Annotated in this window: 59 protein-coding genes and 5 tRNA genes (2 of these 64 cut by a window edge); 51 read left to right on the forward strand and 13 right to left on the reverse strand. The window is 58.4% G+C overall.

Annotated features, from left to right (window positions below):
* From KI810_RS02410 to KI810_RS02440, 7 genes are all read left to right on the forward strand, one after another.
* Window positions 1-141 carry the 3' end of a substrate-binding domain-containing protein gene (locus tag KI810_RS02410; protein ID WP_214173883.1) on the forward strand. The gene continues 615 nt to the left of window position 1, outside the view, so only the last 141 of its 756 coding nucleotides appear in the window; its start codon lies beyond the left edge, outside the window; its stop codon occupies window positions 139-141.
* 43 nt (window positions 142-184) lie between these two features.
* Window positions 185-991 (forward strand): putative 4-mercaptohistidine N1-methyltransferase, encoded by an 807-nt coding sequence (locus KI810_RS02415; protein WP_214173884.1) that lies wholly within the window; start codon window positions 185-187, stop codon window positions 989-991.
* Window positions 992-1,222: 231 nt separating this feature from the next.
* Entirely contained in the window at window positions 1,223-2,212 is a 990-nt protein-coding gene (locus KI810_RS02420; protein ID WP_214173885.1) for an ABC transporter substrate-binding protein, read from the forward strand.
* A 267-nt stretch (window positions 2,213-2,479) separates the two neighbouring features.
* Window positions 2,480-3,388 (forward strand): ABC transporter permease, encoded by a 909-nt coding sequence (locus KI810_RS02425; RefSeq protein WP_214173886.1) that lies wholly within the window; start codon window positions 2,480-2,482, stop codon window positions 3,386-3,388.
* Complete coding sequence (locus KI810_RS02430) at window positions 3,385-4,182, forward strand: ABC transporter ATP-binding protein (RefSeq protein WP_214173887.1); 798 nt, start codon at window positions 3,385-3,387, stop codon at window positions 4,180-4,182. Before KI810_RS02425 ends, KI810_RS02430 begins: the two co-directional genes overlap by 4 nt.
* 15 nt (window positions 4,183-4,197) lie before the next feature.
* The gene (locus KI810_RS02435; RefSeq protein WP_214173888.1) at window positions 4,198-4,512 is read left to right on the forward strand and encodes a hypothetical protein; all 315 of its coding nucleotides are present in this window, start codon (window positions 4,198-4,200) and stop codon (window positions 4,510-4,512) included.
* Between the two features lie 178 nt (window positions 4,513-4,690).
* The gene (locus KI810_RS02440; protein WP_214173889.1) at window positions 4,691-5,392 is read left to right on the forward strand and encodes a hypothetical protein; all 702 of its coding nucleotides are present in this window, start codon (window positions 4,691-4,693) and stop codon (window positions 5,390-5,392) included.
* 424 nt (window positions 5,393-5,816) lie between these two features.
* Here KI810_RS02440 and KI810_RS02445 read toward each other — a convergent pair whose 3' ends face one another.
* Together KI810_RS02445 and KI810_RS02450 are read right to left on the reverse strand one after the other, a co-directional pair.
* Window positions 5,817-6,128 (reverse strand): helix-turn-helix domain-containing protein, encoded by a 312-nt coding sequence (locus KI810_RS02445; RefSeq protein WP_214173890.1) that lies wholly within the window; start codon window positions 6,126-6,128, stop codon window positions 5,817-5,819.
* Window positions 6,115-6,435, reverse strand: a complete 321-nt coding sequence (locus KI810_RS02450; RefSeq protein WP_246525115.1) for a type II toxin-antitoxin system RelE/ParE family toxin — start codon at window positions 6,433-6,435, stop codon at window positions 6,115-6,117. Before KI810_RS02450 ends, KI810_RS02445 begins: the two co-directional genes overlap by 14 nt.
* Window positions 6,436-6,681: 246 nt before the next feature.
* Between KI810_RS02450 and KI810_RS17405 the strand changes: the two genes are divergently transcribed.
* Window positions 6,682-7,632: an HD-GYP domain-containing protein gene (locus KI810_RS17405; RefSeq protein ID WP_281412529.1), complete on the forward strand. Its 951-nt coding sequence runs from the start codon at window positions 6,682-6,684 to the stop codon at window positions 7,630-7,632.
* A gap of 118 nt (window positions 7,633-7,750) precedes the next feature.
* Window positions 7,751-9,139: a rhodanese-like domain-containing protein gene (locus KI810_RS02460; protein WP_214173892.1), complete on the forward strand. Its 1,389-nt coding sequence runs from the start codon at window positions 7,751-7,753 to the stop codon at window positions 9,137-9,139.
* A 103-nt stretch (window positions 9,140-9,242) separates the two neighbouring features.
* On the opposite strand, the gene KI810_RS02465 is transcribed toward KI810_RS02460, so the two are convergent.
* On the reverse strand, window positions 9,243-10,457 hold the full coding sequence (locus KI810_RS02465; RefSeq protein WP_214173893.1) for an MFS transporter: 1,215 nt from the start codon (window positions 10,455-10,457) through the stop codon (window positions 9,243-9,245).
* A gap of 75 nt (window positions 10,458-10,532) precedes the next feature.
* A complete protein-coding gene (locus KI810_RS02470; protein ID WP_214173894.1) occupies window positions 10,533-11,636 on the reverse strand; it encodes a putative NPN-dependent ornithine cyclodeaminase in 1,104 nt (367 codons plus the stop codon).
* A gap of 130 nt (window positions 11,637-11,766) precedes the next feature.
* On the opposite strand from KI810_RS02470, the gene KI810_RS02475 reads away from it, so the two are divergent.
* From KI810_RS02475 to KI810_RS02485, 3 genes are all read left to right on the forward strand, one after another.
* On the forward strand, window positions 11,767-13,116 hold the full coding sequence (locus KI810_RS02475) for a cyclic 2,3-diphosphoglycerate synthase (protein WP_214173895.1): 1,350 nt from the start codon (window positions 11,767-11,769) through the stop codon (window positions 13,114-13,116).
* A 223-nt stretch (window positions 13,117-13,339) separates the two neighbouring features.
* Window positions 13,340-14,326, forward strand: a complete 987-nt coding sequence (locus KI810_RS02480; RefSeq protein ID WP_214173896.1) for a serine/threonine protein kinase — start codon at window positions 13,340-13,342, stop codon at window positions 14,324-14,326.
* 60 nt (window positions 14,327-14,386) lie between these two features.
* Window positions 14,387-15,271 (forward strand): retropepsin-like aspartic protease, encoded by an 885-nt coding sequence (locus KI810_RS02485; protein ID WP_214173897.1) that lies wholly within the window; start codon window positions 14,387-14,389, stop codon window positions 15,269-15,271.
* A gap of 82 nt (window positions 15,272-15,353) precedes the next feature.
* Here the strand turns inward: KI810_RS02485 and KI810_RS02490 are convergent, their stop codons facing one another.
* Window positions 15,354-15,968, reverse strand: coding sequence for a YMGG-like glycine zipper-containing protein (locus KI810_RS02490; protein ID WP_214173898.1), 615 nt, complete (start codon window positions 15,966-15,968; stop codon window positions 15,354-15,356).
* 279 nt (window positions 15,969-16,247) lie between these two features.
* Between KI810_RS02490 and KI810_RS02495 the strand changes: the two genes are divergently transcribed.
* The 11 genes from KI810_RS02495 to KI810_RS02545 all read left to right on the forward strand — a co-directional run bounded on the left by KI810_RS02495 (window position 16,248) and on the right by KI810_RS02545 (window position 25,372).
* The gene (locus KI810_RS02495) at window positions 16,248-16,733 is read left to right on the forward strand and encodes a DUF456 domain-containing protein (protein WP_214173899.1); all 486 of its coding nucleotides are present in this window, start codon (window positions 16,248-16,250) and stop codon (window positions 16,731-16,733) included.
* Window positions 16,734-16,915: 182 nt separating this feature from the next.
* Window positions 16,916-17,731: a mechanosensitive ion channel family protein gene (locus KI810_RS02500; RefSeq protein WP_214173900.1), complete on the forward strand. Its 816-nt coding sequence runs from the start codon at window positions 16,916-16,918 to the stop codon at window positions 17,729-17,731.
* Window positions 17,732-18,050: 319 nt separating this feature from the next.
* Complete coding sequence (locus KI810_RS02505; RefSeq protein WP_214173901.1) at window positions 18,051-18,923, forward strand: bifunctional 5,10-methylenetetrahydrofolate dehydrogenase/5,10-methenyltetrahydrofolate cyclohydrolase; 873 nt, start codon at window positions 18,051-18,053, stop codon at window positions 18,921-18,923.
* A 3-nt stretch (window positions 18,924-18,926) separates the two neighbouring features.
* A complete protein-coding gene (locus tag KI810_RS02510; protein ID WP_214173902.1) occupies window positions 18,927-19,781 on the forward strand; it encodes an SCO family protein in 855 nt (284 codons plus the stop codon).
* An 87-nt stretch (window positions 19,782-19,868) separates the two neighbouring features.
* Window positions 19,869-21,497 carry a cytochrome c oxidase subunit I gene (gene ctaD / locus KI810_RS02515; RefSeq protein WP_214173903.1) on the forward strand — a complete coding sequence of 543 codons (1,629 nt, stop codon included), beginning with the start codon at window positions 19,869-19,871 and terminating at the stop codon, window positions 21,495-21,497.
* Window positions 21,494-22,096 carry a cytochrome c oxidase subunit 3 family protein gene (locus KI810_RS02520; protein ID WP_214173904.1) on the forward strand — a complete coding sequence of 201 codons (603 nt, stop codon included), beginning with the start codon at window positions 21,494-21,496 and terminating at the stop codon, window positions 22,094-22,096. The genes ctaD and KI810_RS02520 overlap by 4 nt, the downstream gene beginning before the upstream one ends.
* Window positions 22,097-22,242: 146 nt before the next feature.
* Window positions 22,243-22,524: a cytochrome C oxidase subunit IV family protein gene (locus KI810_RS02525; protein WP_214173905.1), complete on the forward strand. Its 282-nt coding sequence runs from the start codon at window positions 22,243-22,245 to the stop codon at window positions 22,522-22,524.
* A gap of 9 nt (window positions 22,525-22,533) precedes the next feature.
* On the forward strand, window positions 22,534-23,442 hold the full coding sequence (gene coxB, locus KI810_RS02530) for a cytochrome c oxidase subunit II (protein WP_214173906.1): 909 nt from the start codon (window positions 22,534-22,536) through the stop codon (window positions 23,440-23,442).
* Complete coding sequence (locus KI810_RS02535; RefSeq protein ID WP_214173907.1) at window positions 23,439-24,248, forward strand: protoheme IX farnesyltransferase; 810 nt, start codon at window positions 23,439-23,441, stop codon at window positions 24,246-24,248. The genes coxB and KI810_RS02535 overlap by 4 nt, the downstream gene beginning before the upstream one ends.
* A 67-nt stretch (window positions 24,249-24,315) precedes the next feature.
* Complete coding sequence (locus KI810_RS02540; protein WP_214173908.1) at window positions 24,316-24,936, forward strand: HAD family hydrolase; 621 nt, start codon at window positions 24,316-24,318, stop codon at window positions 24,934-24,936.
* Between the two features lie 64 nt (window positions 24,937-25,000).
* Window positions 25,001-25,372 carry a DUF2784 domain-containing protein gene (locus KI810_RS02545; protein WP_214173909.1) on the forward strand — a complete coding sequence of 124 codons (372 nt, stop codon included), beginning with the start codon at window positions 25,001-25,003 and terminating at the stop codon, window positions 25,370-25,372.
* 62 nt (window positions 25,373-25,434) lie between these two features.
* Here the strand turns inward: KI810_RS02545 and KI810_RS02550 are convergent, their stop codons facing one another.
* The 4 genes from KI810_RS02550 to KI810_RS02565 all read right to left on the reverse strand — a co-directional run bounded on the left by KI810_RS02550 (window position 25,435) and on the right by KI810_RS02565 (window position 27,567).
* Window positions 25,435-25,725, reverse strand: a complete 291-nt coding sequence (locus KI810_RS02550) for a hypothetical protein (RefSeq protein WP_214173910.1) — start codon at window positions 25,723-25,725, stop codon at window positions 25,435-25,437.
* Window positions 25,726-25,818: 93 nt separating this feature from the next.
* A complete protein-coding gene (locus tag KI810_RS02555) occupies window positions 25,819-26,052 on the reverse strand; it encodes a DUF3820 family protein (RefSeq protein ID WP_214173911.1) in 234 nt (77 codons plus the stop codon).
* A 4-nt stretch (window positions 26,053-26,056) separates the two neighbouring features.
* Window positions 26,057-27,061 (reverse strand): tRNA dihydrouridine synthase, encoded by a 1,005-nt coding sequence (locus KI810_RS02560; protein WP_246525116.1) that lies wholly within the window; start codon window positions 27,059-27,061, stop codon window positions 26,057-26,059.
* A 5-nt stretch (window positions 27,062-27,066) separates the two neighbouring features.
* Window positions 27,067-27,567 (reverse strand): FKBP-type peptidyl-prolyl cis-trans isomerase, encoded by a 501-nt coding sequence (locus KI810_RS02565; protein WP_214173912.1) that lies wholly within the window; start codon window positions 27,565-27,567, stop codon window positions 27,067-27,069.
* 241 nt (window positions 27,568-27,808) lie between these two features.
* Here KI810_RS02565 and KI810_RS02570 point away from each other — a divergent pair, with 241 nt between their 5' ends.
* Together KI810_RS02570 and KI810_RS02575 are read left to right on the forward strand one after the other, a co-directional pair.
* Entirely contained in the window at window positions 27,809-29,251 is a 1,443-nt protein-coding gene (locus tag KI810_RS02570; protein ID WP_214173913.1) for a hypothetical protein, read from the forward strand.
* 10 nt (window positions 29,252-29,261) lie between these two features.
* Entirely contained in the window at window positions 29,262-29,597 is a 336-nt protein-coding gene (locus KI810_RS02575; RefSeq protein ID WP_214173914.1) for a hypothetical protein, read from the forward strand.
* A 120-nt stretch (window positions 29,598-29,717) separates the two neighbouring features.
* Here KI810_RS02575 and KI810_RS02580 read toward each other — a convergent pair whose 3' ends face one another.
* Window positions 29,718-30,791, reverse strand: coding sequence for a type IV pilus twitching motility protein PilT (locus KI810_RS02580; protein ID WP_214173915.1), 1,074 nt, complete (start codon window positions 30,789-30,791; stop codon window positions 29,718-29,720).
* 47 nt (window positions 30,792-30,838) lie between these two features.
* Window positions 30,839-32,608, reverse strand: coding sequence for a DUF4388 domain-containing protein (locus tag KI810_RS02585; protein ID WP_214173916.1), 1,770 nt, complete (start codon window positions 32,606-32,608; stop codon window positions 30,839-30,841).
* Between the two features lie 378 nt (window positions 32,609-32,986).
* On the opposite strand from KI810_RS02585, the gene KI810_RS02590 reads away from it, so the two are divergent.
* From KI810_RS02590 to KI810_RS02605, 4 genes are read left to right on the forward strand one after another with little or no spacing between them, the layout of a single operon-like run.
* A complete protein-coding gene (locus KI810_RS02590; RefSeq protein WP_214173917.1) occupies window positions 32,987-33,646 on the forward strand; it encodes a YceH family protein in 660 nt (219 codons plus the stop codon).
* A 10-nt stretch (window positions 33,647-33,656) separates the two neighbouring features.
* Window positions 33,657-34,316, forward strand: coding sequence for an NUDIX hydrolase (locus KI810_RS02595; RefSeq protein ID WP_214173918.1), 660 nt, complete (start codon window positions 33,657-33,659; stop codon window positions 34,314-34,316).
* Window positions 34,317-34,375: 59 nt separating this feature from the next.
* Window positions 34,376-35,110 carry a DUF1847 domain-containing protein gene (locus KI810_RS02600; RefSeq protein ID WP_214173919.1) on the forward strand — a complete coding sequence of 245 codons (735 nt, stop codon included), beginning with the start codon at window positions 34,376-34,378 and terminating at the stop codon, window positions 35,108-35,110.
* Window positions 35,107-35,400: a DUF2288 domain-containing protein gene (locus KI810_RS02605; protein ID WP_214173920.1), complete on the forward strand. Its 294-nt coding sequence runs from the start codon at window positions 35,107-35,109 to the stop codon at window positions 35,398-35,400. The genes KI810_RS02600 and KI810_RS02605 overlap by 4 nt, the downstream gene beginning before the upstream one ends.
* Here the strand turns inward: KI810_RS02605 and thpR are convergent.
* Together thpR and KI810_RS02615 are read right to left on the reverse strand one after the other, a co-directional pair.
* Complete coding sequence (thpR, locus tag KI810_RS02610) at window positions 35,382-35,918, reverse strand: RNA 2',3'-cyclic phosphodiesterase (protein WP_214173921.1); 537 nt, start codon at window positions 35,916-35,918, stop codon at window positions 35,382-35,384. The two genes, KI810_RS02605 and thpR, sit on opposite strands and share 19 nt — an antisense overlap.
* Before the next feature lie 15 nt (window positions 35,919-35,933).
* On the reverse strand, window positions 35,934-36,983 hold the full coding sequence (locus KI810_RS02615) for a CapA family protein (protein WP_214173922.1): 1,050 nt from the start codon (window positions 36,981-36,983) through the stop codon (window positions 35,934-35,936).
* Between the two features lie 102 nt (window positions 36,984-37,085).
* On the opposite strand from KI810_RS02615, the gene serS reads away from it, so the two are divergent.
* The 22 genes from serS to KI810_RS02725 all read left to right on the forward strand — a co-directional run.
* A complete protein-coding gene (gene serS, locus KI810_RS02620) occupies window positions 37,086-38,354 on the forward strand; it encodes a serine--tRNA ligase (RefSeq protein WP_214173923.1) in 1,269 nt (422 codons plus the stop codon).
* A gap of 5 nt (window positions 38,355-38,359) precedes the next feature.
* Window positions 38,360-38,445: transfer RNA gene (locus tag KI810_RS02625), tRNA-Ser, on the forward strand.
* Between the two features lie 22 nt (window positions 38,446-38,467).
* Window positions 38,468-38,560 (forward strand) — tRNA-Ser (locus KI810_RS02630).
* A gap of 40 nt (window positions 38,561-38,600) precedes the next feature.
* Entirely contained in the window at window positions 38,601-39,086 is a 486-nt protein-coding gene (locus KI810_RS02635) for a DUF2155 domain-containing protein (protein ID WP_246525117.1), read from the forward strand.
* 8 nt (window positions 39,087-39,094) lie between these two features.
* Window positions 39,095-39,171: transfer RNA gene (locus KI810_RS02640), tRNA-Arg, on the forward strand.
* A gap of 9 nt (window positions 39,172-39,180) precedes the next feature.
* The gene (gene tadA, locus KI810_RS02645) at window positions 39,181-39,663 is read left to right on the forward strand and encodes a tRNA adenosine(34) deaminase TadA (protein WP_214173924.1); all 483 of its coding nucleotides are present in this window, start codon (window positions 39,181-39,183) and stop codon (window positions 39,661-39,663) included.
* Between the two features lie 2 nt (window positions 39,664-39,665).
* Window positions 39,666-39,755: transfer RNA gene (locus KI810_RS02650), tRNA-Ser, on the forward strand.
* 47 nt (window positions 39,756-39,802) lie between these two features.
* Window positions 39,803-39,893: transfer RNA gene (locus tag KI810_RS02655), tRNA-Ser, on the forward strand.
* 176 nt (window positions 39,894-40,069) lie between these two features.
* Window positions 40,070-41,332 (forward strand): tyrosine-type recombinase/integrase, encoded by a 1,263-nt coding sequence (locus KI810_RS02660; protein ID WP_214173925.1) that lies wholly within the window; start codon window positions 40,070-40,072, stop codon window positions 41,330-41,332.
* Between the two features lie 401 nt (window positions 41,333-41,733).
* Window positions 41,734-41,961 (forward strand): helix-turn-helix transcriptional regulator, encoded by a 228-nt coding sequence (locus tag KI810_RS02665; RefSeq protein WP_214173926.1) that lies wholly within the window; start codon window positions 41,734-41,736, stop codon window positions 41,959-41,961.
* Window positions 41,962-41,986: 25 nt separating this feature from the next.
* Window positions 41,987-43,384, forward strand: coding sequence for a DnaB-like helicase N-terminal domain-containing protein (locus KI810_RS02670; RefSeq protein WP_214173927.1), 1,398 nt, complete (start codon window positions 41,987-41,989; stop codon window positions 43,382-43,384).
* A gap of 297 nt (window positions 43,385-43,681) precedes the next feature.
* Window positions 43,682-43,945: a hypothetical protein gene (locus KI810_RS02675; RefSeq protein ID WP_214173928.1), complete on the forward strand. Its 264-nt coding sequence runs from the start codon at window positions 43,682-43,684 to the stop codon at window positions 43,943-43,945.
* Window positions 43,945-44,835 carry a site-specific integrase gene (locus tag KI810_RS02680; RefSeq protein ID WP_214173929.1) on the forward strand — a complete coding sequence of 297 codons (891 nt, stop codon included), beginning with the start codon at window positions 43,945-43,947 and terminating at the stop codon, window positions 44,833-44,835. Before KI810_RS02675 ends, KI810_RS02680 begins: the two co-directional genes overlap by 1 nt.
* The gene (locus tag KI810_RS02685) at window positions 44,832-45,476 is read left to right on the forward strand and encodes a hypothetical protein (RefSeq protein ID WP_214173930.1); all 645 of its coding nucleotides are present in this window, start codon (window positions 44,832-44,834) and stop codon (window positions 45,474-45,476) included. The genes KI810_RS02680 and KI810_RS02685 overlap by 4 nt, the downstream gene beginning before the upstream one ends.
* A gap of 725 nt (window positions 45,477-46,201) precedes the next feature.
* A complete protein-coding gene (locus KI810_RS02690) occupies window positions 46,202-47,545 on the forward strand; it encodes an ATP-binding protein (RefSeq protein ID WP_214173931.1) in 1,344 nt (447 codons plus the stop codon).
* Window positions 47,546-47,618: 73 nt separating this feature from the next.
* Window positions 47,619-47,810, forward strand: a complete 192-nt coding sequence (locus KI810_RS02695; protein ID WP_214173932.1) for a hypothetical protein — start codon at window positions 47,619-47,621, stop codon at window positions 47,808-47,810.
* Between the two features lie 85 nt (window positions 47,811-47,895).
* On the forward strand, window positions 47,896-49,419 hold the full coding sequence (locus KI810_RS02700) for a DNA cytosine methyltransferase (protein WP_214173933.1): 1,524 nt from the start codon (window positions 47,896-47,898) through the stop codon (window positions 49,417-49,419).
* Complete coding sequence (locus tag KI810_RS02705) at window positions 49,419-49,844, forward strand: very short patch repair endonuclease (RefSeq protein WP_214174699.1); 426 nt, start codon at window positions 49,419-49,421, stop codon at window positions 49,842-49,844. Before KI810_RS02700 ends, KI810_RS02705 begins: the two co-directional genes overlap by 1 nt.
* A 34-nt stretch (window positions 49,845-49,878) precedes the next feature.
* The gene (locus tag KI810_RS02710; protein ID WP_214173934.1) at window positions 49,879-51,351 is read left to right on the forward strand and encodes an ATP-binding protein; all 1,473 of its coding nucleotides are present in this window, start codon (window positions 49,879-49,881) and stop codon (window positions 51,349-51,351) included.
* A complete protein-coding gene (locus tag KI810_RS02715; protein ID WP_214173935.1) occupies window positions 51,344-54,049 on the forward strand; it encodes a Z1 domain-containing protein in 2,706 nt (901 codons plus the stop codon). Before KI810_RS02710 ends, KI810_RS02715 begins: the two co-directional genes overlap by 8 nt.
* The gene (locus KI810_RS02720; RefSeq protein ID WP_214173936.1) at window positions 54,042-55,019 is read left to right on the forward strand and encodes a PD-(D/E)XK motif protein; all 978 of its coding nucleotides are present in this window, start codon (window positions 54,042-54,044) and stop codon (window positions 55,017-55,019) included. The genes KI810_RS02715 and KI810_RS02720 overlap by 8 nt, the downstream gene beginning before the upstream one ends.
* Before the next feature lie 16 nt (window positions 55,020-55,035).
* Window positions 55,036-56,133: the 5' portion of an AIPR family protein gene (locus tag KI810_RS02725; protein ID WP_214173937.1), read on the forward strand. 981 nt of this gene lie beyond the right edge of the window; only the first 1,098 of its 2,079 coding nucleotides appear in the window; it begins with the start codon at window positions 55,036-55,038; the stop codon falls past the right edge of the window.

Raw genomic sequence — 56,133 nt, forward strand, 5'->3', positions numbered from 1 at the left:
TCCGGCTACATTGCCGCCGGGATAAGGGTGCCGAAGGCTCCGGTGGTTTCGTCGCCGGTCATCGTGGTGACCAGGGGGGAGCCGACGCCGAACGTGAAGAAGTTGACGGATATTCTGAAAGATATGGCTTTGCTTCAGTAGGGGGGAAGACTCCGATCTCCGTGGTATACTCGTAAAGCGCATCATGCGCCACATCGCTACCGACACGGAGAGTGACGCCATGGACACCGCGCCGGTTGTCATCCGCCAGGACCAGTACGAGACCGACACTCTGGCCGCCCAGTACTGCGATGCCCACTACGGGCCGGACCACTTCGACGTGGCGAACTTTCCGGCCACCTGTGCCAGGATATGCCTGGAACTGATGGAAGGGCGCACGAAAGGTGCCGCTCTGGACGTGGGGTGCGCCGTGGGGCGGGGCTCCTTCGAACTGGCACGGGGGGGCTTCGAGCGGGTCACCGGACTCGATTTCTCCACCCGCTTCTTTCGACTGGCCGCCCGGATGCAGGAGGAGGGATACCTGCGTTTTGCCCTGCCCGAGGAGGGGGAAATCGTCTCCTTTCACGAAATCGGCCTTGTCGACCTGGGGCTGGCGGAGGTCCGGGATCGGGTGGCGTTCTTCCAGGCTGATGCCTGCAACCTTCCGGACAAGTTCGCCGGCTACGACTTGGTGCTGGCCGCCAATCTCATCGACCGGCTCTATGCGCCGCGCCGGTTCCTCACCACCATCCACGAGCGGATGAACCCAGGCGGTCTGCTGATAATCACCTCCCCCTATAGCTGGCTGGAGGAATTCACGAAACACGAGGATTGGCTGGGAGGATACCGCGATGCCGGCGAGCCGGTCTGGACCCTGGATGGGCTGAAGGAGGCACTAGCGACCCGCTTCCGGATGGTCGGTGAGCCACGGGACATCCCCTTCGTGATCCGTGAGACCCGGCGCAAGTACCAGCACACCATCGCTGAACTGACGGCATGGGAGCTGGCATGAGGGGGCAGGGGTGAGATTGGCGCGTCGTGGACTGGTCTGGCACCGTACCAGGTTCGACGTTTTGACATATTTGTGCCACTACATTCAAGATGTGGGCTTTTCGGGTCTTACCAGTTGCCATCGAGGGAGTGAACGCCAGAATCACGTTGACGGCCGCTCTTCCGGGGTGCTATTCTTCCCCATTGCTGCGGCAAAGGTGCGGAAAATTTACTATCGTTCCGGAGGTGTTACGTGCGTACAAGACTGAGCCTGGTGATCTTCCTTGCAGTTCCCCTCATACTGGTTTCTTCGGCCTTTGCCGCGGACTCGGCACAGCCCCTCATCGGGATATCGAAGATCGTCTCGCACCCGGCCCTGGATGCCGTTGAAAAGGGGATCCAGGACGAGCTCTCCGCCTTGAAGATCAACGCCCGGTACGACCTGCAGAACGCCAACGGCGACGCCAATACTGCTGCCTCCATCGCCAACAAGTTCCAGTCGGAGAAGGTCAATCTTGCGGTCGGCATCGCCACCCCCACTGCCCAGGCGCTGGTGAACACCCTGAAAACCACGCCGGTGGTCTACTCCGCGGTGACCGACCCGGTGAAGGCCGGGCTGGTCAAGTCCCTGACCCAGGGGGACAAGATGGTGACCGGCGTCTCCGACATGACTCCGGTGAAACAGCAGATCGAGCTGCTCCTCAAGATGAAGAAGGTGAAGCGGCTCGGCCACATCTACACAAGCTCCGAAGAGAACGCGGTGGTGCTGGCGGGTGTGGTGAAGCAGGTCTGCAAGACCATGGGGATCGAGTTCGTGGAGACCACGGTCTCCAAGTCCGCCGAGGTGAAGCAGGCGGTCCAGTCCATCATCAGGCGGGTCGATGCCCTCTACATCAGTACCGACAACACGGTGGTCTCCGCCATGAGCGCCGTGACGGACGTGGCGATGAAGAACAAGGTACCGGTCATGTCGGCCGACCCGAGCTCCGCCGAGTCCCATCCCGTCCTCGCCGCGTGGGGATTCGACTACTACAAGATGGGACGGGCCACTGGGAAGATGGTCGCCGAGATCCTCAAGGGGAAGAAGCCTGCGCAGATCCCGACCCGCTTCATGACCAAGGCTTCCGACGTGGACCTGCTGATCAACCTGGACGTGGCGAAGAAACTCGGCCTCACCGTCCCGAAGGATATCGTCAAGACCGCCAACAAGGTGGTGGAGAACGGCAAGCTGACGAAGAAATAAGGGCTGCTTTTAACCACGGAGGACACGGAGAACAACCGGAACATAGATTTAGCAGGGATGGACAGGATATACAGGGTTAAACCAGAATCCTGAAAAACAGAATGGGACACGGATCACATCTGAAAAGGCGGATCAAACCATAATCTTCCAAGCATCAAGCCGTTTGCTTAGGTTGATCCGCCTTGATCTGATTTTTCCGCCTTTTCCGCGTTCCATTGCCTTTGCGTTTCTCCGTGTCCTCTGTGGTAAATGTTTAAGAAGGATTCTATGATCGAAGGTATTTTCGTTGAAGGACTCATCTACGGCATCATGGTCCTGGGGGTGTTCATCTCCTTCCGGGTCCTGGATTTCCCCGACCTGACGGTGGATGGTTCGTTTCCCCTCGGGGCGGCCCTCATGGCCCAGTGCCTCCTGTCGGGGGTGAACGGCTGGCTGGCGCTCCTCATCGCCTTCGCCGGCGGGATTATCGCCGGGTTCGTCACCTCCCTCATCCACAACCACCTCAAGGTCCCCAACCTCCTGGCCGGCATCCTGACCATGACCATGCTCTACTCGGTCAACATCAGGGTGCTGGGGAACCGGGCCAACGTCCCCCTCCTCAACCAGGAGACAATCCTGACCCAGGTCACCGACCGACTGACCGGCATCGTCCCCGACGAGTACATCCTGCTGGTCTTCTTCGCCGTGGTCGCCCTTGTCATCAAGCTCCTGCTGGATGTCTTCTTCCGCACCGACCTGGGGATGACCATCGGCGCCATGGGGAACAACGAGCAGATGGTCATCTCCCAGGGGGTGAACCCCAAGACCCTGAAATCCATCGGCCTCGGTCTCTCCAACGGGCTCGTCGCCCTCTCCGGCGCCTTCGCGGCCCAGTACCTCGGCTTCGCCGACGTGGGGCTCGGCCAGGGGATCATCATCTCCGGCCTGGCGTCGGTCATGATCGGCGAGTTCCTGATCATGAAGAGCAACCGGATCGGCGTCCTGACGTTCTGCGCGGTTCTCGGCTCCATCTGCTTCTATGCGGTCATGTACGTGGGACGCTACTACGGGTATCTCGTCAACATGACCCCCAACGACCTGAACCTGATCAAGGGGATACTGATCATCGTGCTGCTGATAATGACCCAGAGCAGGAAGCTGAAGAAATTTGCCGTCAAAGCCGTGGTGAAGAAATGATCGAGCTCAAGAACGTATCCATGATCTTCAACCAGGGGACGGTGAACGAGAACCAGGCGATCTCCACCATCAACCTGAAAGTCAACGAGGGGGATTTCGTCACCGTCATCGGGAGCAACGGCGCCGGCAAGTCCACCCTCTTCAACCTCATCGCCGGCACCATCACCCCCACGGTCGGCTCCATCCACCTGAACGACCGGAACATCACCCGCGACCCGGAGTACAAACGGGCACAGTACATCGGCAGGATCTTCCAGAACCCGCTCCTCGGGACGGCGAGCAACATGAGCCTGGAAGACAACATGATGATCACCTACAGGAAGGGGTTCAAGTGGCTGAAGCGGAGCCTGAACCACAAGATGCGGGAGTTCTTCCGGTCGGAGCTGGTTCAGCTCAGGATGGGGCTGGAGGACCGGATGAAGGAGAACCTGGCCCTCTTCTCCGGCGGGCAGCGCCAGGCCCTGACCCTGCTGATGATGGTCCTCTCCCGTCCCGACCTGATCCTGCTGGACGAGCACACGGCGGCCCTCGACCCGAAGAACGCCGCCATCGTCCTGGAACTGACCAACAAGTTCATCCAGGAGTACAAGCTCACCGCCATGATGATCACCCACAACATGAGCCATGCCATCGAGTACGGCAACCGGCTCCTGATGATGGACAAGGGGGAGATCATCTTCGAGGCGGCGGGGGAAGAGAAGAAAGCCCTCACCGTGGAGAAGCTCATCGACAAGTTCCACCAGATCCGTCACAAGAGCTTCGAGAACGACCGGACCTTGCTGTCCGAGGAGTGAGGGTAGGCACCATCAGTGACGAAACGCGAAAGGCGGCCGATTGGCCGCCTTTTTTTATGTGGGAAGGGAGGATTTGCATGGTTGTTTGTTTTTTCGATGCCACCCCGCTTACCGCTCATTTTGTTGAATATTTTAATTTACAGGCTATCAGAGTTTGCGTATATTTTCGGCAATCTTCCCAATAGCACAGCACGCCCAACGAAAAAAGAACCCACTCATCATATGGCGTTAGCAGGCGGCACGTGGAATCCGGAGAAAAAATTGTGGCGGGTGCCGTTTGGGGTTATCCGGGGCGATACCGAACTGGAAGGAAGGATTGTGAAGGATTGAAATTTGGAAGCAGAGGAACATGCCGGATAAGTAAAATGATGGGGCAAAGTTCCCAATATAAGTAACTTTTATGGTTTCCCATATTGGGAACATATTCCGTATATTAGGAACCGGTTACCTATATGGGGAACTACACCTAACCGGTCAATCACGAGTTAGGTAGATAGGAGAAAAATGAATGACGGGACACCAATTACTTAAGTCTCAACGTAACGAAGTTTTCTTACTAATTCAGGGTGCTGACCTTGAACCAGCGGCGTTCCAATGGGAAACAGTGAATAGTCTACATGAAAGCAGACTCAGTGTGCCACGCCTTGTCTACGTACCATCCGGAGATTACTTTCACTTCGATTTAGTTAAAGGGAAGCATTGGTGTCAATATTCCCCAGGCGAAGATGTGCTAGTAGAAAGTCAGTATCCGGGAAGTTGGGACTATCAACTGAGTTATTTTAGCAATAACTGGCTAAGAAATCTAAAACGGGAATTGGAAACACCCGACATGTGGACAGCGATTGCTGGTGAAAGTGCTTTACTGCTGGGCACGGTAGTCGTTGAGGATGAAACCAATAGTCTGTTTAGTCCATCAGAGCGCGAGCATATATCTCGGAGTTTGAATGAAATACGCGCATACATTGAATCAACGCATTTGGTTTCTGAAGCAAGGGTTGGATTTGTTGAAGAACGCCTCCAATATCTTGAAGAAGCCGCTTCTAGAATGGGCAGGAAAGACTGGTTCAATTTGGCATATGGTGCACTTATTAATATTGTCGTCGGGGCAGCACTTGCTCCCGAAGCAGCGAAAGACCTACTCCGACTTGCAGGCACTGCTCTTGCTTGGGTGCTTGGCGGGCAACCAGCCCTTTTAGCCCCGGGTAGATAAGACAACCTAACCAGGTGGCGGCACACAGGCGCTAACGCGCTGGTGCGCCCCCACGCCGTTGGATAAATCTAAATGAAGTTGATTCCCATTCCTCCAAGATCAATAAGAAGCTGTGGCCTCATGCGCGAAGACAAGGCCATGAGAAAGGCGAAATAAGGATAATCGGTTACTACTCGAAACAAGATGGGCTTGACTGCGTGTGGCTGGTAACTAAGACTGGAACTATGACTGGACTACAGATCATGAATGGCTGTACGAGAAATTTGAGGTGCTTGAATACTCAGACGAGACCGATCTTTCCGGAGAGCAAAGGGACGATATTCAAGAGCTGAATGAAGAGCAGATTGAGAAATTTAGACATCAATAGACATGGCGGGCAAAAGAAAAGATCAGCCATCGGCATGGCTGATCCACTCCAAGGATACTAGGCAGCCAGCAGTTCTTTTATAATCTCCGGTTTCTTGATGGCAATAGTGATGAGAGACTTTGCCGCCCCGGAAGGGGTACGACGCCCTTGCTCCCACTCCTGTAGAGTTCGGAGCGACACACCAAGCATTTTTGCGAATTCGCTCTGAGAAAGACCGATCTTTTGTCGGGCTGAAGCTATAGGCGAAACTTCCAGGGTGGAAACACGTCCGACCCTGCCGGCCTTGATGTCTCGAACAGCCTGGAGCAGTTCTTCGCCTATGTTTCGCTTTGCATCACGTTCAAGCAGTTTTTTTTCATCGAGCGACATGTTCCATCTCCTCCTTTAGAGCTTTGAGAATGTGTCCGGGAATGCTGTCAACAGCGCTTTTAGCATAGATAAGGAGTAACCAAATCTCGCCGGCTTCTGAACGGGCAAAATAAAGAACCCTGACGCCGCCGCTCTTGCCGGTGCCGCGACGGCTCCAGCGAACTTTGCGGACTCCGCCGGAACCGCGCACCACATCGCCTGCGTCTGGGGTGGCAGCGAGGAACGCCTGAAAAACCCGATATTCGTCGTCAGTCAGATAATCATGAATCTGTTTGGTAAATAGCGGTGATTCGACGAACGTGACCATAGAGTCAATATACGGCATTGACGTATAAAGTCAATCTGATTTTTTTTGCAGAGAAGACTGCTGGATACCATCAGTCACCCAAATCTTGAAAGGTAGCTCACAGCGAGAGGGGTGGTAAGCTCACGTGCGAGCTTGTCGGTCATCGAGTTCATTTGTTGGGGAGCGCTGTAACATTTCTTACTGGTGAGATTGAGATCTAGCGAGTCCCTGTCAACGGCGCAGCCATTGGCATTACAGGAGAGAGCCTTGGAGAAAACGCTGCAACTGTGCTACCCGGTTGTTACCCTTGACGGCAAAGAGCTGCTTCCCGTCGGCACCTCCCTGACACCGGAGACCATGGCGGAACTGGCCCGGTCGGCGCGGACGGAAACGTTTCCCCGCATGCGGCTGATGGAGTACGGCACGATCGCCGAAGACCTGCGCAGCTTCATGGAGCAGCCACCCTATTGCCATATCTTTTCCAGGCCGGCACGTACAAAAGCCATTTTCGATTCGCTGCAGCAGGTCGAATTTGTCCACCCCCTGCTGGACATCTACGGCTACTTCAAGGCCCACGACCCCTATACCTACCGCCACATCCTGACGGTTTTCGCCCTGTCGCGGCTGCTGGCCCAGGACTTCTTCGACGACCGGAATGAGCTGTCCCGAGAGCTTGCGGCGGCTTCGAACCATGATTTCGGCAAAATCTGCGTGCCGCTGGGAGTCCACAAGAGATCGACCCCCCTGAGCGAGCACGAACGGATGCAACTGAGCCATCATGCCGCGGCGGGCTATGTCCTGCTGAGTTATTATCTGATGGACCCGAACCATCCGGCGGCGATTACCGCCCGTGATCATCATGAACGGTGTGACGGCTCGGGTTATCCACGCGGGATTGCACTGCAGAACAGAGTTGTGGAGATCGTGGCCGTCAGCGACATGTTCGACGCGCTCATCTCCCCCCGCCCCTATCGACCCCACTCCTACGATCTGCGCACGGCCATGGAGGAACTCACCGTGCTGGCGCACAAAGGTGCCGTCAGTGCCGACGTGGTACGCGCCCTGATAGGCTGCAACCGGAAAAACCAGCCCCATTACACGGAGTGCACCCTTTCCCATGAACAGCGCGGCACCCCTCCGCCCGACAACCTCTACCTTGGGGCAATCCCCTGCTCCTACGAGTCCGACGGCAATCCGGATGGAGATCCCAAGGCATGATTCCCGGAGCAGGTGGCTGACCCGATAGCACCTGCCCCATGAATCCTTGTATTCAGAAATTGAACTATTCGGGAAAAATTGTATAGTTGCTCCTATCACCCTGAAAGGAGGAAGGATAATGGATTTTCGGAAAACCGGGGAAACCCTTGCCGGTCTGGCCGTCGCCGCACTGATGGTTGCGCCGGCGGTTCTGGCGGTCGATCAGGCGCCACCGGCCAGGACGAAGGACGTCACGTCCTGTTCCGTCTGCCACAAGCCGGAAGCAGGGCAGCTGCGGGCGTTTTACGACAACGTGTCGATGAAGTCGCAATCGATCCAGCTCAGGCTGGACAGCGCCGCCGAGGTGGTCAGGTTCGACAAGACCACCCTGCGCGTCAACGGCTCGACGCCGGACAACGTGGAGAAGTCGCTGCGCGGCATCAAGAAGGGGCACGAGGTGCGGGTCGCCTATGTGGAGGGTGCCGACGGCGTCAAGAGCATCTCGGAGATCTCCATCAAGCCCCCCATGAAGGTGCCGGCCGAGAAGCAGATGAACGTGGCGGAACTGGAAAAGCTACTGAAGGGGAATACGAAGTACACCCTGGTGGATGCCCGCCCCCCCATCAAGTTCCAGGAAGGGTCCATCCCGACCGCCATCAACATCCCGCTGCCGGCGTTTCAGAAGAACCTGGACAAGCTCCCAAGGGACAAGGGTGAGCTCCTGGTCTACTTCTGCGCCGGCGTCACCTGAGCGCTCAGCCCTTCCTCCGCCCGTGAGGCGGAGAAAATCGGTTACACCAACGTCAAAATATTCCACGACGGCATTCCCGAGTGGAACAAGCGCAACTTTACCATCCTGAACGCCCGGGCCCTCAAGGAAGGGTGGCTCGACAAGGACCTCTCCTTCGTGCTCCTGGATGTCCGCTCCGACAAGGAAGCCAGGGCAGGCTTCATCAAAGGCGCGGTGAACATTCCGGAGAAGGCCGTCGACGGCGCCCTCCCGTCGTTTCCGGACAAGGAGTTGAAGCCCCCCATCGTGGTCTACGACGCCAAGGGTGACGGTAGCGCCGAGAAGGTGGCGATGAAGCTTGTCGAAGCCGGCTACCCGGGGCCGCGGGTGCTGACCGGCGGCTTTGCCGCTTGGAAGGGTGCCGGATACGGGGTCGAAACGGGTACGCCGGCGACCAGGGTCGTCTATGTCCCCAAACCGAAGGCCGGCAGCATTCCGGTGGCCGACTTCGAGGCCTTTGCCAGGGGCGTTCCGGCCGGTATTCAGATCATCGATGTCCGCACCCGTGAGGAGGTTGAGGAGACCGGCATGATCAGGGGGGCGGTCAACATCCCGGCCGAAGAGATCGTCTCGCGCCTGGCCGAAATCCCGAAGGACAGGGAGGTCGTCCTGCACTGCTCCACCGGTGCCCGGGCCGAGATGTCCTACACCATCCTGAAGGAGAAGGGGTACAACATCCGCTTCCTCGACGCCACCATCACGACCGACAAGGATGGCACCTTCACGATCAAGAAATAACAAGCTTTGTCCCTAAGACGCGCGCGCCCCGGCAGGAAAACCTGCCGGGGCGTTGTCGTTTTGATTCTCCTGGTCTGGTTCGCCAGTAGCTGAAAGGCAGCGATCAGCCATCCCCCTGCAGCCGTTCCCGTTTGAGCAACTCCGGGAAGAGCCGCATCCAGATGAGGACGACGACGAGGGTGCCGATGCCGCCGATGAGAGCGGCCGGGACGGCGCCGAACCAGGCGGCGGTGAGCCCCGATTCGAACTCCCCCAGTTCGTTGGAGGAGCTGACGAAGATGGCGTTGACGGCGCTCACCCGGCCCCGCATCTCGTCCGGCGTCTCCAGCTGGATAAGGGAGGCGCGGATGACGATGCTGATCATGTCGGCCCAGCCGAGGATGGCGAGGGCCGCGAAGGAGAGGAGGATGGAGCGGGAGAGGGCGAAGACGACGGTCATGGCGCCGAACAGGGCGACGGCGGCGAACATGACCCGTCCGACCCTCTGGCGGAGGGGGTTGCGGGCCAGGTAGAGGGATGCGGCCAGCGCCCCCACGGCCGGCGCCCCCCTGAGCAGGCCGAGCCCCTCGGGGCCGGTGAGCAGGATGTCCCGGGCGTAGATGGGAAGGAGCGCCGTGGCACCCCCCAGGAGGACGGCGAACAAGTCGAGGGATACGGCGCCGAGGAGGACGGGGCGGCTCCGGATGAAGCCGATCCCGGCGAAGACGGTTTTAATGCTTATGGGTTCCCGCGCGGGGGGGATTCGCCTGATCCGGATGCAGAGGATGGTGACGGCGGCAAAGAGGAAGAGGATGAAGCTGGTGCCGTAGACCGCGGCGGGGCCGGCGAGGTAGAGGAAGCCCCCCAGCACGGGGCCGACGATGGTGGCCGCCTGCTTGACCCCGGAGCTGGCGGCTATGGCCTGGGGGAGGATCTCCGGTTCCGCCAGGGACGGGACCAGGGCGAGCATGGTGGAGTATTCGAAGGCGCGGCCGATGCCGATGGCGAGGACGAAGAGGAGGATGGTCTCCCGGCTCCCCCCGTGCAGGAGGGTGGTCGCGGCGAGGCCGGCCAGCGCCGCCGCCTCGGCCAGGAGGGCGAAGGAGACGATCCGCCGCCGGTCGTGGCGGTCGGCCAGGTGTCCCACGTAGAGGGTGAGGAGAAGTGACGGGATGAACTGGACGAGCCCCACCAGCCCCAGATCCAGGGCGCGGTGGGTCAGCCCGTAGATCTGCCAGCCGACGGCGACACCCGCCATCTGGTAGGCCAGGGTCGCCGCGCCGCGGGCGGCGATGAAGAAGGCGAGCGGTCGGTGCTGCCGGAGCGAAAAGGGAGGCATGGTCGGGTGTCGGGTCCCTTCGGTGCCGTGATGGTATACGGGGGCATCCTATGCCAGTCCACGGCTCTTGTCCAGCTAGAGTTTGCCTGTCCCCGCCAGGGCGTGCCGCAGGTTCACCACGAAATCCTGGGCGTTGGTGAGGATGGCCCTCGCCTGTCCCGATCCGCGGTTGGCCAGCTTATCGGCGCCGAATTCGGACATGTCCACGATGTAGAAAAAGACCGGCCGCACGGTGCCGTCCTCCATCACCCGGTAGTCGGGGACCATATTGCCGGTGGCGATGGTGTGGAGCTGGGTCGCCACGGCGATGACGGTGGTGGTCCGGCGCGCCTGCTGGCGCATGGCGTCCTGGGCCTGGACCGTATCGGTGATCACCTCGGGAAGGGGGCCGTCGTCCCGTATGGAGCCGGCCAGGACGAAGGGGACGGAACGTCGGAGGCAGGCGGGGATGATGCCGTCCCGGATATCCAGTTCGGCGACGGTCCGTGCCAGTGACCCCCGCCGGCGGACCTCGTTGATGGCGTCCAGGTGGTTGTAATGCCCGCCGGGAACCAGGGCCTGGGTGTAGATGTCCTGGCCGAGGCCGGTGCGGAAGAGGGCCGCCTCCAGGTCGTGGGTGGCGAGGGCGTTCCCCGCCAGCAGGGCGTGGCAATAGCCGTTCTCGATCAGCCACTGCATGGCGTCGCGGCTGTCCCGGTCGAAGGCGACGGCGGGCCCCAGCACCCAGAGAATGGAGCCCTGCTCCCGGTCGTGGCGGAGAATCTCGTACAGTTCGTCGTAGGAGCGGGAGAAGGGGGTCTCCCGGGTGCCGCGGGCGCGGAAGGCGAATTTCCCCTCCGTTGCCGTCCCGGCGGGATCGAAGCCGGTGGTGTGGACGTAGATCCCCTCCTCGCCGTTTTCACTCCGCCCCATGACCACCGGCTCACCCTGCCGGACGAGGCGGGGTTCCACCACCCGGAGCCCGCCGGCATCAAGGAGCAGGACAGCGTCCATCCGGCTCTCCCCGGCCAGCAGCCACTCGCCGCTTCCCCGGTGGACGTACTCGGGGTGGTTGCTGGTGGCGTGGAAGCCGGGGGGGAGAACGCCGTCGGCGGGCGCCGGTGCGGTGCGGACCGCCGGTGCCGCGGCCAGGTCGGGGCGGGAGAAGTCGGGAGGGGTGTAGGAGGGAATGGCTGCCATGATGGCCTCCTGGGTGTGGGGGAGATGGGACAAGTAAAGCGCCGGACGAAGATTTGTCAAGGTGGGAGCGGGCGACAGCCGCCAATATGTGGTACGCTTATGGCGAGTAGATAAGGCCGAGGAGGATGCAATGGAGAGAGGCAGGGCGAACCGCCCCACGCGGGTCATCATCATGGGGGCGGCGGGGCGGGATTTCCACAACTTCAACTGCTGCTTCCGGGACAACCCCCTGTTCCGGGTGGTGGCGTTCACGGCGGCCCAGATCCCCTACATCAGCGACCGGCGCTATCCCCCGACCCTGGCTGGGCCACTCTACCCCAAGGGGATTCCCATCCATCCCGAGGAACAACTCCCCGACCTGATCCGCCGCCACAACGTCTGGCAGGTGGTCTTCGCCTACAGTGACATCTCCCACGAGCAGCTGATGCACACCGCTTCGCTGGTCCTCGCCTGCGGCGCCGATTTCCGTCTCATCGGCCCGGACGCGACCATGCTGGCGAGCCGCCGGCCGGTGGTGTCGGTCTGCGCCGTCCGGACCGGTTGCGGCAAGAGCCAGGTGGTCCGCTATTTCTGCGATATCCTGCGGGAGCGGGGGATCCGGCCGGTGGTGGTGCGCCACCCCATGCCCTACGGCGACCTGGCCGCCCAGGCGGTGCAGCGCTTCGCGGAGCCCGCCGACCTGGACCGGTTCCACTGCACCATCGAGGAGCGGGAGGAGTACGAGCACCTGCTGGAGCACGGCGCCATCGTCTACGCGGGGGTCGACTACCGGCGGATCCTGCGCCGGGCCGAGAAGGAGGCTCAGGTTATCCTCTGGGACGGGGGGAACAACGACCTCCCCTTCTTCCGTTCCGACCTGGAGATCGTGGTGGCGGACCCTCTCCGCCCGGGGCACGAGACCTCCTGGTATCCCGGCGAGGTCAACTTGCGGCGGGCGCGGATCATCATCGTCAACAAGGTGAACGCCGCAGAGCCGGCGGCAGTGGAAGCGGTGGAGGCCGTGGCGAAGCGGGTGAACCCGGCGGCCATGGTGGTCCGGACGGCATCGCTCGTGACCGTGACCGACGGGGAACGGCTTCGGGGGAAACGGGTGCTGGTGGTGGAGGACGGCCCCTCCGTCACCCACGGTTCCCTCCCGTCGGGGGCCGGCCTTGCGGCGGCCCGGCAGCACGGTGCGCACGTGGTGGACCCCCGCCCCTGGGCACGGGGGTCACTGGCCGGGGTCTATGCCGCATTCCCCCACGTAGGTCCGGTGCTTCCCGCCATGGGATACAGCCCGGCCCAGGTGGCGGATCTGGCCGCCACCATAGCTGCAGTTCCATGCGATCTGGTGCTGGCGGCTACCCCCATCGACCTGAACAGGCTGCTGGCAAGCACGCGATCCATTATCCGCGTTTCCTATGCCATCAGCGAGATCGACGGGACTCCCCTGCGTGACGCCATCTGCGGGCTTCTGGATCGAACCGGCGGGTCGTACTGAAGAATCCGTTGACTGCCGACCGTTTCTTCCCCCACCCACCCCTCCCCCGCTGGGGGAGGGCAAGGAGTTCTCCCCCCAGCGGGGGGAGGAAGGAGGGGGGACGTCGAGTAGTCATGTTGCGAGTTCGTAGCAGCACGATACCCTTCTCCTTGGTTCCGGCGGCGATTGATGGTATGGTGGGGCAAATCGTACCGACCACGAATTCACAAGGGGACCGTGATCCATGCCCGAGAGCCCGCACCCGTTCCAGACCCTCACCCCCGAGTTCATCATGGACGCCGTGGAGAGCCAGGGGTTTTGCTGCGACTGCCGCACCTTCCCCCTGAACAGCTACGAGAACCGCGTCTACCAGGTGGGGATCGAGGAGGGGCAGCCGCTCATCGCAAAATTCTACCGTCCCGGCCGCTGGAGCGACCTCCAGATCCGGGAGGAGCACCGGTTCTGCCGGGAGCTGGCCGACCAGGAGCTTTCGGTGGTTGCCCCCTGGCGAAACGGCGCCGGGGAGAGCCTCTTCCGCCACGGCGACTTCCTCTTTGCCCTCTATCCCCGCCAGGGTGGCCATGCTCCCGAATTCGACAACCTGGACAACCTGCTGATTCTCGGCCGGATGCTCGGCCGTATCCACAGCGTCGGTGCAGTCCATCCCTTCAAGCACCGGCCTGCCCTGGATGTCCGGAGCTTCGGCCATTCCAGCGTGGCCCTCATCGGCGAACGCTTCATCCCGACGGAGTACCGGGCCAGCTACGAGGCGGTGACCGGCCAGCTCCTCGCGGGGATCGAAGCGTGCTTTGCGGAGGCGGGACCGATCCGGCAGATCCGGACCCATGGCGACTGCCACGCCGGCAACATCCTCTGGCGCGGCGGCGTTCCCCACTTCGTCGATTTCGACGATGCCCGGACGGCACCGGCGGTGCAGGATCTCTGGATGATGCTTTCCGGTGACCGGCAGCGTCAGATCGCCCAGCTGGATGCGTTGTTGGAGGGATACCGGGAGTTCCACGACTTCGATAGCCGGGAACTGCGGCTTATCGAGGCGCTACGCTCCCTGCGCATGCTCCATTACGCCGCCTGGCTCGCCAGTCGTTGGGAGGATCCGATTTTCCCCGGCACCTTCCCCTGGTTCAACACCGTCCGCTACTGGGGGGAGCATATTCTCCAATTGCGGGAACAGCTGGCGGTCCTCGACGAACCGCCGCTGGAGCTCCCCTGAGTTTTCGTGCCGTGGCTTCTCTGACGAAAGTTCGTACCCGGTGCCGGCAGGGAGGAAAAGATGGAATTTCGATCCGGTTTTGTACGGGTAATCGTGGCGCTTCTCCTGCTTGCCGGGGTTCCGGGGGGAGCGGAAGCGGGGGGTGCGTTTTCCTCCGATGGTGCCGCCTACCTGGCAAGGGAAGAGTATGCCAAGGCGGCCAGGGCCTTTTCCCAGGCCATCGGCCGTGGCGACAGGAGCGCCGGCGCCTATGCCGGTCTGGGGCGGGCCTATCTGAAGATGGGAGACAACCGGCATGCCACTGATATGGAACTGCTGGAAAAAGGGGCGGCGGCGCTGCGCACCGCCGAGGAACTGGATCCGTCGCAGGCGGAAACCCACTATGACCTGGGTCTGACCTTGCTGGCGCTCGGTGACCGGCCGGGGACAGCCCGGGAAATCGAACATCTGAAACCGCTGGATCCGGGGCTGACCGCCACCCTTGCCCGCGCCCTGGAAGGTCATCGTCCCTCCCCTTCCTACCGGCTCATTGGCGAGAGCGGCCGGCCGGAAAAAAACGGGACCCCCGTCGTCGTCGAGGGGAATACGGTCCTCGTCCCCGTCACCCTCTCCCTCGGCTCCCGGAGCGTCCAGGCGCGGCTGATCCTGGACACGGGGGCGAGCATCACCACCATCACCCCCCAGGTTGCTGCGCAGCTCGACATCAATCTCAACCAGGCCGTGTCCGGTGCCGTGCAGGTGGTGGGGGGAGGATTCGTGGAAGCACGGGGGGTGCGGCTCGACCAGGTCGCAGTCGGACCCCACGCCAGGACGAAGATGAACGTGGCCATCATCGGCAACGGGAACCCGCGGGTCCCCTATGACGGCCTGCTGGGGATGGATTTCCTCCGGGGGCTCCATTACCATGTTGATTTCAGGAACCGGGTGATAAACTGGACCCCCTGAGAGGGGCGAAACGGGGAATTTCAGGGCATGAACAGAAACGGCGGCCATCGGCCGCCGTTTCTTCGTGTCTTCCCGTTTCAGGTCACTGGACGGTGAACGACGTCTCCCGGGAGTCCTTGCCGCTGGCGGTGCTGATGGTGGTGGTTACCTTGTAGATCCCCTTTTTTGCATCCTGGGGGAGGAAGAGCGGAATGGTCGAGGTGTAAGTGCCGGCGGGATGGGAGACATTCACCGCCGGATTTCCCACCAGCTCGTTGTTCAGCCTGATTTCGTGGGATTCGGTTATGGCAACCGGGGTGGTGGGTGTGGGTGACATCACCGCGTAGGTGGCCATCAGGTCGACCTTGTCACCTGGCTTCACGGTGGCGGGGGTTGCGGAGGAGTTCTCGATCCTCGTCATGATCCCCGCCGACGGCTGGTAGCCGTACTTGTTTGCCGTCTCGGCGGCGGTTTTCTTCTTGTCGACGGTGTAATTGCCGACCACACCCCCCACCAGCGCCCCGGCGAGGCCTCCGAGGAGCGCTCCCTTGGTCCGGGATCCTTCGCCCGCCAGCAGTGCCCCTGCCAGTGCGCCTGTCGCCGCGCCGATGCCGGCTCCTTTTGCCGCTCCCTCATGACCTTCCGGAACGGTTGCACAGCTGGCTATCCCCAGGGTAAATGTGGCAAGCGTCACGAGTGCTGCAATTCTCAGGTTCATCTGTTTCCTCCTGTCATGAGTTGATGCGTCGACAAACGCACCGTGCCAATGCACCTGATTATGGGTGTCTTTGCCCCAGGAGGCCTTGATCGAAAAGAAGGAGATGACCAATCCTGCGTGGCGAACACACCGGGTACCGTGTCCCATAATTCTAATTGGTCGACCGTTGATGTCAACTCTGTCCGGACCCGTTCCCGGGAAGGGTGAAGGTTGCGGTTGCATTTGCCCGAAGAGCCCGTTACGCTGTTTTCTGGTATGCGGAGAAGAGGGAGGAGAGCGATGGACGTTACCGTTTTGTTGTGGACAGGGGCGGGTGTATTGACCCTGCTCGGACTGGTCGGGCTGGTGCTGCCGGCACTGCCGGGTGCGCCACTCCTCTTCGTGGGGCTGTTGTTGGCTGCCTGGGCCGAGGATTTTGTCTACGTTGGTCCGGGGACGCTGGCTATCCTTGCCGTCATGGTGGTCCTGACCTACCTGGTGGAATTTGCCGCATCGGCCATCGGCGCGAAACGCTTCGGCGCGTCAGGCCGGGCGATGACCGGCGCCCTGCTGGGAGGGATAGTCGGTATATTTTTCGGCATTCCGGGGATTCTGCTCGGCCCCTTCGCCGGGGCGGTCATAGGTGAACTTTCGCTCCAGCGGAGCCTGCATGCGGCGGGTTGGTCCGGGCTGGGGGCCTCCCTCGGCATGGCGCTGGGAATGGCCGCCAAGCTCGCCTTTGGGGTGGGCATGGTCGGGATCTATCTGCTGGCCCGCTTTTTCTGAGAATCCCGTCCCGTTAAGCAGCAGGGCCTTTTCCCCCTCGCTTAAACATTCCCCGTGTCGTCTTTCCTTCTTGGAAACGCCGCAAGTTCGGCTAAACTTGCAATGATGATATTTCAGGAAAGGGGGGTGTTCCGCTTTCTGTGTTGTCAGCCGCGGGAGGCTCCCGAACCAAGGAGGAAGCCATGGAAACGATGGGACAGTACCAGCAGATCGCCGCAACCTACCTGACGGAACTGGGAACCAAGCTGCTCGCCGTCATCCTGTTCTGGATCGTCGGCCGCTGGCTGATCGGGCTGGTGGGGCGGATGCTGAACGGGGTGCTGGAAAAGCAGAAGGTCGATCCCACCCTGATGCGCTACATCGGCAACTTCGTCGCGGTGACCCTCAACATCATCCTGGTGGTGGCCATCCTCGGCTACTGCGGCATCCAGACCACGACCTTCGCCGCGCTGGTGGCCGGCATCGGCATCGCCATCGGCGCCGCCTGGGGAGGACTCCTTTCCAACCTGGCGGCCGGCATCTTCCTTGTCGTGCTGCACCCCTTCAAGGTGGGGGATTTCGTGACGGCGGCCGGGGTGACCGGTACCATAAAGGAGATCGGCCTCTTCGTCACCACCATCAATACGCCGGACAACGTAATGACCCTGGTGGGGAACGCCAAGATCTTCGGCGATACCATCCAGAACTTTACCGCCAACGATTTCCGCCGGGTCGAGCTGAAGTGTCAGCTGGCCGGCGGCGCCGACCATGTCGCCGCCATGCAGCTTCTGCGGGAGAAGCTGGCGGCGGTTCCCAACGTGCTGCCGCAGCCGGCGGTGGAGGTGGAAATCCTCGACTTCACCCTGGTGGGGCCGGTGCTGGCCGTACGCCCCTACTGCCATAACGACCACTACTGGCAGGTCTATTTCGACGGCAACCGCACCATCCGCGAAAGCCTCGCGGCCGCCGGTTTTCCGCCTCCCATGCCGGCCCAGATGGTGGTGGTGCAGAACCCGTAGCGGGTCATTTCCCGGGACGTGCGGTATACACCGAAGGGGGCTGTTGTGGCCCCCTTCGTTTTGTGATAGAAAAGAAACTGAAAAAGCATTAGGAACACGGAAAAGTCGGAAAAATCAGGATAACTGCGGATGAAGTCTACAACCATAGCGAACCTTTCGGGTGAACGCTGAAATCCGGGGTTTATCCGCCTTTATCAGATGGTATCCGCTTTTTCCGTGTTCAATTACCGCTTTGGGGTGAAAGGTGATTTAGCGTGGATGGAGCTCGGGCGCCTGCGCTTCACGGAACATCCAGTTACTGAAGAAAGGACAGCACATCATGAACCTGTTGGATGGAAAGAAATGCGCGGAGAGCCTGATCGCCGACATAGCCAAGAAGGTTGCGGGATACGTGGATTCCGGTCTGCGCAAGCCCCACATGACCATTATCCTGGTGGGGAAGCACGCCCCGAGCGAGTCGTACGTCAAGTCGAAGATCACCACCAGCACCCTGGCAGGCTTCGACAGCAACCTGATCCGTTTCCCGGAAACGGTGAAGGAGGCGGAACTGCTGGCGAAGATCCAGGAGATCAACGAGGACCAGACCACGGACGGGGTGATCGTCCAGCTCCCCCTCCCCAAGCACATCAACCAGCAGCACATCATCAACGCCATATCTCCCGACAAGGACATCGACGGCTTCCACCCCACCAATTTCGGCCGAATGACCCTGGGGCAGAAGGCGTTCCGGCCGGCGACCGCCTACGGCATCTGCAAGCTGCTCCAGTTCTACGAAGTGCCGATAAAGGGGAAGCACTGCGTGGTCATCGGCAGGTCCAACATCGTCGGCAAGCCGATCTCCATCATGCTCTCCAACGATTTCGACATCGGCAACGCCACCGTCACCCTGACCCACATCGAGACCCCCCGGGAACTGCTCCTGGACGAGACGCGCCGGGGTGACATCGTGATCGTGGCGGTGGGGATACCCGGTTTCGTCACCGAGGACATGGTGAAGGAGGGGGTCGTCCTTATCGACGTCGGGATCAACCGGCTGGAGAACGGCAAGATCGTGGGGGACGTGGCCTTCGACCAGGTGGCACCCAAGTGCTCCTGGATAACGCCGGTCCCTGGCGGGGTAGGCCGGATGACCGTCACCGCCCTGATGATCAATACGCTGGTGGCCTACCAGAACAATTTCAACCTGGCCTGACCGATGGGACGGCAGTGCGGAACAGGATGGCACGTCGCACGCACGTTCCTGGCGTCACTGCTGGTGCTCTGCGCTTTTCTGCCTGTTCTCGCGGCGGCCCACACGGAGGACCCGTTCAGCGGGCACGACCACGCCGGCATGGTTTCCGGCCCGGATGACGGGGCAAAGGTCGGCCTCACCGAACGGTTGGGGGAAAAGATCCCCCTTGACCTCACCTTTCGGGACGAAACCGGCAAGCCGGTCCGCCTGGGGGACCTGGTGACCGTCCCGACCGTCATCCTTCCCGTCTACTACAGCTGCACCAACGTCTGCAATTTCCTCCAGCAGGGGCTGGCCAGCGCCCTACCCGGGGTGAAGCGGAAGCCGGGAGAGGAATACCGGGTCATCTCCGTCAGTTTCGACGAGACCGAGACCCCGGAGCTGGCGGCGAAATACAAGCGGATGTACCTGACCTCCATGAACGCCCCCTTTCCCGAGGAGGGGTGGCGCTTTCTCACCGGCGATGCCGAAAGTGTCCGCCGCCTGACCGCAGCCGCCGGCTACCGCTTCCAGCGGAAGGGGCGGGACTTCATCCACCCGGTGGCGAGCATGGTCGTTGCCCCGGACGGGACTATTGTCCGTTACCTGTACGGGACGACCTTTCTTCCCAAGGACCTGACCCTGGCACTGCTGGAGGCCCGGGAAGGAAAGGTGGGGACGACCATCCGCAAGGTGGTCGGCTACTGCTTCACCTTCGACCCGGAAGGAAAAACCTACGTCTTCAACCTGCTGCGGGTGAGTGCCACGGTCGTCATCCTCTGCACGGGGGGCTTCCTGGCGTTTCTGCTCCTGACCGGCCGAAAAAACGGAAGGCAATAGAACACGGATCATATCTGAAAAAGCGGATAAACGCGGATTTTTAACCGGGATTGATCCGCTGTTATCCGGGTTTAATTTGGAGTGACGATGAATCCTGCCGAAAACATGCTTCCTGCCGGCAAGGGGGGGTTCTGGATCGATACGGGCAAAACCGGCATCGCCTCCTGGATATTCTCCACCGATCACAAGCGGATCGGCCTGCTCTATTTCTGGTCGGTGTTCGGCTTCTTTCTTGTCGGCGTGCTGCTCGGCCTGCTCATCCGGATCGAACTGATGGCGCCGGGGCGGACCATCATGGGGCCCCAGACCTACAATGCCCTCTTCACCGTCCATGGGGTGGTGATGGTCTTCCTCTTCATCATCCCCGGCTTCCAGGGTTCCTTCGGCAACCTGGTCATGCCGATCCAGATAGGTAGCAGGGACGTGGCCTTCCCCCGCCTGAACCTCTTCTCCTGGTGGCTCTACATCGCCGGTGCGGCGATCATCCTCACGTCGCTTTTCACCGGCGGCGGCCCCCCCGACACCGGCTGGACCTTTTACCTCCCCTTCAGCGAGCGGACCGGCACCAACGTCTCCCTGGCGGTCTTCGGCGTCTTCATCGTCGGGTTTTCCTCCATCCTGACCGGCGTCAACTTCGTTACGACCATCCATCGCCTGCGGGCCGAGGGAATGACCTGGGGGCGGCTGCCGCTCTTCGTCTGGTCCCTCTATGCCACCGCCTGGGTGCAGATCCTGGCGACCCCCATCTTGGGGATCACGCTGGTGCTCATCATCGCCGAACGGCTTCTCGGCACCGGCCTGTTCGACCCGGCGCGGGGTGGCGACCCCCTCATGTACCAGCACCTCTTCTGGATCTACTCCCACCCGGCGGTCTACATCATGATCCTGCCGGCCATGGGGGTGGTTACGGAAATCATCCCGGTCTTCTCCCGCAAGCCGATCTTCGGCTACAGGATGATCGCCTTCTCCAGCCTCGCCATCGCCGCCGCCGGCTCGCTGGTCTGGGGGCATCACATGTTTACCAGCGGCATGAGCGATACCGCCATCCTGGTCTTCTCCTTCCTCACCTTCGTCGTCGCCATCCCGTCGGCCATCAAGGTCTTCAACTGGGTCTCCACCCTCTACCGGGGCTCCATCTCCCTGGAGGCCCCCATGCTCTTCGCCCTCTCCTTCATCCTCCTCTTCTCCATCGGAGGACTGACCGGGCTCATCCTCGGAGCGGCAGCCACCGACATCCATGTCCACGACACCCATTTCGTGGTGGGGCATTTCCACTACGTCATCTTCGGCGGCTCCGGCTTCGCCTTCTTCGGCGCCATGCACTACTGGCTTCCCAAGTTCTACGGCCGCCGGTATGCGGAGAAACCGGCGATCCTCGGCTGGGGGCTCATGTTCGTCGGCTTCAACATCCTCTACTTCACCATGATGGTACTCGGGATGGAAGGGATGCCACGGCGCTACTACGACTACCTCCCCGAGTTCGCCCGTCTCAATTTCGTCTCCACCATGGGAAGCTGGATACTTGCCGTCGGGCTGGCGATACTCCTCGTGAACCTGTTCCGCGGACTGCGGAGCGGAGAGCCGGTCGGTAACAATCCCTGGGGGGGAGCGACCCTGGAATGGTCAATCCCGACCCCGCCTCCCACGGAGAACTTTGCAAAGGAGCCGGTGGTGACCCACGGGCCGTACGATTTCAGGGGGGCGGGGATACCGTGAGCCAGCCGACACACAAAGACTACGCCGGTGCCAAGCTCGGCATGTGGCTCTTCCTCTTCACCGAACTGCTCCTCTTCGGCGGGCTGTTTCTACTCTACGCCGTCTACCTCTCCCGGTATCCCCACGAGTTTGCCGCGGCGGGGAGGGAGATGCACCTGGTGTTCGGAACGGTCAACACGGTGATTCTCATTACCAGCAGCCTGCTGGTGGCCATGGCGGTCACCGCCGTCAAGCGGGACGACCATCGCCTGGCCTTTGTCCTCGTGGGGGGGACGGTCGTCTGCGCCGCCTTCTTCCTGGTCGACAAGTACCTGGAGTGGGGCACCGAGATCGGCCGCGGCATCTATCCCGGCTCTCCCCGGCTGGTGGCGGGTCCGGCCGGGGAGTCGGTCTTCTACAGTCTTTACTATCTCACCACCGGCCTCCACGGCCTGCACGTCCTGATAGGGGGGATACTGCTGGCGGTGGTGGCGGTGCGGGTCGGGCGGGGGAGTATCCACGCCGGCGATTATATATGGCTCGAGAACGGCGCCCTCTACTGGCACCTGGTGGACTTGGTCTGGATTTTCATCTTCCCCCTCTACTACCTGGTCCTGTAGGGGCTGCGACTTATACGCCATCTCGCCGCCGTCCTCGTCGCTCCTTTGTGTGGCGTAGCGCTGCTACGCCTCTGCAGTCTCTCCTCCGGGTGCGACGATCTGGCGCAAAATCCGCAGCCTTGGGATAGGGGGTTCTTGGAGAAGCAATGAACACTACTACGCATGTCATCGGCTACAGAACACTGACGGCGGTCTGGCTCGGGCTCATGGCCCTGACGGCCCTCACGGTCTGGGTTTCCCGGCACAGCCTGGGCATCGGCCATGTCTGGGGTTCCCTCGCCATCGCCGCCCTCAAGGGGGGGCTGGTGATCGCCTTTTTCATGCACATGCGCTATGAAGGGAGACTCCTGCGCGGACTGTTGTTCGTGACCCTAGTTACTCTGGCCTGTTTTATCGGCCTGACTTTTTTCGATGTGCTCTACCGGTAAGGACCTGTCGTGGACCCAAACCTGATCACCACAAACCGGGCGGTGGACCCGGTATTCATGTTCATCTTCGGGGTCAGCCTTCTGCTGCTCGTAGGCATCACCGCGACCATGGTGGGGTTCGTCGTCCGCTATCACCGTTCCCGCGCGCCGGAGCCGACCTCCCGCGCGGAAAGCAGCATCTGGCTGGAGATTCTCTGGACCGCCCTTCCCACCATTCTCGTCATGGCGATGTTCTACTACGGCTGGGCCGGGTACCTGGCGCTTCGCAACGTACCCCGGGACGCGCTGCAGGTAACGGCCACGGCCCGGATGTGGTCCTGGAGCTTTACCTACGCCAACGGCAGGACCAGTCCCAGGCTGTATGTCCCGGTTGGGAAACCGGTGCTCGTGAACCTGGTTTCCGGGGACGTGCTGCACGGCTTCTACCTTCCCGCCTTCCGGGTCAAGCGGGACGTGGTGCCGGGGATGAAGAACAACCACGCTTGGTTCGTGGCGACCAGGGCAGGTTCCTATGACCTGTTCTGCTCCGTGTACTGCGGTGAAGGCCATTCGGCAATGATCACCACGGTCGAGGCGATCCCCGAGGCCGCGTTCACGGCATGGCTGCAGGAGGAGGAGAAAGCCGGGGGGGATGCGGGGAAGGCGCTTCTGGAAAAACATGGTTGTCTCGGCTGCCATTCCCTCGACGGGTCGACCAAGGTGGGACCGACCTTCAAGGGGCTTTTCGGGCGGAGCGTGACGGTCCTGACGGGAGGCGCCGAGCGGGTCATCACGGTGGACGAGGAGTACCTGCAGCACTCGATCCTCGATCCGGGCGCCGACGTGGTGAAGGGGTACCAGCCGGTCATGCCCCCCTTCCCGGACCTGTCCCGCGACGAGGTGAGGGCGATAGTCGAGTTCCTGAAGAGGGCAAAATGAGAGGGGCTCTGTTCCGGCCGCGGCTTGCGCTTCTGAACGGTGTTACGGCGGTGGGGGGATATCTCCTTTTCCCGGGGGAGATTGACTCGGTGCGACTGGGTGCGCTCTTTGCCGGCGTGGTGCTCCTGGCTGCGGCGGGGTCGGCGCTCAACCAGGTTCTGGAGCGGGACATCGACCGGCTCATGGAGAGGACCCGGCTCCGCCCTCTTCCGGCAGGGAAGCTGACGCTGACGGGTGCCACAGTCGCCGGCTGCACCCTTCTGCTGGCTGGCTCGCTGGTGCTCGTACTGGCGGGTCGCTGGCTGCCGGCATTGCTGGGTGGTGCTGCCCTCGCATGGTATCTTGTCCTGTACACCCCTCTCAAACGGCGCACCTCGTTGGCCCTGGCGGCCGGTGCCGTCTGCGGCGCCATCCCGCCGGTCATCGGCTGGTGCAGCGCCGGCGGGTCGCCGGTCGATTATCCCGTGGTGCTTCTCGCTGGTCTCCTCTACCTCTGGCAGATTCCCCACTTCTGGTTCCTCCAGTTGCGTCATGCCGACGACTACCGGCGGGCCGGCATCCCGCTCCTCCGCTTGCGATCGGGTGATTCCTTTCCCGCCGGTATCTGCCGTCTCTGGCTTGCCGCCCTGGTTGCCGGTACGCTGCTCCTGCCGGCATTCGGCGTCATCGGGAATCCCGGCACCGTCTGGTTTCCCCTCCTGCCGCTCGCCCTCGGTATCGTCTCCCTTGTCCGCTCCGAAACGGTCATCTTTTCATCCCTCAACCTCTTTCCCCTCCTGCTGACCCTGCTCCTCTTCAGCCGGTAGACCTGCGACCCTCCGGGTTGCAGATGCCGGCACACAAACGATCCGGTATGTGCTAAGATGGGGCACTATGTTCAAGGCCATATTCTGGGACAATGACGGCGTACTGATGGAGACGGAGCAACTTTACTACCGCGCCAATGCGGAAGCGCTGGCCCGGGCGGGGGTGGAGCTGACCCTCGATACGTTCCGTGAGATATCGCTCCGGCGGGGGGAGAGCGTGCTGCAGCTTGCTCCCGGTGGTGAGGCGGAGGTGCGGGGGTGGCGGGACATCCGCTACCGGGAGCTCCTGACGGCGGAGGCGGAGGTGATTCCGGGGGTGCCGGAGATTCTGGCGAGGCTCCACGGGCGGCTACCCATGGCGATCGTCACCAGCTGCCGCCGGGATAATTTCCTGCGGATGCACCACAGGAGCGGACTTCTCGGATTTTTCGATTTCGTCCTCACCCGCGAGGACTATGGCAGTTCCAAGCCCGACCCGGAACCGTACCTGACCGCCTGCGCCCGTGCCGGCCTTTTGCCCGGCGACTGCCTGGCGGTGGAGGATTCGGAGCGGGGGGTGACCGCGGCCGCGCGGGCGGGACTGGCGGTGGCGGCCATTCCCGGCTCTCTCAACGAGGGGGGAGATTTCGGTGCCGCCCGCTGGCGGCTCGACACGGTCTATCAGCTTCCGGAACTTGTTGGTGCCTGATCTCCGAGGGAAAGGGGTGTCCTTCCTGCCGTCAGACCCTTCCGTTCGGCGACGGTGAAAACCCATGCCCTACCTTATCCTTGCAGACATGACGGTTCTCCTCCACGCCCTGTTCGTGCTCTTCGTGCTGTTCGGTGGGATTGCAGTGCTGCGCTGGCAGCGCCTGGCGTGGCTTCACCTGCCGGCTGCCGTCTGGGGGGTCATGATCGAACTGGGGGGGTGGGTCTGCCCCCTCACCTTCCTGGAAAACCGGTTCCGGCGGCTGGGAGGAGTGGCGAGCTACGGCGGGACATTTATCGAACGGTACCTGGAGCCTCTTCTCTACCCTCTTGGCCTTACCCGTGATTCCCAGCTCGTTTTCGGCCTGGTGGCCTTCCTCATCAATCTTGCCATCTATGCCCGCCTCTGGCGGCGCTCCCTCGACAAACGCAGGTGATTCCGGGCCGAACCCTCGCCTGTGCCCGTTAGCGTTGAGGATTGGGAAGCAGGGGTAACGGGCTACTCCGCTTCCTTGTCTTCTTCGTACTGGTCGATGAACGTTGTCTTGTTCAACCGGTCGAGCCCCTGGGCGATGAGGCGGAATCCGAGCATGATGAGGACGAGCCCCCCCATGAATGTCGGGATGGTGCGGAACATGAGGCTGACGATGCCGATCGACATGAACACGATTCCCAGCGACTGGCATTGTTCCTGTTTTTCCTTGCCGATGCGGGAAACGGAGAAGGCGTAAAGCTGATAACAGACCATCAGTGCCATCAACAACGCCAGGTATTTGAGAAATTCCTGCATGGATGTTTCCTCCTTCTGTGCCGCCGGTTTTACTGCTCCTCCGGCCGACGTGGTGCCTGAGATCATACCCCGGAATTGATGCGGGAACAACTGTCAGGGGTGGTGACGCAATGGGTCGAACAGGAATTCCAGCCCGTTGACCTTGATTTCGTAAACTGCCCGGAGCATGTCGCCGAGCTTCCCGTCGGGAAATCCCTGCCGGGAGAACCAGACGACATAGGGCTCGGGGAGGTCGATCAGGAGTCGGCCTTCGTATCTGCCGAAGGGCATCCGCTGGCGGGCAAGTTCGAGAAGCGCCCGGTGGTCCGGTTGGGGCACGCTGTCCATCGGTTCACTCCAGACCGTCGAGAATGGCCGTAAAGACCCGGATGGTGCCGGCCTTCCGGAGCTGTTTGACCTCCCGCGCGAAAGAGGGATCGTCCATGGTGGCGAGAACCCCCTTGACCTTGTTCAGGACCTGGGTCTCGCCGCAGAACAGGTCACGGTAACGGTCCAGCAGGTCCTGCAGGTAGCGTTGCAGCGCCGCCGCCCGCTCCTGCCGGTTCGGCTCCGCCGCCGACAGTCCCCGTAGCCTTTGGAACAGCAGGGGGTCGGCGATGGCACCCCGGCCGAGCATCAGCCCGGCGGCTCCCGTTTCCCGCAAAACGCGCATGCCGTCTGCAGCGCTCCGGATGTCGCCGTTGGCGATGACCGGCAGCCGGGTCTGGCGTACGACGTCGGCGGTCACGGCGTGGTCAGCCAACCCTTCGTATTCCTGGACCACGGTACGGGGGTGAAGCACGAGATAATCGACCCCGGCCGCCTCGAAGAGGGGGAGGAGGGAAAAGACCTGGCGATGATCGTCGTAACCGGCGCGGAGCTTGACGGAGAAGGTGCCGGAAACTGCACGGCGCAGGGAAGGGATGATCTCTTCCAGTTCCGCGGGGCGGCGGAGGATTCCTCCCCCGGTGAGGCCGCTGGTCATTCTTCCGTAGGGACATCCCAGATTGAGGTTCAGGTGCACGGCACCGGCGGCCTGGGCCGCCCGGGCAGCCGATACCAGCGCCTCCGTTCCGTGGCCGATCAGCTGGACGACCAGGGGAACTCCCCCTTCAGCCGGGGCGATCTCCCGCAGGTCCCCTGCGGAGAGGCGCTTCCTGGCTGCCGCGGGATTGACCCGCATGAACTCGGTAAAAACCGTGTCGGGGCGCACCCAGTCAATGAAAAGGGCACGCATGGCCCGGTTGGTGAGGCCTTGCATGGGGGCGAGCATGAGGGGGGGCTCCCCCGGCCGCCAAGGGAGGTGTGCCGGTTTCACGGCGGCCGGGGCGGATTGCTGCGGTGCTTCATTCCCCATGGTGTCTAGAGGATCTCCACCAGTTCCAGGTGGAAGGTGAGGTTCTCACCCGCCAAAGGGTGATTGGCGTCGAAGGTGATGCTCTCTTCGCTTACCCCGGTCACGGTCACGCCGATCTCCTCGTCTTCGTCGTTGGCAAGCACGAGCTGATCGCCGATTTCCGGGTTGAGGTCCGCGGGGACATCGCTTCGCGGGACCGTGAACACCTTTGTCTCGTCGTAGTCGCCGAAAGCGTCTTCGGCGGCGATGGTCACCGATTTCTTGTCGCCGGGGGCCATTCCCACCAGCGCATCCTCGATCTGGGAGAAAAACTCCCCGCTACCGATGGTCAGCTCCATCGGCCCGCTTTCGCAACCGCAGCCGCATCCTTCATCCTCGCACGCATCGGTGTCGCAATCTTCATGCCCGCAGTCGTCGCTTTCCAGCGTTGAATCGAAGACGGTGCCGTCCTCCAGCGTGCCGGTGTAATCGAATTTTACGTTGTCGCCCTTCTGTGCCTGTGCCATGCCCGTACCTTTCTCTGATATACTTAACCACGTGAAATTTCTGCCTTGCCTAGAGTACGTGGAAAAGCGGCCGGCAGTCCAGTTAAATTTCTCTACCATTTGTTTCCCCGCGCTGATGGCGGGAGAGGAAAACCTGATGCATTGCATGGTCAAGGTTGGTATACTGTCAACCGATACTGCCTGTCGTGGGCGAAGAGTGGGGACCACGGATATCCGGTAGCATAGGGGGAAAGAGGGGAATATGAAGCGACTGATAGTGATTCTGTGGGGGCTCGCCGTTCTGGCCGGTTGCGGGGGCGGGGGGGGTGGTGGCGCGACGGGCGTCATACAACCACCTGCACCATCAACGGGAACCCAGTTCTGGGCCGTGGATTTCACCAGCAACAGCTACTACCAGGTTACGGCGAACAAGGTGGCGGAAGGGGCTCACTGCTACGTCTACCTGGAGCAAGGGCAGGCTGTCGCTCCGGCGGCCATCAGCGAGATGGTGAACCAGTTCGACAACAACATCTATACCAGCGAAATCGCCGCGTTTGGCAGCGAGCCGAATCCGGGGGTGGACAACGACCCGAAGATATTCATCCTCCTTCTCAACATCAGGGACGGCTTCAACCTTCCTGCAGCCCCGAGCTTCATCGCCGGGTTCTTCGACCCGGCTAACGAGCTTGCCCATGCAAATTCGAACCAGAAAGAGATGTTCTACATGAATGTCAACCCGGCCCTGGGGACGAACTTCGTGCCGGGGAGCACCGATTTTTTCCGGACCCTCGCCCACGAATTCCAGCACATGATCCACTGGGAACAGAAAAATCGTCTGCGGGGGGTGAACGACGATACCTGGCTGGACGAGGCCATGGGGATGGTGGCCCCGGCCTACTGCGGCTACGGGGCCGACTACGAGGCGGTGAACACCTTCCAGCACGCCCCCTCCGATTCGCTGACCGGCTGGAACGATTCCTTCGTGGATTACGGGGTAGTCTACATGTGGGCCCAGTACTACAAGGACCGGGTCGGAAGCGATATCTTCTTCCGGATGCTTCATAACGGCCTGACCGGCATCGCCTCGGTCAATAGCGCTCTTACGGCGGCCGCCTATCCCAAGGATTTCACCGGCACGTTCCGGGACTGGGCCATGGCGAACTATTACGGGAACGGCACCACCGTCCCGGTCCCGGCGGGACATCCCGAGTGGTCCTATACCTCCATCAACACCTGGCCCGGGACCTATGACGGCATGCCCATCCCGGGGCTTTTCCCCGCCTCCCGGCAGAATGCCACCACCCTCCAGCCCCTCGATCCGTGGAGTCTCGGATTCTACAGCTACACGCCGGTCACTCCGCCGGCCGGTTCCATCACCTGGACGCCGACGGCTGTCACCGAGAAGGGGGCCTTTGTCGACGCGGGGAGCAGTGCCGCGACCTTCGACATGACCTCGGGAACCATCTACAGCTTTACCGGCACGGGATACCTGGTCGTCCAGAACCCTGCGGGGTCCGCGACGAGCGGCAGTACGGTGGTCCGGGCCGACATGTCGCCGGCGCAGGTGCTGGCGGCGGCGAATGCCAGCCCGTACGTCCTGGCAAGGGCGGCGATGGGTGGCAAGCCCCAGCGGGTCGATATCGGGCCGAGCCTCCGGGACCGGACCAAGGGGCTCAGTGCCCAGGGAATAAGGCCGCAGTTTTGAGGAGGAATCGATGATGACAAAACGGTTGTTCGGTCCGTTAAGCGGGCTGTTGCTTCTGCTCCTCGCCACCCAGGGGTGTGCCATGGGGGTGAGAAAACCGGGTGCCACGACCCTCACCGGGACGGTACGGGTGGTGGGAAACGAACCGTTCACCCGGCTGGTCCTGACGACGGCCGGTGGGGTGAGAGGGAAGGACTACCTCCTCCTTGGCCCCCTGCTTGACGAGCTGCGAAAGAGGTACCAGGGGCAGAAGGTCTCTCTCGAAGGGGCTCTCTGCACTTCGCCGGAGCCCCGTTTCAGCAACTGCTTCGAACCGGTGCGGGTGGTCAGCGGTCCGGGCCCATGAACGGGCGGGAGCGGAGAAGAGAGTAGCAGCTGAAGGAATGACAAGAATAAAAGGGGCGAGGCGCTTGGTGAAAAGCGCTCCGCCCCTTTTTCATGTTGACCTGCACCTGCTTTTGCCGGATTACTCGTTTTCGAAGGTGAGTTTTCGCTCCAGGTCCATGGACCGGGTGATCCGTTTCGCCTGCTCGAAGGTTATGATGTCCTGCTGGCAGAGCTGGACAAGATGCTGATCCAGTGACTGCATCTGGTACTGGGACCGGCCGTTCTCGATGTGCCGGTCCAGCTCGTCGAGCCGCCCTTCCCGGATGCACGCCTGGATGGTCGTCGTGGAGCGCATTACCTCCACCACCGGGACGATCCGCTCGCCGGTCTTGTCTTTTATGAGGCGCAGGGAGACGGTGGCGACCAGGATGTCCGCAAGCCGCTGGCGGATGACTTCCTGGGCTTCGGGGGGGAAATTGCCGAGGAGCCGGTTGATGGTGGAGCCGGCGCTCTGGGTGTGGAGGGTGGAAAAGACCAGGTGGCCGGTCTCCGCAGCCTTGATGCAGGAGTCGATGGTCTCCAGGTCCCGCATCTCCCCCACCATGATGACGTCCGGGTCCATGCGGAGCGCGGCCCGCAGGGCGGCGGAGAAATTCTCGGTGTCGATTCCCACCTCCCGCTGGATGATGCAGCTCTTGTCCGACGTGAAGAGGAACTCGATGGGGTCTTCGATGGTGATGATGTTGAAGCTGAAGTTCTCGTTCAGATAGCGGAGCATGGCGGCCAGGGTGGTGGACTTGCCGTTGCCGGTCGGGCCGGTGACGAGGATGAGCCCGTTGGGAGCCTTGACGATTTCCGACAGCACCGGCGGAAGGTTCAGTTCCTGGAAGGTGCTCACGCGGGGGGGGATCACCCGCATGACGATCCCCACGTTCCCCCGCTGGCGGAAGATGCTGACCCTGAACCTCCCCCCGTTGGGAAGGGAGTAGGAAGAATCGAGCTCCTTGATGTCTGCCGGTACCTTGCGGTTGTTGTGCTCGATGATGGTCTGGGCTATGAAAACGGTGTCCTGGGGTGTCAGGTTGGGGAGCTTGGAGCGGACCAGCTGGCCGCGGGCCCGGAAAAAGGGGGGGTTGTCGACTTCGAAGTGCACGTCCGACACCCTCTTTTCAAAGGCGATTTCCAGTATCTGCTGCAATGTTTTCAGGTCCATGGAATTTTCCTCGCTATGGCATGTTCGTGATGTCGGTCTGCAATTCTCTAGGGGGCCGGGGTTTCCCGTTTTTTCCGGGCCACGGCGTATTCCAGTGCCCGCCCCGCGTAATTCGCCAGGACTTCCAGCATGTCGACGGGGACGTCCGGGACCTCGTTTCGTCCAAAGTCGCCGTAGACGATGGCGATGGTTTTGCCGAAGCTTCTCAGGGGGAGCAGGAGCATGGTGGAACGGGCCGGAGCCCCGATGGCAGTGAACAGCTGTTCCCGGACCACCGGGTCGGTGGTCTCCCCGAAATAGACGGAACCCTCTTCGACAACGGTTCGGAACTGGGAAGGGGGGGCAAGGGATATCCGGAAGCCGAGGGGGGGGGCTGCTCCACGTCCTTTTTCCCCTTTGATCCCGAAGGATTTTTCGGCGATCAGTTCCTTCTCTCGGACGATCAGGGTGAGGGACCGCTCGAAGGAATCAGCGATGAACTGGAGGAGGGCGAAGGCGATATCCGGTGCCTCCTTCATCCCCCGCAGAGCCGATACGCTTGTCCTGAGCCGGCCGACGAGGTGGTCAGCCGGGGAGGGGATATACCCGCACAGGAACTCCAGCAAGGCTTCCAGAAAGCTTTTCATGTCCGGAACGAAGGAATTCCTCCGCTCCTTCAGGGAAGGGGCGGGAATAATTCCCCTGACACCATCTTTGTATGCCTGCATTGAAAAAGGGTAGTCGAGGGGGGAGGTGAGCTGGATAATGGCGACGCCGGGGAATTGTTTCCGGAGCTGCTGCCGGAGGGGGAGAATTTTTTCCTCGGGCAGGCCGTCAGGTTTTCCCGGCCGGTCGAGCACGAGGATCGGGGTTCTCCGTTTCGAGAGGAACTGGTCGATGATGTGCTCCAGATCCTGTTCATCGCTGCTGGCGAAGACATGGATCCCTTCCTGCTTGCAGACCGTCGTGATGCAGTAGGAAAGGATCTCGTCGGCGGTAAAGAGAATGACGGACGGTACCGGACCCCCCGTGGGGGCCGATTCCGCCCAGAAACGCACCGGCTTGTCGAGGAACGCCAGGAGTTCTTCCCCCTCATGCTGGGCCAGGCCCGACGCGGTTTCGGCCGGCATATCCTCTGTTCCGCCGCTCTCCGAGGACCGGTCGTCAAGGCTCGTGAAGACCGCGGGAATTTTTCGTTCCAGCTTGTCCAGGTCGCCCAGTCCCAGATCGTCAGCGGAAAGAAGGGACGACGGGGCACCCCCCGGCAGATCCCGTGCTGCAGGGGGCTCGTCTTCGGGGGACTCGTCTTCCAGTTCGCCGTCACGCATCTTCTCGTCATAGATGCGAAGGGCGTCCATCAGGATACTCTGGGTATCGACGTTGACTTCCATCCCCATCTTCCCCGGGTAGTACCGGTAATCGTCGGGGGTCGTCTGGCTCATCACATCCAGGCTGAAGGAGCCCCGCTTCCAGGTCAGCATCTCGACGATGGTCAGTTCGATGAGAAGTTCCAGCCCCTTGTAGGCGTCTTCCTCCTTTACGAGCCCCGCTTCCAGCAGCATGACAATCAGGGGTTTGCGGTCGTCGCCGGCCTGCTGTTGCTGCTGAAGGGTCTGGTCAAGGGTTTCGGGGGTGATGACGTTGAGGCTGATGAGGATTTCGCCGAGGCGGATGCTGCTGTTGAGATGGTTGGCGCTGACGATGTAGCCGTCCTTGAAGACCAGCTGGCTCTCTCCCTTGCGGCTCTGGACATTCAGCACGCCGGATTTTCTCGTCGCATGCAGGAGTTGTATCACGTCGACAATCGGCAGGTGTTCCAGGTCTCCGGTGAAAGACATCGGTGGCTCCTCTCTCGGCTGATGCGGCAAGAAAAAACATCCCCTGTGGGATTCCCGGCAGGAACAGGAATGATCCAAGGTGTCCCGTCGGTGCTTTCTGCGTCGAGCCGCACCATTAAACCGCAAAATGGCGAAACTTGCAAGCGGCAGACGCATTCTCCCTGAACCGCAGGTCGGGGCCTTCCGGCGCGCATCGTGCGGCACGGCACCGGGCCGGTTTGTCCCTGTTCCCGGAGTGCGTGGTTGAACAAGCAAAATGGTTGCCATATTTTCGCGGGTTTTTCGGTGCCACCCCTTGCATTAAAGCCATGCATCGCCCGGCAAAAATTGGTATACTGGTCCCCTTCTGGTATCATCCAACCCCGAAAGGAGTTCCCCGTGGAAACGATCCTCAACGACGTGGAGGTGCGGGTGCTCGGTTGCCTTGTGGAAAAGGAGCTGACCACGCCGGAATACTATCCCCTCTCTCTCAATGCCCTGACCAATGCCTGTAACCAGAAGTCCAACCGGGAGCCGGTGCTCGCCCTGGAGGAGGCCGACGTGGTGCGGGCCCTCGATTCCCTCCGCTTCAAGCAGCTGGCGCTGCAGTCTGCCGAAGGGGGGAGGGTGCCGAAGTACCGCCATGCCCTGGTGGAGAAGCTGCGTTTTCCTCCCGCAGAGCTGGCGGTTCTGGCCGAACTCCTGCTGCGCGGACCCCAGACGGTGGGCGAGCTGCGCACCCGGGCCGAACGGATGTATTCCTTTCCCGACCTGGCTGCCGTGGAGGGGGTTCTGGAAGAACTGCTGGCGCGCACGCCCCCCCTCGTGACCAAGCTCCCCCGCCAGCCGGGACGGAAGGAGTCGCGGTACGCCCATCTGTTTTCCGGCGAGCCGGAATTGACGGTGGAGTCGCTTTCCCCATCCCCTGAACCTGCCCGGCTCCGGGTGATGGCCGAAAACGACCGGATTGCCAGGATGGAAGAGGAAGTTGCCGGGCTCCGCCTGGAAGTTGCCGAATTGCGCCGGATGGTCAGGGAGTTCCAGTCCCAGTTTGAATAGAAGGGTGTCCATGCCGAACCCCGATTATCGTCACGAATCCGACGAATTTTGCCGACCGGTTCACCAGTTTCTGGCGCAGGTTACCCTTGCCGACATTGAGCGCGGTCTGGCGGGATACGTGCCTGAGCACCCCGCCACGCCGGGGTTGAACCATGCAGCCGTTGCCCTTGTCATCCGTGAAGGGACAGCCGGTCCGGAAGTCCTCTTCATCGAGCGGGCTTCCCGTTCTGGTGACCCCTGGTCGGGGGATATCGGGTTTCCCGGCGGCAAGGTGGAAGAGGGGGACGGCGGCCCACGGGAGGCAGCGGAGCGGGAAACCCGCGAAGAGCTTGACCTCGACCTCGACCATGCCCGTTATCTCGGCCGCCTTGCCGACATCGTCGGCGCCCACCTGCCGGTGCGGATCTCCTGCTTTGTCTACGGAACCGGGTCGGTCGGCCCGTTCAGTTTCAGCGATGAGGTGCGGGATGCTTTCTGGGTGCCGCTTGCCGAACTCGTGACCCCGACTCGCCACGTCATGGCACCGGTCCGTTTCGGCGCGAATACCTTCGAGCGCCCTTCCATCCGCCTTCCGGTGGCAGGAAAGCCGGTGCTCTGGGGGATTACCTATCGGCTCGTCATGCAGTTCCTGGAAATCATGGGGAATCACTTTCCGCCGCCGGACCCGTAACGGGTTCCGGGAGGCGGGTCGACAGCCGATACGGATTTGAAAAATACAGGGAGGTCATTGTGAGCGACGAAAAAAAATTGCCTGGCTGTGCCGCATGCAGTGCAGTCTGGCAGAAAAGCGGCACCACCAACTGCTGGAGCGGGGATCCGTCAACGGCACCCCCCCGGCCGGCAAACTGTCCGTCGAGTTCCAGTGAAGATGTGGTCAGGAATTCCTTTGACCGCTACACCGACGACAGCGAGGATGCCTGTCTCGCGTTTGTGGCGGCGAAGGTGGAAGGACTCTGCTATCAGCCGGTTCCGGGAAGCGACGCGGTCAATGCCCGCTGGACGAGGGTGGAGGATACCATTGCCCTGGCAAAGCTCATGGGGTGGAAGAGGATTGGTATCGCCACCTGTATCGGGCTTCTGTATGAAACGGAGAAGCTCACTGCCATTCTCCATGCCCAGGGGTTGGAGCCTCTGTCGGTCTGCTGCAAGGCGGGGAGCATCGACAAGCTCGAACTGGGGCTGGCGGAGAAAGACAAGGTCCGTCCCGGCACCTTCGAGCCCGCCTGCAATCCCATCGCCCAGGCCGAGCTCTGCAATCTGCACGGGACGGAGATGAACATCATCGTCGGCCTCTGCGTCGGTCACGACATGCTCTTTGCCAAGTATTCCAAGGCACCGGTGACGACCCTCGTCTGCAAGGACCGGGTGACGGGACATAATCCGGTGGCGGTGCTCTATGGCCAGAATTTTTATTACAAAAGGCTGCAGAAACAGCCAGTACTGACCGGGAAGGAGCAGGAATGACGGTGAACCGGGAAGAACTGGCCTTGCAGGTGGATGTGGCGGAGTGGGGGTGGCTGCGCCCCCATGGCGAGCGGGGTGGGCTTGTCGTAGTATCGCACCTGCTGGACCTGGCTGAGGTGGGAGCACGGGTGGCTGCGGACGACGCGGCCGCTATCCAGTCCTGGATCGCGGCCGGAGATCTGGGGAAACCGACGGACGCGCAACTGGTGGCATGGGATGCGGCTCCCGACCGGCGGTTCCGGATGCTGGTGGTGAGTCCCTATGTCCTGATTCAGGAACTGGTCAACTGATAGGTCCCTTCCCGCCGGTGCAGAGCCCCGCGGGGAGTGAGGGTGCTGGAGTAGAGATGGAACTCCGCCACCGGGAAAGGTGTGGCGGTGAACCACCGGTGCTCTTCTTCATAGGGGGCGAGCAGGTGGTGGGGAGTCCCCTTCAGGCGGGCCAGGGTGATGTGGGGAGAGAAGGGGCGTTCCTCCGGCGGGACACCCGCCCGGACAAGAGCTGCTTCTATCTCCCGTTGCAGAGACAGAAGCCGGAGGGAAAGGTCCATGCCGACCCAGAGAACCCGTCCCGGCCGGCCGAAATGTCCTACCTGGCGGAGGGTCAGACTGAAAGGCTCTTCGCGGACATGGCGTAACGCCGCGTCGATGTCCCTCTGCTGCTGCGCCTCGACGTCCCCGATGAACCGGAGGGTGAGGTGTAGCTGGTCACCTGCCACCCACCGTCCCCCCGGCAACTCCTTCCGCAGGCTCACCAGTTCCTCTCTGACGTTTCCCGGCAGATCAATGGCGACAAACAGTCGTGGCATGGCCATTCCCTCCGTTTACCGGGCGGCAACCTGTTGGTTGTCTCCTTCCATGTCCAGCAGGTGGCGCCCGTCGCTGGTGACGATGGCCGTCCCCAGCTGTGCGGATATGCGGTTGAGGTGGGCGATCACCGCGTCCCCCCGTCCGGATTCCAGAACCCTGGGCTGGAAGAGGACCGTGCTGTTCTGAACGTTGAGGGGGATGAATTCCACGCCCCGCACCCCCTCTTCCAGGGTGATCCGGGCGATGACGCTCTGCCGGGATGACGGACTCAGGCTGCCGAAGGCGAAGTTTCCCAGGCTGTACAGGATTACCCCGTCCTTGTAGCGTTCGATTCCCTGGAGAACGTGGGGGTGGTGGCCGAGCACGACGTCGGCACCGGCGTCGATTGCCCTGCGGGCGGCTGCGACCTGGCGGGAGTGGGGGCGTTCCGCCCCCTCAGTCCCCCAGTGAAACGAGACGATGACGTAATCCGCCGTCTGTCGGGCTTTGGCAATATCGTCCGCGAAGAAAGGTGAATAGCCTGGGGCCGTGCCGGGGCGGCGGTCAGTGGCGTAGAACTCCTGGGGAAGGGTGAGGGAATAGGCGAGAAAGGCGAGCCGTTTTCCCTTGACGGTGATGGTTGCCGCCCGGCGGGCCGCTTCAAGCGTGTCGCCGGCGCCGGCATGGAGGATGCCGTGCCGGTCCAGAAGGTCGGCGGTGTCCCGGAGGCCTTCATAACCGTAATCGAGCATATGGTTGTTGGCCAGGGTCAGCACGGTGAATCCCGCCTCTCTGAGGGCGGTCGCTGCCGCCGGGTCGGCCCGGAAGCGGAACCGCTTGTCACGGAACTCCCGGCCGCGGCTGGTAAGGGGGGCTTCCAGGTTGCCGATGGCCAGGTCGCCCCGCTGCAGGTGGTGACGGGTAGCTGCAAAGGGGTAGTCATAGCCTAACCGGGCATAGGTCGGGGTGCCGCTCCCCGCCAGCATGATGTCGCCAACGGCATTGAGCACGATTTCTTCCCCCCTGGCGAAGGTGGGAAAGGTACAGAGGCAGAGGCAGCCGAGCAGGACAGCTTGTCGCAGCATGATGTGGTTCCGATCGGGCGGCAGGATAATAATTGTTGACGGGTCGCCGTGCAAATGCTACAAAATATAGCTTTATTTATCAGAAAGTAAAGGCCTTTCCCCATGCTGGACGCGAAATACATCCGGGACAATCTGGAGCAGGTAGAGGCACGACTGGCGACCCGCGGCGGCGGTGTTTCCCTTGCCGGCTTCCGTCAGCTGGATGAGCGGCGCCGCGAGCTTTTGCTGCAGAGCGAGACACTCAAGGCGTTACGCAACAAGGTGTCCGAAGAGATAAGCCGGATAAAGGACAAGAGCCAGGCCCAGGACCGCATTGCCGAAATGCGCGAGGTTTCCCAGCAGGTAAAGGGGCTGGACGACCAGCTGCGGGTGGTGGAGGAGGAGTTGCAGCAGATTCTGCTGACCGTCCCCAATATCCCCCACCAGGACGTCCCCCGCGGTTCTTCCGAAGCGGACAACGTTGAGATGCGGAAATGGGGCGTTCCGGCAGGCTTCGCCTTCACTCCCAGGCCCCACTGGGAACTGGGTGAGTCCCTGGGAATTCTCGATTTCGAGCGGGGCGCCAAGATTACCGGTGCCCGCTTCACCCTCTCCCGGGGATTGGGTGCCCGGCTGGAGCGTGCGCTCATTAACTTCATGCTCGATCTCCATACGGAGAGGCACAATTATGTTGAAATGCTTCCTCCCTTTATGGTAAACAGGGAAAGCATGACCGGCACCGGCCAGTTGCCGAAGTTCGAAGATGACCTGTTCCATCTGGACAGCCCTGATTATTTCCTGATCCCCACGGCAGAAGTGCCGGTCACCAATATCCACCGGGGGGAAATTCTCCGGGGGGCGGAGCTTCCCGTGAAGTACACGGCCTATACCCCCTGTTTCAGGAAAGAGGCCGGTTCCTACGGAAAGGACACCCGCGGTCTCATTCGCCAGCACCAGTTCAACAAAGTGGAGCTGGTCAAGTTCGTCAAGCCGGGTGAGTCGGATGCGGAACTGGAAAAACTGCTGTCGGATGCGGAAGCGGTTCTCCAGTCGCTGGAGCTTCCCTACCGGGTGATGGCGCTCTGTACGGCCGATCTCGGCTTTTCCGCGACGAAGACTTACGATATCGAGGTCTGGCTACCGGGACAGGACACCTACCGCGAGATATCTTCCTGCAGCAGCTTCGGTGATTTCCAGGCGCGGCGGGCAGGCATCAAATACCGTGAGGACGACAAGGCAAAACCGGAGTTCGTCCATACCCTGAATGGTTCCGGTCTGGCCGTAGGCCGGACGCTCGTGGCCATCCTCGAGAACTACCAGCAGGAGGATGGCACGGTAGTCATCCCCGGGGTGCTGCGCCCCTACATGGGTGGGGTTGAAAGAATCGGCTAGCTTCCGGAGGGATGGCCGAGTGGTTTAAGGCGGCGGTCTTGAAAACCGTTGAACGAAAGTTCCGTGGGTTCGAATCCTACTCCCTCCGCCATTTAATGACGAAGCAGATTCCTGGAGAGATGGCCGAGTAGGCCGAAGGCGCTCGCCTGCTAAGCGAGTATACTGGGAAACCGGTATCGAGGGTTCGAATCCCTCTCTCTCCGCCATAAATTAAGGCATCGCGGCTTGCCGCTTGCTAAGGAGGATATGGTGAAGTACACGCTGAGATTCATGCTGCTTGCCCTGCTAATCCTGGCGGCAGCAGGTTGCAGCAAGAAGGAAGAGAAGAAGGCTGGCGACATGGCTGCACCCCACGGTCAGACCCAGCGCAAAGAGTCGGTGGTCGTTGTCCCCGACAACGTAAAGGGGAAATGGAAAGCGGTCAAAATTGCGGTAACTGACAAGACTGCCAATAAAGAGGTGGTCTATACCATGCCCATCGGCGCCGATTTTCCCCTTCCCGGCAGCGACATGGTCGTCAGGGTGGAGAACTTCCTCCCCCAATTCAGCATGGAGGGGACGACCCTTACGTCCCAGTCCAACGAACCCAAAAACCCCGCTGCGCAGGTGCGGATCATGGAGGGGGGGAAAGAGCTCTTCAAGGGCTGGCTGTTTTCCCTCTATCCGACAACCCATGCGTTTCAGCATCCCAAGTATGGTTTTACCCTGGTCGATTTCGTACCGGCCAGTTAGGACAGCACGCGCTTGTAGCTCAGCTGGATAGAGCAACGGACTACGAATCCGTAGGTCGGGAGTTCGAATCTCTCCAAGCGCGCCATTTAATCAGATGAAAGACGATGTGTACTGGATGGGGATCGCGCTCCGCGAGGCCAACAAGGCCGCTGACCTGGGTGAGGTCCCCATCGGCGCTGTGGTGGTAAGGGATGGCAGTGTGCTCGGCCGAGGCCACAATCTGCGCGAGTCACGCCATGATCCCACGGCCCATGCCGAAATGATCGCCATCCGTCAGGCAGCCCGCAGGTCAGACAACTGGCGGTTATCCGGAGCGACCCTCTACGTGACCGTTGAACCCTGTGTCATGTGCATGGGGGGAATACTCCTGGCACGGATAGACCGGGTCGTTTTCGGCTGCCACGACCCGAAGGCGGGTGCCGCGGGATCCCTCTACGATCTCTCCGCCGATTCCCGGCTCAATCACCGGGTTACGTTGACCGCCGGCGTGCGGGGCGCGGAGTGTGCGGCTACCATCAGCAGTTTCTTTGCGAGCCTGCGGAAGCGGAAACGGCAGCAAAAGGATACGATTGACTGACTGGAGAGATGGCCGAGTGGTCGAAGGCGCCTGACTCGAAATCAGGTGTGGGGGTGACTCCACCTAGGGTTCGAATCCCTATCTCTCCGCCATAAACCCTTTACAAACCGTCACGGTTTGTACTATAGTTCCCCTTCACGGAGAGATGTCCGAGAGGTTGAAGGAGCACGCCTGGAAAGCGTGTGTACGTTAATAGCGTACCGAGGGTTCGAATCCCTCTCTCTCCGCCAGTAAACAATCCAGCATCGTCCGATGCGGTCCAAAAGCCCCCGAGAAATCAGGGGCTTTTTGCTTTTTATCGTCCAGCCATATCCTGCCTCGTCTTTTGACATCCGGCGTTTTTTATGGTATTTTTACACCCATAATACCACAAAAAATTTCTGATACCATAAAAACCGGGGGATATATGCCAAAGCGTGTAATTCCGCTGACCGACGTCCAGGTTAAGAACGCAAAGCCCAAAGAGAAAGACTATAAGCTCGCTGATGGTTTCGGCCTGGTGTTGCTCGTAAAGAAAACAGGCGGGAAGCTTTGGCACTTCAACTATACCTACGGGGGGAAGCAGTTGCTGCTATCCCTCGGCACCTACCCTGAAATCACTCTCGCAGAAGCCCGTCAGCGGCGTGAAGATGCCCGCAAACTTCTTGCCCACGGAATAAGCCCCGGGGAAGCCCGCAAAGCAGAAAAACAGTCGCAGACCCAAGAAACGGAGACCTTTGAGGCAATCGCCCTGGAGTGGTACAACCGCCAGGTGCCGGTATGGGCTGCCACCCATGCCGCAACGGTGATCGCTCGTCTGAAACGCGACGTGTTCCCCCATGTCGGCGCCAGACCGATTGCCGAACTGAAAGCGACCGACATGCTCCAGGTCTTCCGGCGTATCGAAGCTCGTGAGAAAATCGAGACCGCGCACCGGGTGAAATCCATCTGCGGTCAGGTATTCCGCTATGCCGTCGCCACCGGCCGGGCCGAACGCGATTGCACGGCCGACCTGAGAGGCACGCTGACACCGGTCATTCCCAAACACCACGCGGCCCTGACCGATCCGAAGGACGTAGCCCCCTTCCTGCGTGCCATCGATGATTACAGCGGCTCGTTCATCGTCAAATGCGCCCTGCGCCTGTCGGCTCTCGTTTTCCTCCGACCGGGGGAATTACGCTTGGCGGAATGGACGGAATTTGATCTGGATGCGGGCGAATGGAACGTGCCGATCGAACGTATGAAGCTCAAGAAGCGTCTGAAGGAGTCCCGCAAAGGTGAAAAGCACCTTGTTCCGCTGGCACGGCAGGCGGTAGAGGTGCTGAAAGAGCTTCACAAGGTGACCGGCAGCGGCAAGTATCTCTTTCCGAGCATGAATACCAGCCTGAAGCCAATCAGCGATGTTACGGTCAATCATGCGATCCGTCGCATGGGGTATGAAAAAGGCGAGATGACCGCCCACGGATTCAGGGCCATGGCCCGGACAATCCTTGAGGAAGTTTTGCATGTTCAGCCTGAGATCATCGAGCATCAACTGGCTCATGTTGTCAGGGATTCGCTCGGACGCGCCTACAATCGCACGACTCACCTGGCGGCACGAAAAAAGATGATGCAGACGTGGGCCGACTACCTCGATAACCTGAAATCCGGAGCAAAAGTCATACAGATATCTGAGCGGTCCGCAGGCTGAAGAATTATTTGTTGTTTCCGGATGTTTCTGGTTGTAACATATTGTTTTAATTGTTTTTTATCGAAAAATGTCCTTGACGCAATCGGCTGAGACGGTATTATAACGTCTCAAATTGATTGATCCGGTCCGGCATGGCGGGCCAACGGTCACGGCATAGACCCGGCAGCAGCAATACTCGGCCTGCTGTCTTAAGGATTGGGTCTCCCATGCATCAACATGCAACGGCCATTTCCCCGAAACGGGGGTAGTGGCCGTTTTTTGTTTTTCCGGCCGGGGATTAGGAGCAGGTGAATTGAATGCCGAGGCACCTTCCCCCCAGGAAGATATTACAGGTAGAGGACAGTATGCTCCAAAGCAGTCCTGAAGCATCCGTTAATTGCACACAGAATCAAGGAGGTTTTATGCACAGCACTTTGCCCGAGACCGGTTTTGTCCGACTGCCCAACATCATCGGCGACGCAAAGGCCGACCCACCCATCCCACCTCTGTATCCTGTCAGTCGTTCCACCTGGTGGGAAGGTGTGCGAACCGGGCGCTATCCCCAGCCGGTAAAACTCGGTCCAAGGATAACAGCCTGGCGGGTTGAGGATATCCGATCACTGATCGCCCGCGACATGCATGTCGAATAGCCGTGCCTGGTCGAGGGAAGACAACATGACCGCTGCTGGAACCGTTACCAAACTCGCCTCCTGCCGCGGCGAGGACGACGACACCCAGGCCGCCGAAATGTCAGTACTGGGAGCCATGCTGCTGGATCAGGACTGTATCCCGAAGGTCACGGCCCTGATATCCGAAAGCGATTTTCATCAAGAAAGCAACCGGCTGGTCTTCGCTCTGCTGGTGACACTGCATCGTGAAAATATCCCGGCCGACCTGGTGACAGTCTGTCACCGACTGAAGGAGGAAGGTAATCTGGAGCGGATCGGCGGCGGCGCCTATGTCGCCGAGCTGGTTGATTTCACCCCATCATCGGCAAATGTGGCCTATTACGCCAGGATTGTCCGCAAACGAGCCCGGGAGCGGAAGATCGGCAGCATGGCCCATGAACTTGCCATGGACCCCGGCAGTCTGCAGAAGATATTGCCCCGCCTGTCCGAGCTGCGTGATGAAGAACAGAACAGTGAACCGGGGCGGCAGCTCAAGGTGTTAAGCCTCCAGGAACTTCTGCAGATCAGCTTCCCCGAGCGCGAAAACCTTCTCTTCCCCATCATCCTCACTCAGAGCCTCAGCATGATTCACGCCTGGCGCGGTCTGGGTAAGACCCATATCGGCCTCGGGATCGCCTATGCCGTTGCCAATGGCGGTACATTTCTCAAGTGGCACTCTCCCAGGCCGCGAGGTGTCCTCTACCTCGATGGAGAAATGCCGGGCCGAGCCTTGCAGGAGCGGCTGGCCGCCATAAATGCCGCCAGTGACCGAGAACCATTGCCGGACTATTTCCGTATCATCACTCCCGATCTGCAGGAGGCGGGGACTATGCCGGACCTCTCCACCATTGAGGGGCAGACAGCGGTCAACAGTATGCTGACACCGGAAACCGCCCTGATAGTTGTCGACAACATCAGTTGCCTCTGCCGCTCCGGCAGGGAGAACGAAGCAGAAAGCTGGCTTCCGGTCCAAGGGTGGGCGTTGCGGCAGCGGGCGGCAGGTCGGGCGGTCCTCTTCATTCACCATAGCGGTAAAAATGGTGAGCAGCGGGGAGCCAGCAAGCGGGAGGACATGCTTGATACGGTCATCAAGCTGAAACGCCCGGTCGATTACGAACCGAGCAAGGGGGCCGTTTTTGAGGTGATCTTCGAGAAGGCCCGCCATCTCAAGGGGGAGGACACCGCCAGCTTCGAGGCACAGCTGACCACAAACGCGCTCACTGGCCTTCAGGAGTGGATCTACAAGGATGTTGCGCAGACCTCTTTCGAGAGGGTGGTAACCCTGGCCAACGAGGGGATGTCCCAGTACGAGATTGCCAGTGAACTGCAGATCAACAAATCGAATGTCAGCCGGCACTGGAATAAAGCGGTCGAGCAGGGACTGATAACGAAAGGCAAAAAGTGACAGTTGCGCGGTTGCGCTCTCTATAGGGGCGCAACAACGCAACTCTCCAGTCAACGGGATACAAGCAGTGCAACTATCTGCCGCACATTGAGGATCATGCTGCTGCACGAAGTGAAATCTGAGAAGAGTCCGGTCTGGAGCCTGTCCCCCATACCCGCTGTTCGAGGTTGGTCAGATTTCAGGTTCTGGTTTTCCCCCTCGTTTTCCGCGCTGTGTCAGTCTGCACCGCCACAGTCTGGATTATTGAAAATCCTGATTCTTCTCAACCTGACGCGACATTTTCAGGAGGAACACTCAATGAGTCATGAAACAGAGACATTCAACGCTCAAGCTGAGGTTGATCGGGTCCGTCAGCGGCGCGCCGAGGCACGGCGCAAGCTGTACCGCAAGAGCCGACTCGACCGTTACCGTGCGGAACTGGTCGCCATGAAACAGGCCGGCGCCTCGTGTGCCGATCTGGCCGAATGGTTACGAACATACCACCGGCTGAAAATCCATCGCAGCTCCATCGACCGTTACCTGAAAAAACTGCCGGAACTGGCATCGCCTGGGGAAATCTGATGCCGAGTTTCCGTTCGCCCAAGTCGCAATCGGATCACGCCGTCTCGCAGAAGGTCTCCCTGGGCACAGGGCGTCACGATCACCGGGACGATGGCAGGATTCACAGTGTCGGCACGGCACGCAATTACGGCACTTCGCTCAAGGGTAGCGCCAGGTACATGCGGGAAAACCGGCTGGGAGACCTCCGTAACATGACGCCGGAGATCGCTATGCGCTATCTGGAGTCCCGGGCGGCAACAGTTTCCCAGAAAACCTTGGATCTCGACCGACAGGCGCTTCAGATGCACCTCGGCGTTAAACTCGATGTCGTAAAGAGTCAGGTCGAAACGAAACTCTCCACTCGGAGCTACACCCCAACCCAGGTGCAGCGCATTGCCGCCGCCCAGTCGGAAAAGAACAGCCTGGCAACACAGATTGCATACTGTGCCGGCCTGCGGGCGCACGAGTTGCTGACGATCCGGTCGGTAGGGGAACAGCAGCCGTCGAGCCATCGGGTCTGGAGTCAGGAGCGCTTCAGCGGGAGAGATGGCGTGCGGTACACCGTCACGGGCAAGGGAGGTCTTGTCAGAGAGATCCTGCTGTCGAAGGAATTGGCTGCTCGGCTGGAGGAAACCCGTCTCGTGGAGCCGCGGCAGGTAATCGACCGTGGCGTGAACTACATCCAGCATTACGACATCGGCGGTGGCCGGACCTGGAGTCAGAGTTTTTCGTCAGCCAGTCAGCGGGAGTTGGGTTTTTCCACCGGAGCGCATGGCCTGCGCCACAGCTATGCCCAGGAACGGATGGAAGAATTGCAGCGAAACGGTATGAATTACGATGATGCAAAAGGAACTGTCGCCCAAGAGGTCGGGCATTTCGAATCAAATACTACGGAGGCATATTTAAGATGAGTTTTCCTGATTATGAAAAAATGCAGGCTAAATCCAGGATGAACATGGCACGGATACTGATTGCGATTGTGATGTTTATTCTGTTCTGTTGGCTGAACTGGTGGGTTATGCCGAACCTGGCAATAGTACGTCTCGATGAGAAGGGGGTCCAGATGCCAAAGACGTGCTATATACTCATGGGGCAGAAAGACAACAAGTTCCTCGGCTACAGAATAATCAAGGGAATGGAATACGGTTGGGACGGTGTGCCTGCCGCCTGGCCGTATATGGTGGCCGGCATTATCCCGGCTCTGGGCATTGGTTTCTGTATCGGTGAACTTGCCCGACGAAAATTCGCGATTGCAGAGGTTTCCCAGAAAGCACTTTTAGAAGCCAATCAGATCAAATTAGATGCCTGGAAAACGGACTTTGAGGCACAGGATATAATCCGTGAGGCCAAAAAATTGAATAGCGAGCTTTACAGTTTGAAAAATCGCCTTCACGAAGATTTGATGATTTGTCGTGCTGTAACGGTAAATTCAGAAGAAAAAATCCGTAAGTGTGACGAGAAGCTTGGAGAAATACCAAAAGTCGAACGGGAACTGGAAAAGGCCAGGAATGCCCTTGCAAAATTCAATCGAAACAAGAAGGGCAACACTTGACGGTAGTGGGCTAGATTGGCTAAAATTACTTCATATATAACGCACCGTGGCGTTCTGTCTCCCTTGAGACACACGGTGGCTTGCAGAGCCGGCCTTCAGGCAAATCTGCAGGTTCTATCCAGACCGGCATACAGTGCGAAGGATAGCAGCGGTGAACAGTCCCACGCTGAACAGTATGGGGGCGAATCGGGAAGGAGACTTCTCGCGGTGGTCAACGATCATCGGCCTCGGCAGCAAAGCTGACCGTATGGCAATCTAACGCAACGCAACTCCTGACAACATGGCAGATTTGGAATGAGGCTCCTTACCCGGAGCCTTTTTCATTTTGGGGTTGGCTAATATTCAGCATCCATAACATTCCCCCTTTTGGGCTACCGAACTGCATGGTGGCTGTTTTGGCTACCAATTTGGTACCAAATATGGGGAGCTTTTTGCCACCTTCAGTCAATGGCGCATTCTTGGTTACAAAAATGGTACCATCAATGCGCCATTGCCTGACGCCGAAATCATGCCATGATAATCGGCAAAATATTAGGCAAAAAATCACATGCAAAATCATAATAATTCAATAATATCAGCATATATTGTAAACATACTATCGGCAAAATAATCGGCAGTTGCAGACATATCACTTTGCTACCTCTCAATTATACTGTTGCATATGCCCTTCAAATACATTACAGTAACCTCCGTTACATTAAAATTGAGAGACGGCGGTGTGGCCGATGAAATTCTACAACCGTGTCAGCGAACTGGAAGAGCTCGCCAATCTCCATGAGCAATCGGCATCGTCCGGCAGGATGACCGTCATCACCGGTCGCCGTCGGGTTGGCAAAACGATCCTGGCGCTCGAATCGGCAAAATCCGCCAAACACCTCTACCTGTTCGTTTCCCGCAAGGCGGAGGCTCTACTCTGCCAGGAATACCTCGACGAGATCCGGCGCATCGCCACCCTGCCGGTTATCGGCGAAATTCGCACCTTCCGCGACATATTCACCCTGTTGATCGAACTTTCCCGCACTGAACGCCTTACCCTGATCATTGATGAGTTCCAGGAGTTTTTCAGCATCAACCCTGCGGTCTACTCGGAGATTCAGGGGATCTGGGACCGCAACAAGGCAACCTGCAAACTGAACCTGATCTGCATCGGTTCGGTTCACTCTCTCATGCACCGTATCTTCCAGGACGCCAAAGAGCCGCTCTTCGGTCGTGCCGACCGGGTCATCTTCCTCAAGCCTTTCAGCATCGCCGCCATCCACGAAGTCCTGACCGATCACGGGCATCATGACACCCAGTCCCTGTTCGACAGCTACGCCATTACCGGCGGTCTCCCCAAATATCTGGAGCTTTTGGCCGAGAACAGATCGTTGACCCACAAGAAGATGCTCGACTTCATCCTCAAGCCGCACTCGCCGTTTCTCGCCGAGGGAAAGAACCTGCTGGTTGAAGAGTTCGGCAGGGAATACGGCACTTACTTTTCCATTCTCGAACTCATTGCCGCCGGCAAAACCGCCCGCAGTGAAATCGAGTCGGTGTTGGAGATCCACAGCGGTGCGTATCTGGCCAAACTGGAGGACGAGTATGCCCTGATCGCCAAACATCGCCCCATCAACGCCAAGCCGGGCGGCCGGTTGCAGAAATACTACCTGCGGGACAACTTCCTCAGTTTCTGGTTCCGCTTCATCTATCGCAATCTATCAGCGGTGGAGACAGGCAACTTCGGCTATGTTCGCGAGATCATAGAGCGGGACTACGCCACCTGGTCCGGTAAGCTTCTGGAGCGGTTCTTTCACGATCTGTTTGCCGCCAGCGGCAGATACAACCGGATCGGCAGCTACTGGGAGCGCGGCAACAAGAACGAGATCGACCTGGTGGCGGTGAACGATCTGCGGAAAGAATTGGTGATTGCCGAGATCAAGCGGAACAAGTCCCGCATCAGTCTGCCGGCGCTGCAGCAGAAGTCCGAACGGCTGCTGCAGGAATATCAGGGGTATCAGGTGGAGTATCGAGCCTTGGGACTGGAAGATGCGGCGGAGTTTCTGCGGTCGAAAGAGGATGGCATGACATGACATTTTATGTCGCATGGTTGCTGTAACATAGATGAACATTGAACCCGAACAGCTTGGTCTGTCTGGAGGAGTTATGAAGAAAGGCGATATTGTAAAGTTCAGGAAAGCTGTTGATCCCGGCGACGAGGGTCTCCGCATGATTCTGCTTGAAGATCTGGATGGCGGACGGGTTCTTGTCGAGAGCATCGTCGATATGAAAATCCGGCCGACCTACCGGTACAATGCAGATGATCTGGAAACATGTAGCGAGGAGAAGAAACACTAGGCGGGACTGTACTGTTGATTGGGAACACAACCTGAAAAACTGGCAGATATATTTATCAAGTCGAATCAAGATCAACGAGGTTATTTTGTCAGAAGCAATACCAATAATAGACGTTTTTGCCGGTCCGGGAGGTTTGGGAGAAGGGTTTTCTGCGTTTGGCAGAAACAGAACTGACCGAATTTTCAAAATAGGATTATCAGTTGAAAAGGAGCCATTTGCCCATAGCACATTGGAACTCAGATGTTTCTTCAGGCAGTTTAACTATAATGATGTACCGACAGACTACTATGAACTGCTCCGAGGAGAAATAACTCGGGATGAGTTGTTCAGTCGGTTCCCAAAGGAATCAAATTCTGCCAGAAAAGAAGCATGGTGTGCTGAATTAGGTAGTGGGCAGGAGTTTGACGATGAACTTGATAGAAGGATAAGTAATGTAATCGGCAATAATGATAAATGGGTTCTGATTGGTGGACCACCTTGTCAGGCATATTCTGTTATTGGCAGAGCACGAGTCAACAAAGAAAACGATGATAGAAACTACCTTTATATAGAATATCTGAGAATAATAGCGAAGCACAGACCTGCAGTTTTTGTAATGGAGAATGTAAAGGGAATACTGTCGTCAAATGTCCAGGGTCAGCAAATTTTTGAGCAAATCTTGTCAGACCTGAAGGAGCCTGTATATGGTGACCTGAAGGGTTGTAAATACAAGATATATTCACTTGTTAAGAGTGTCGATGAGACTCAAAATGATATTACTGCACTGAAACCAGAAGACTTCATTGTTGAATGTGAAAAATATGGAATTCCACAAGCAAGGCACAGGGTTATCCTTCTGGGTGTGCGCGAGGATCTGGACCACTGTCGACCAGATATTCTGACACCTAAAACGACAGTCCCTATAGACTCTGTCCTCAAAGGATTGCCAAGATTACGGAGCGGTTTTTCTAAAGAAACAGACGGCCCTGCGATATGGAGGCAACAATTAAGAGAAAGTTCCGATGAAGAGTGGATTGAATCGATCAGGGAAGAGATTGATTCACAATTTGCTGAAGAACTTTCACGAATGTTAAGCAAAATCAAATGTCCTCTTGATGACAGGGGAAGCGAGTTTCTTAAATGCCATGCACCTGTCAGTGATGATCTGAAATGGTGGTATGAGGACAATCGATTAGGAGGCATCTGCAATCATACTTCCCGCGGGCATATGCGCACAGATGTCTACAGATATGTCTATGCCTCGTATTTTACATCCTTCTATGGTTCGTCCCCCAAATTGCACGAATTCCCTTCAGCACTTCAACCTGAACACAAAAATGCCAAGTCAGGCCATTTCAATGATCGATTTAGAGTTCAAGCTTACGGCCGACCATCTACGACTATAACCTGCCATATATCGAAAGACGGGCATTACTATATTCATCCTGACTACACCCAATGCAGAAGCCTCACAGTTCGAGAGGCAGCAAGAATTCAGACTTTTCCGGATAATTATTTCTTTTGCGGTGGACGGACTCCGCAGTATGTCCAAGTAGGTAACGCAGTTCCACCTCTTCTCGCGCATCAGATAGCCGGTATCGTATATGGCATCCTGAACAGGACGTCATGATGGACACTCTTTCATCCTCCCGCAGGAGTTGGAACATGTCACGGATCCGAGGGCGGGATACTGCTCCTGAACTTAGGGTCCGGTCGGCGCTGCACAGGGCTGGGTTAAGATTCAGGTTACACAGGAGGGATCTTCCAGGGACTCCAGATATAGTACTTCCAAGATTCAAAACGGTCATTTTTGTACATGGTTGTTTCTGGCACAGGCATGAGGGGTGCAAATACGCTTATATGCCGAAGTCCCGGATTGAGTTCTGGGTGGAAAAGTTCAGCAAGAACGTGGAGCGGGACAGGAGAAAGATACTTCAGTTGCAGCAAGCTGGGTGGAATGTTGAAATTATCTGGGAATGTGAGACCACGGATACGGTGACTCTCAGTAGACGTCTTGACTTTTTACCTGTTTCAGCTGGAGAAGATACGAAGTGATCAAAAGAATTTTCATGATCATCAGGAGATTTCAGTGCGCTTTGTGAATAATCCACCCGATGCTGCAGCACTCATGATGTCCGCAAGAAGCTTCGGCAATTATGACCTCGCCGGAGCTCTCGCTGATCTCATTGACAACAGTATCAAGGCAAAAGCCAGAACCATACGATTGCTCTGTCTGTTCAACGAGGGTGATCCAGAAATCAGGGTGATAGATGATGGCCACGGCATGTCTGAAGATGAGCTTCTACGGGCAATGCGGCCAGCCAGCACTAATCCCTGCGAAGAAAGAGCTCCTGACGATCTAGGTAGATTCGGCTGGGGCTTGAAGTCAGCTTCGTTTTCTCAATGTCGGTGCCTCACGGTCTATACTCGTAGGAAAAGCGGTTTAGCTGGAGCGTCCTGGGATCTGGACAGCCTTGATAACTGGAAGATGGCGATATATTCGGTGGATGAGGTCCGGAACTCCTGCTCTGAGTTTCTCCTGAACGGGGACGGAACTGAAGTGGTCTGGAGCAGGTGTGACAGGTTATCAGAAGGAAAGTCGCTCGATAAGAACCAGTTCAATGAACTCATCATCCATGCGAGAAACCGGCTTGCCCTGATCTATCATCGTTATATCAGTGGTGAAGTGAGGGGGAAAAGACTTTCAATTGAATTGAATGGTCTCCCGGTTCCTGAATATGACCCATTCCATAGGCATCATGAAGCAACTATGCAGCTGGAGTGCGAAACTCTGAAGATGCCAGGCCGGAAGAAAATTACGGTCCAACCATATGTGCTGCCCCATTATTCAAAACTGAAACCTGCTGATCTGGATAAACTGTCAGGAGATGAGGGTTTACTTAAAAATCAGGGATTCTACGTCTACCGGAACCACAGACTTATCATCTTCGGCACATGGTTCCGGTTGGTCAGACACGGAGAGCTGTCTCAGCTGGTGAGAGTCAGCGTCGATATTCCTAATTCCTTGGACGAAATCTGGAAGATCACGGTTGACAAATCTGATGCCCAGCTGCCGTCCGTACTCAGAGTCAGGCTGAAACAAATCGTTGATGGTCTGAAAAGGCGATCAGCGAAGGTCTTCAGATCCAAGGGAGGAAAAATTCATGACAGTGGCAAAGTGTCTGTCTGGAAACGGTATGTAAAGAATGGAGAGATCCGTTACGAGATAAACCGCTCCCATCCCTTGGTTACATCACTGTACATTGATGCATCTGAAGAACTGCAGGCAAGGCTGGAGAGTACCCTCAAGGTAATTGAGCGTGAATTTCCAGTCATGAATTTCGGGCAGGATATTGCCAGTGGCTCTGATAGCATAAATCAGTCAGTCGCAAGTCCTGATCAGTTCAGAGATTTTCTGGCGGCGGCCCTGCCAGGTCTGCTGTCTGACTCCAAAGGAAATATCAGCACCATGCTTGATAGAATCCGGAATGTGGAGCCGTTCTGCAGCAACTGGTCATATGTTGAGGATTTTCTTGTCAAGGAAGGGTGGATCAATGGCTGACCATGAAAGCAAGATCGCATATTTCAGGATGGAACTATCCAACGCACCCAAGGTCACTTTCGAGCTGATCAGACAGGTTGTCACTGGTGGCCCGTTTCCTCTGTCTGCCGAGGACACAGAACAGATCATCCGCTATCTGGAGCATACCTTTAATATCGATCAGAATATCGGATCAAAGCTTGTCAGCATTGATTACAAACCGTGGCTTTTTGAACGCAGAAATCGAGATGAGATCGATTTTTTTTACTGGAACCGGCTGAAGCGGTTTTACCTGGAAAGAGGCGTTCTGCCTCCGAAGGTTGTTTCAATTCTTGATGACGATACAAATGACATCCTCGACTATTCTGGAAATCCGGCACTGGAAGGTACCTGGAAACGACGCGGCATGGTAATGGGGCACGTCCAGTCCGGCAAAACCACCAACTATTCAGCACTCATCTGCAAGGCAGCTGATGCAGGTTACAGGATTATTATCCTTCTTGCCGGCATTACCAATTCGTTGCGACAGCAGACCCAGGAACGACTCGATGAGGCGTTCATCGGCAAGAAATCGGTGTTTCAAGCTGCAGCACAGGAACCGCTTCCAATTATTAACTATGCAGCACAGAGGCGCTTCCCGGTCTATGGAACTTCCCGGGACCGAGATTTCCTGAAGGAAGCCGCGATGACCTATGGTGTAAGCTTGGCGGCGTTGAACGAACCGATCATTTTTGTTACCAAGAAGAACAAGACAACACTAGAACGGCTGCGAGACTGGCTGAAGGACCAGAATCTGACACATAATATTGGTGAACCTCTGCTCTTGATCGATGACGAGGCTGATAATGCCTCGATCAACACAGCCGATAACCCGAATCAGGTCACGGCCATCAACAAGGCAATCAGGGAGATTCTGGCTATGTTTTCTCGGTCGACCTACATCGGGTATACGGCTACTCCATTTGCAAATATTTTCATAGATCCTGAGTCAGAAACTGAAATGCTGAAGGATGATCTTTTCCCGCGGGATTTCATCAAGGCACTGGATCCACCGACAAACTATGTCGGGGCGACCAGAGTTTTTACTGAAGCTGGTGATCTTGCTGAGAGGATGATCATCCGGCTGGATCCTGAGAAAGATGATTATGAAACCGTACTTCCGTTGAGACACAGGCGCGATTGGGTTCTGTCAGAGTTGCCGGAGTCTCTTGAAGAAGCGGTCCGGGCGTTCATCATAACCAGATCCGTGCGGGTACTGCGTGGTCAGGGCGAACAGCACTGCTCAATGATGATCAACGTGAGCCGTTTCAATGACATTCAGCAGACAGTCCATGGGTTGGTCTTCAGTTATCTTGAAAAGCTCAGAAACTCGGTCACCATCAATGCCGGGCTTGGGTCGAAGGCACTTCAGGATGAAGAAATCTGCCGTATAAGAGATACCTATTCCAGCCGTTTTTCTGAACTTGAGTACAGTTTCCTTGATCTTCTTCCAGCCCTTGCCCGAGCGGTCAGTAGCATTTCAGTCAGGACCATCAATATGAGGGGAGGAGTCCTTGATTACTCGAAACACAAGGAGATTGGCCTGCATGTCATTGCCATCGGCGGGCTGGCCCTTTCAAGGGGACTCACTCTCGAGGGTCTTACGGTTTCCTACATCCTCAGAAATGCTTCTGCGTCGGATACCCTTATGCAGATGGCCCGCTGGTTCGGATATCGGCCTGGCTACGAGGACATCTGCAGGCTGTATCTCCCTGACCGGTCGGCAGATCATTATGAGTTCATCACTGGCGCAATTGAAGAGTTGCGTTCTGAAATTAAGAGAATGGAACTCATCCATATGACGCCGAACGATTTCGGTTTACGGGTCAGGCATGATCCGACTGCCATCCGAATAACTGCTGCAAACAAGATGAGAACTGCTACAGCCATGAGGATTGCTCAAGATTATTCCGGGCGCCATATTGAAGGATATGTTCTATATAATGACGAAGCTGTCAACCAGAGGAACCTCAAGCTTGTTGAAAGCTTCATAAATACACTCGACGGTCCAGTCGAAGTGGACAAGACATGTCTAATCAAAAGAGCGATAGATGCAGCTTCAGTTTTTTCCTTCTTACGGGATTTCCAATTCCCGGAGAACCAGCCAGACCTTGGCATTATTTCTTCTAACAGATCTCTTTTTGTGGATTATGTATCTGACAGACTTGAAGCGGATCTGAAGTCATGGGATATAGCGTTTCCTCTTACAGGTGACTGTGGGACCATGTCATGGAGGGACATTCAACTGAAGAATCTTCCTCTCCGGAAAAGGGGAGCCGGGTCAATCATCGAAGACCGGTACTGGGTTACCGGCAAAAAATGCAGAGTCGCAAATCCAGGAGATGAAAGAATAGGGCTCAGTCAGCTTCAGCAGTCAGCAGCTAAAGCAGAAGTTGAGACAGGAAACATCAGTAGAGGGTACTGCGCTTACAGCTTGCAAAGAGAAAGGCCCTTGATGCTGATCCATATATTCAATGCGGATTTGAAAGCTCCCCAAGCAAGAGAAGACCTTTTGATAGAAGACCCGGTCGTGACCCTTTCCTTCTGTCTGCCGACAACTTTGGTGCCAGCACAGGAACGGCTGTATCAGGTAAACGTTGTCTACCGAAACCAGATCCTTGAATCATCTTCAGAAGCTGATGATGATGAGGAAATGATCAGCGAGGCTGAAAATGCCTGAGAACTGGGATTCGTTCAGCAGAAGTGATCGCCCTGATGAAGTCAGAATCAGACGAGCAGATCCAGCACACCCTCTTGATTTTTTCTACGGTAAGGATTTTCAGGGGAACTATGTATTCACGCTCAGGTGCAGGTTCTCGGAGGAGACTCCACCGCAACCCCATCAACTTGCTGGCATTGATGTTCACCTTTTTTCTCATGGGGCAGATCAGATCGAACTCCGACTGTGTCTGCTGGATCCTGCCCAAGTGGATATTTTCAAGGTGCTTTGTGCAAACCTGATGTCAGCAACTGAACGACTGGACCGTAATCAGCAGAGCGCCGGTATCCAGATAGTGCTCCACCGACTCGCCCGCTGGCAGGACCTGCTCCGGACAAGACGGGAGAATGTTCTGAACAGGAACCAGATCATCGGGCTATGGGGTGAGCTGATCGTTTTCAGAGATTTATTTCTAGCACATCTTTCTCCCGCAACGGCACTTGCCACATGGCGAGGGCCGTTCGGTGATGAGCAGGATTTCTTATTCAATGGCCGATTGGTTGAAGTAAAGACTCAACTGAGCAGTTCTGATCGGAAAATCCAGATATCGTCTGCTGAGCAGCTCGATACCGTCTCGGGTGAAATTTTTCTCTGCCACCAACTCATTGGTCCCTCAAATCTCATAGAAACGGCGATGTCCCTCAACCAGCTTGCGGATGAGGTGCTTCACCTATTGAAAGAAGTGGGGTCTGCGGAAGAAGTTTTTCTAGCAATACTTGTCGAGTCTGGCTACATGAAGCGTGACGAGTACGATGAAGAGAAGTGGTTGCTCAACGAAAGAACCTTCTATCGTGTAAGCTCAGATTTCCCAGCAATCAAAGCATCAGGCTTGGCTGGCGGAATCTGTGATGTTCGGTACAGCATCAGAACTGATGCCATCAGCAGCCATGCTATTGCTGAAGACCAGTTCGTCAATGATGTCTTTGAATAATTCCATAGGGGGAGTTATGGCAAGCATTGATGAGTCATATTCAGAGTTCATGGAGGACGTCCGGAGGGATGCTCACTCAATGGGGCAGCCTCTTCAAGAGTGCTTCTTCGAAAGGTATGCCGTGCTCGCGGCAGGTAACGGAGACTGTTGCGATTTGACATATACCCCTGTCAAGAAAGAAGGGGCGACGGGCTATCAGATCGACGGCTATGCCTTGAACACGGAACAGGGGGATCTTTACCTCGCGATAGCTGATTTCAGACATGAGGATGAGTTGCAGACTCTCAATCAGCAGCAGATAGACTCGTATTTCGGCAGGGCTGAGCGGTTTTATAAGCAGGCTCTGAAGCCTGAATTCATAAACGCTCTCGAAGAGACCGGCCCAGTGTTTGAAGCTTCGTATCCGATTTATGCTAAGAACATAAATGTAAAACGGGTGAGGGTTATTATCTTTTCAAACGCAAAACTCGTTGCCAGGAAAAAAAATGTAGAATCAAAGAATCTGGATGACAAAAAATTCATCTACAACATCATGGATTTCTCCCGATATAACGACATCTTCAGTTCAATGGGGGAAACGGAACCAATAGAGATTGACCTTACTGAAGAGTTCAATTCAACCCTCCCCTGTCTCAGAGCCCATACCGGGAGTGGTGACTACGAATCCTATCTCATCGTCATGCCTGGGGAACTGCTTTCCAGAATATATGAGCTATATGGTGCAAGGCTTCTTGAGCAGAATGTGAGAACATTTCTTCAGGCAAAAACGAAAGTGAACCAAGGCATCATCACAACGCTTGAAAAGACACCAGAGATGTTCTTTGCCTATAATAACGGGCTCACAGCCACTGCGTCCGGAGTTGCAGTCTCGTCTGAATCTTCTGGAGGCACTTCAATTCGTGCCATCAGGAACTTGCAGATTGTGAACGGAGGACAGACCACCGCTTCAATCCTGTATGCAAAAGACAACAGGAATGTGAATCTTGCCAATGTTTTTGTACAGATGAAGCTGACGGTATTGCCAGAGGAGCGAGTGGAAGAAGTTGTCCCGAGAATCTCGAGGTTTGCTAACTCACAGAACAAGATCAGTGATGCAGACTTTTTCTCGACCCAT

It is taken from the genome of Geomobilimonas luticola (assembly GCF_018476905.1).
Lineage (GTDB): Bacteria > Desulfobacterota > Desulfuromonadia > Geobacterales > Geobacteraceae > Geomobilimonas > Geomobilimonas luticola.

Coding starts and splice junctions, on each gene's coding strand:
- KI810_RS02415 (WP_214173884.1), top strand. CDS start 185: ATGCGCCACATCGCTACCGACACGGAGAGTGACGCCATGGACACCGCG.
- KI810_RS02425 (WP_214173886.1), top strand. CDS start 2,480: ATGATCGAAGGTATTTTCGTTGAAGGACTCATCTACGGCATCATGGTC.
- KI810_RS02430 (WP_214173887.1), top strand. CDS start 3,385: ATGATCGAGCTCAAGAACGTATCCATGATCTTCAACCAGGGGACGGTG.
- KI810_RS02440 (WP_214173889.1), top strand. CDS start 4,691: ATGACGGGACACCAATTACTTAAGTCTCAACGTAACGAAGTTTTCTTA.
- KI810_RS02445 (WP_214173890.1), bottom strand. CDS start 6,128: ATGTCGCTCGATGAAAAAAAACTGCTTGAACGTGATGCAAAGCGAAAC.
- KI810_RS02450 (WP_246525115.1), bottom strand. CDS start 6,435: ATGGTCACGTTCGTCGAATCACCGCTATTTACCAAACAGATTCATGAT.
- KI810_RS02465 (WP_214173893.1), bottom strand. CDS start 10,457: ATGCCTCCCTTTTCGCTCCGGCAGCACCGACCGCTCGCCTTCTTCATC.
- KI810_RS02470 (WP_214173894.1), bottom strand. CDS start 11,636: ATGGCAGCCATTCCCTCCTACACCCCTCCCGACTTCTCCCGCCCCGAC.
- KI810_RS02475 (WP_214173895.1), top strand. CDS start 11,767: ATGGAGAGAGGCAGGGCGAACCGCCCCACGCGGGTCATCATCATGGGG.
- KI810_RS02480 (WP_214173896.1), top strand. CDS start 13,340: ATGCCCGAGAGCCCGCACCCGTTCCAGACCCTCACCCCCGAGTTCATC.
- KI810_RS02485 (WP_214173897.1), top strand. CDS start 14,387: ATGGAATTTCGATCCGGTTTTGTACGGGTAATCGTGGCGCTTCTCCTG.
- KI810_RS02490 (WP_214173898.1), bottom strand. CDS start 15,968: ATGAACCTGAGAATTGCAGCACTCGTGACGCTTGCCACATTTACCCTG.
- KI810_RS02495 (WP_214173899.1), top strand. CDS start 16,248: ATGGACGTTACCGTTTTGTTGTGGACAGGGGCGGGTGTATTGACCCTG.
- KI810_RS02500 (WP_214173900.1), top strand. CDS start 16,916: ATGGAAACGATGGGACAGTACCAGCAGATCGCCGCAACCTACCTGACG.
- KI810_RS02505 (WP_214173901.1), top strand. CDS start 18,051: ATGAACCTGTTGGATGGAAAGAAATGCGCGGAGAGCCTGATCGCCGAC.
- KI810_RS02510 (WP_214173902.1), top strand. CDS start 18,927: ATGGGACGGCAGTGCGGAACAGGATGGCACGTCGCACGCACGTTCCTG.
- ctaD (WP_214173903.1), top strand. CDS start 19,869: ATGAATCCTGCCGAAAACATGCTTCCTGCCGGCAAGGGGGGGTTCTGG.
- KI810_RS02525 (WP_214173905.1), top strand. CDS start 22,243: ATGAACACTACTACGCATGTCATCGGCTACAGAACACTGACGGCGGTC.
- KI810_RS02535 (WP_214173907.1), top strand. CDS start 23,439: ATGAGAGGGGCTCTGTTCCGGCCGCGGCTTGCGCTTCTGAACGGTGTT.
- KI810_RS02540 (WP_214173908.1), top strand. CDS start 24,316: ATGTTCAAGGCCATATTCTGGGACAATGACGGCGTACTGATGGAGACG.
- KI810_RS02545 (WP_214173909.1), top strand. CDS start 25,001: ATGCCCTACCTTATCCTTGCAGACATGACGGTTCTCCTCCACGCCCTG.
- KI810_RS02550 (WP_214173910.1), bottom strand. CDS start 25,725: ATGCAGGAATTTCTCAAATACCTGGCGTTGTTGATGGCACTGATGGTC.
- KI810_RS02555 (WP_214173911.1), bottom strand. CDS start 26,052: ATGGACAGCGTGCCCCAACCGGACCACCGGGCGCTTCTCGAACTTGCC.
- KI810_RS02560 (WP_246525116.1), bottom strand. CDS start 27,061: ATGGGGAATGAAGCACCGCAGCAATCCGCCCCGGCCGCCGTGAAACCG.
- KI810_RS02565 (WP_214173912.1), bottom strand. CDS start 27,567: ATGGCACAGGCACAGAAGGGCGACAACGTAAAATTCGATTACACCGGC.
- KI810_RS02570 (WP_214173913.1), top strand. CDS start 27,809: ATGAAGCGACTGATAGTGATTCTGTGGGGGCTCGCCGTTCTGGCCGGT.
- KI810_RS02575 (WP_214173914.1), top strand. CDS start 29,262: ATGATGACAAAACGGTTGTTCGGTCCGTTAAGCGGGCTGTTGCTTCTG.
- KI810_RS02580 (WP_214173915.1), bottom strand. CDS start 30,791: ATGGACCTGAAAACATTGCAGCAGATACTGGAAATCGCCTTTGAAAAG.
- KI810_RS02585 (WP_214173916.1), bottom strand. CDS start 32,608: ATGTCTTTCACCGGAGACCTGGAACACCTGCCGATTGTCGACGTGATA.
- KI810_RS02595 (WP_214173918.1), top strand. CDS start 33,657: ATGCCGAACCCCGATTATCGTCACGAATCCGACGAATTTTGCCGACCG.
- KI810_RS02605 (WP_214173920.1), top strand. CDS start 35,107: ATGACGGTGAACCGGGAAGAACTGGCCTTGCAGGTGGATGTGGCGGAG.
- thpR (WP_214173921.1), bottom strand. CDS start 35,918: ATGCCACGACTGTTTGTCGCCATTGATCTGCCGGGAAACGTCAGAGAG.
- KI810_RS02615 (WP_214173922.1), bottom strand. CDS start 36,983: ATGCTGCGACAAGCTGTCCTGCTCGGCTGCCTCTGCCTCTGTACCTTT.
- serS (WP_214173923.1), top strand. CDS start 37,086: ATGCTGGACGCGAAATACATCCGGGACAATCTGGAGCAGGTAGAGGCA.
- KI810_RS02635 (WP_246525117.1), top strand. CDS start 38,601: ATGGTGAAGTACACGCTGAGATTCATGCTGCTTGCCCTGCTAATCCTG.
- tadA (WP_214173924.1), top strand. CDS start 39,181: ATGAAAGACGATGTGTACTGGATGGGGATCGCGCTCCGCGAGGCCAAC.
- KI810_RS02660 (WP_214173925.1), top strand. CDS start 40,070: ATGCCAAAGCGTGTAATTCCGCTGACCGACGTCCAGGTTAAGAACGCA.
- KI810_RS02665 (WP_214173926.1), top strand. CDS start 41,734: ATGCACAGCACTTTGCCCGAGACCGGTTTTGTCCGACTGCCCAACATC.
- KI810_RS02670 (WP_214173927.1), top strand. CDS start 41,987: ATGACCGCTGCTGGAACCGTTACCAAACTCGCCTCCTGCCGCGGCGAG.
- KI810_RS02675 (WP_214173928.1), top strand. CDS start 43,682: ATGAGTCATGAAACAGAGACATTCAACGCTCAAGCTGAGGTTGATCGG.
- KI810_RS02680 (WP_214173929.1), top strand. CDS start 43,945: ATGCCGAGTTTCCGTTCGCCCAAGTCGCAATCGGATCACGCCGTCTCG.
- KI810_RS02685 (WP_214173930.1), top strand. CDS start 44,832: ATGAGTTTTCCTGATTATGAAAAAATGCAGGCTAAATCCAGGATGAAC.
- KI810_RS02690 (WP_214173931.1), top strand. CDS start 46,202: ATGAAATTCTACAACCGTGTCAGCGAACTGGAAGAGCTCGCCAATCTC.
- KI810_RS02695 (WP_214173932.1), top strand. CDS start 47,619: ATGAAGAAAGGCGATATTGTAAAGTTCAGGAAAGCTGTTGATCCCGGC.
- KI810_RS02705 (WP_214174699.1), top strand. CDS start 49,419: ATGGACACTCTTTCATCCTCCCGCAGGAGTTGGAACATGTCACGGATC.
- KI810_RS02715 (WP_214173935.1), top strand. CDS start 51,344: ATGGCTGACCATGAAAGCAAGATCGCATATTTCAGGATGGAACTATCC.
- KI810_RS02720 (WP_214173936.1), top strand. CDS start 54,042: ATGCCTGAGAACTGGGATTCGTTCAGCAGAAGTGATCGCCCTGATGAA.